Annotated in this window: 54 protein-coding genes, 1 tRNA gene and 1 pseudogene (1 of these 56 running past the window's edge); 25 read left to right on the top strand and 31 right to left on the bottom strand. The window is 71.5% G+C overall.

The genetic code is table 11. From position 1 onward, the window contains the following. Positions 1 to 170 precede the first annotated feature (170 nt). Positions 171 to 1,706 carry a molybdopterin-dependent oxidoreductase gene (locus tag ACLQ3K_RS05515; protein WP_425997666.1) on the top strand — a complete coding sequence of 512 codons (1,536 nt, stop codon included), beginning with the start codon at positions 171 to 173 and terminating at the stop codon, positions 1,704 to 1,706. A 19-nt stretch (positions 1,707 to 1,725) separates the two neighbouring features. On the opposite strand, the gene ACLQ3K_RS05520 is transcribed toward ACLQ3K_RS05515, so the two are convergent. Genes ACLQ3K_RS05520 through ACLQ3K_RS05565 form a run of 10 tightly spaced genes read right to left on the bottom strand, consistent with a single transcriptional unit; the run spans position 1,726 to position 10,928 of the window. Next, on the bottom strand, positions 1,726 to 2,040 hold the full coding sequence (locus ACLQ3K_RS05520; RefSeq protein ID WP_224647691.1) for a cupin: 315 nt from the start codon (positions 2,038 to 2,040) through the stop codon (positions 1,726 to 1,728). A 2-nt stretch (positions 2,041 to 2,042) separates the two neighbouring features. Further along, positions 2,043 to 3,302, bottom strand: a complete 1,260-nt coding sequence (gene glsA / locus ACLQ3K_RS05525) for a glutaminase A (protein WP_425997669.1) — start codon at positions 3,300 to 3,302, stop codon at positions 2,043 to 2,045. A 9-nt stretch (positions 3,303 to 3,311) separates the two neighbouring features. Continuing rightward, on the bottom strand, positions 3,312 to 4,250 hold the full coding sequence (locus ACLQ3K_RS05530; protein ID WP_425997671.1) for an ABC transporter substrate-binding protein: 939 nt from the start codon (positions 4,248 to 4,250) through the stop codon (positions 3,312 to 3,314). A gap of 25 nt (positions 4,251 to 4,275) precedes the next feature. Beyond that, entirely contained in the window at positions 4,276 to 4,980 is a 705-nt protein-coding gene (locus tag ACLQ3K_RS05535) for a class II aldolase/adducin family protein (RefSeq protein WP_386109989.1), read from the bottom strand. A 20-nt stretch (positions 4,981 to 5,000) separates the two neighbouring features. Beyond that, a complete protein-coding gene (locus ACLQ3K_RS05540; RefSeq protein WP_425997673.1) occupies positions 5,001 to 6,164 on the bottom strand; it encodes an LLM class flavin-dependent oxidoreductase in 1,164 nt (387 codons plus the stop codon). Beyond that, a complete protein-coding gene (locus ACLQ3K_RS05545) occupies positions 6,161 to 7,204 on the bottom strand; it encodes an LLM class flavin-dependent oxidoreductase (protein WP_425997675.1) in 1,044 nt (347 codons plus the stop codon). Before ACLQ3K_RS05545 ends, ACLQ3K_RS05540 begins: the two co-directional genes overlap by 4 nt. Next, on the bottom strand, positions 7,201 to 8,229 hold the full coding sequence (locus ACLQ3K_RS05550; protein WP_425997677.1) for an ABC transporter substrate-binding protein: 1,029 nt from the start codon (positions 8,227 to 8,229) through the stop codon (positions 7,201 to 7,203). The genes ACLQ3K_RS05545 and ACLQ3K_RS05550 overlap by 4 nt, the downstream gene beginning before the upstream one ends. Continuing rightward, complete coding sequence (locus ACLQ3K_RS05555) at positions 8,226 to 9,047, bottom strand: ABC transporter ATP-binding protein (RefSeq protein ID WP_425997679.1); 822 nt, start codon at positions 9,045 to 9,047, stop codon at positions 8,226 to 8,228. Before ACLQ3K_RS05555 ends, ACLQ3K_RS05550 begins: the two co-directional genes overlap by 4 nt. Then, complete coding sequence (locus tag ACLQ3K_RS05560) at positions 9,044 to 9,892, bottom strand: ABC transporter permease (protein WP_224647683.1); 849 nt, start codon at positions 9,890 to 9,892, stop codon at positions 9,044 to 9,046. Before ACLQ3K_RS05560 ends, ACLQ3K_RS05555 begins: the two co-directional genes overlap by 4 nt. Position 9,893: 1 nt before the next feature. Next, the gene (locus ACLQ3K_RS05565; RefSeq protein WP_425997682.1) at positions 9,894 to 10,928 is read right to left on the bottom strand and encodes an NrtA/SsuA/CpmA family ABC transporter substrate-binding protein; all 1,035 of its coding nucleotides are present in this window, start codon (positions 10,926 to 10,928) and stop codon (positions 9,894 to 9,896) included. A 172-nt stretch (positions 10,929 to 11,100) separates the two neighbouring features. On the opposite strand from ACLQ3K_RS05565, the gene ACLQ3K_RS05570 reads away from it, so the two are divergent. From ACLQ3K_RS05570 to ACLQ3K_RS05585, 4 genes are all read left to right on the top strand, one after another. Beyond that, complete coding sequence (locus tag ACLQ3K_RS05570) at positions 11,101 to 11,835, top strand: IclR family transcriptional regulator (protein ID WP_224647681.1); 735 nt, start codon at positions 11,101 to 11,103, stop codon at positions 11,833 to 11,835. A 149-nt stretch (positions 11,836 to 11,984) separates the two neighbouring features. Beyond that, a complete protein-coding gene (locus tag ACLQ3K_RS05575; RefSeq protein WP_425997684.1) occupies positions 11,985 to 13,370 on the top strand; it encodes an aspartate aminotransferase family protein in 1,386 nt (461 codons plus the stop codon). 25 nt (positions 13,371 to 13,395) lie between these two features. Next, a complete protein-coding gene (locus tag ACLQ3K_RS05580; protein WP_425997686.1) occupies positions 13,396 to 13,887 on the top strand; it encodes an SRPBCC family protein in 492 nt (163 codons plus the stop codon). Between the two features lie 72 nt (positions 13,888 to 13,959). Continuing rightward, the gene (locus ACLQ3K_RS05585; RefSeq protein WP_224647678.1) at positions 13,960 to 14,298 is read left to right on the top strand and encodes a hypothetical protein; all 339 of its coding nucleotides are present in this window, start codon (positions 13,960 to 13,962) and stop codon (positions 14,296 to 14,298) included. A 3-nt stretch (positions 14,299 to 14,301) separates the two neighbouring features. On the opposite strand, the gene ACLQ3K_RS05590 is transcribed toward ACLQ3K_RS05585, so the two are convergent. Beyond that, positions 14,302 to 15,081 carry an S-methyl-5'-thioadenosine phosphorylase gene (locus ACLQ3K_RS05590; protein WP_425997688.1) on the bottom strand — a complete coding sequence of 260 codons (780 nt, stop codon included), beginning with the start codon at positions 15,079 to 15,081 and terminating at the stop codon, positions 14,302 to 14,304. Continuing rightward, positions 15,078 to 15,401: a hypothetical protein gene (locus tag ACLQ3K_RS05595; protein ID WP_425997690.1), complete on the bottom strand. Its 324-nt coding sequence runs from the start codon at positions 15,399 to 15,401 to the stop codon at positions 15,078 to 15,080. The genes ACLQ3K_RS05590 and ACLQ3K_RS05595 overlap by 4 nt, the downstream gene beginning before the upstream one ends. Positions 15,402 to 15,479: 78 nt before the next feature. Here ACLQ3K_RS05595 and ACLQ3K_RS05600 point away from each other — a divergent pair, with 78 nt between their 5' ends. Together ACLQ3K_RS05600 and ACLQ3K_RS05605 are read left to right on the top strand one after the other, a co-directional pair. Next, positions 15,480 to 15,851, top strand: coding sequence for a PLD nuclease N-terminal domain-containing protein (locus ACLQ3K_RS05600; RefSeq protein WP_224647676.1), 372 nt, complete (start codon positions 15,480 to 15,482; stop codon positions 15,849 to 15,851). A 20-nt stretch (positions 15,852 to 15,871) separates the two neighbouring features. Continuing rightward, a complete protein-coding gene (locus ACLQ3K_RS05605; RefSeq protein WP_425997693.1) occupies positions 15,872 to 16,732 on the top strand; it encodes a hypothetical protein in 861 nt (286 codons plus the stop codon). Positions 16,733 to 17,119: 387 nt separating this feature from the next. On the opposite strand, the gene ACLQ3K_RS05610 is transcribed toward ACLQ3K_RS05605, so the two are convergent. The 3 genes from ACLQ3K_RS05610 to ACLQ3K_RS05620 form a co-directional block, all read right to left on the bottom strand. Then, on the bottom strand, positions 17,120 to 17,302 hold the full coding sequence (locus ACLQ3K_RS05610) for a hypothetical protein (protein ID WP_224647674.1): 183 nt from the start codon (positions 17,300 to 17,302) through the stop codon (positions 17,120 to 17,122). Positions 17,303 to 17,331: 29 nt separating this feature from the next. Continuing rightward, a tRNA-Gly gene (locus ACLQ3K_RS05615) sits at positions 17,332 to 17,405 on the bottom strand. A 75-nt stretch (positions 17,406 to 17,480) separates the two neighbouring features. Then, positions 17,481 to 18,065, bottom strand: coding sequence for a hypothetical protein (locus ACLQ3K_RS05620; protein ID WP_336669720.1), 585 nt, complete (start codon positions 18,063 to 18,065; stop codon positions 17,481 to 17,483). 80 nt (positions 18,066 to 18,145) lie between these two features. On the opposite strand from ACLQ3K_RS05620, the gene dcd reads away from it, so the two are divergent. Next, the gene (gene dcd, locus ACLQ3K_RS05625) at positions 18,146 to 18,712 is read left to right on the top strand and encodes a dCTP deaminase (protein WP_224647672.1); all 567 of its coding nucleotides are present in this window, start codon (positions 18,146 to 18,148) and stop codon (positions 18,710 to 18,712) included. A 78-nt stretch (positions 18,713 to 18,790) separates the two neighbouring features. On the opposite strand, the gene ACLQ3K_RS05630 is transcribed toward dcd, so the two are convergent. From ACLQ3K_RS05630 to ACLQ3K_RS05640, 3 genes are read right to left on the bottom strand one after another with little or no spacing between them, the layout of a single operon-like run. Continuing rightward, entirely contained in the window at positions 18,791 to 20,671 is a 1,881-nt protein-coding gene (locus tag ACLQ3K_RS05630; protein ID WP_425997696.1) for a YibE/F family protein, read from the bottom strand. Positions 20,672 to 20,680: 9 nt separating this feature from the next. Then, positions 20,681 to 21,937, bottom strand: a complete 1,257-nt coding sequence (locus ACLQ3K_RS05635) for a pyridoxal phosphate-dependent aminotransferase (RefSeq protein ID WP_224649806.1) — start codon at positions 21,935 to 21,937, stop codon at positions 20,681 to 20,683. 3 nt (positions 21,938 to 21,940) lie between these two features. Beyond that, positions 21,941 to 22,972: an ABC transporter permease gene (locus tag ACLQ3K_RS05640; protein WP_425997698.1), complete on the bottom strand. Its 1,032-nt coding sequence runs from the start codon at positions 22,970 to 22,972 to the stop codon at positions 21,941 to 21,943. Between the two features lie 100 nt (positions 22,973 to 23,072). On the opposite strand from ACLQ3K_RS05640, the gene ACLQ3K_RS05645 reads away from it, so the two are divergent. Then, positions 23,073 to 23,654, top strand: a complete 582-nt coding sequence (locus ACLQ3K_RS05645) for a TetR family transcriptional regulator (protein WP_336669723.1) — start codon at positions 23,073 to 23,075, stop codon at positions 23,652 to 23,654. 204 nt (positions 23,655 to 23,858) lie between these two features. Here the strand turns inward: ACLQ3K_RS05645 and ACLQ3K_RS05650 are convergent. Together ACLQ3K_RS05650 and ACLQ3K_RS05655 are read right to left on the bottom strand one after the other, a co-directional pair. Continuing rightward, a pseudogene (locus ACLQ3K_RS05650) lies at positions 23,859 to 24,413 on the bottom strand (hypothetical protein); the annotation flags it as partial. A gap of 45 nt (positions 24,414 to 24,458) precedes the next feature. Next, a complete protein-coding gene (locus ACLQ3K_RS05655; RefSeq protein WP_425998131.1) occupies positions 24,459 to 27,863 on the bottom strand; it encodes a (Fe-S)-binding protein in 3,405 nt (1,134 codons plus the stop codon). A gap of 192 nt (positions 27,864 to 28,055) precedes the next feature. Here ACLQ3K_RS05655 and ACLQ3K_RS05660 point away from each other — a divergent pair, with 192 nt between their 5' ends. From ACLQ3K_RS05660 to ACLQ3K_RS05670, 3 genes are read left to right on the top strand one after another with little or no spacing between them, the layout of a single operon-like run. Beyond that, positions 28,056 to 28,631, top strand: a complete 576-nt coding sequence (locus ACLQ3K_RS05660) for a SanA/YdcF family protein (RefSeq protein WP_425997700.1) — start codon at positions 28,056 to 28,058, stop codon at positions 28,629 to 28,631. A gap of 38 nt (positions 28,632 to 28,669) precedes the next feature. Further along, complete coding sequence (locus ACLQ3K_RS05665; protein WP_425997702.1) at positions 28,670 to 29,044, top strand: hypothetical protein; 375 nt, start codon at positions 28,670 to 28,672, stop codon at positions 29,042 to 29,044. Beyond that, complete coding sequence (locus ACLQ3K_RS05670; protein WP_336669727.1) at positions 29,041 to 29,316, top strand: hypothetical protein; 276 nt, start codon at positions 29,041 to 29,043, stop codon at positions 29,314 to 29,316. The genes ACLQ3K_RS05665 and ACLQ3K_RS05670 overlap by 4 nt, the downstream gene beginning before the upstream one ends. A gap of 156 nt (positions 29,317 to 29,472) precedes the next feature. On the opposite strand, the gene ACLQ3K_RS05675 is transcribed toward ACLQ3K_RS05670, so the two are convergent. Genes ACLQ3K_RS05675 through ACLQ3K_RS05685 form a run of 3 tightly spaced genes read right to left on the bottom strand, consistent with a single transcriptional unit; the run spans position 29,473 to position 32,734 of the window. Next, positions 29,473 to 30,510: a DUF6670 family protein gene (locus tag ACLQ3K_RS05675; RefSeq protein WP_425998133.1), complete on the bottom strand. Its 1,038-nt coding sequence runs from the start codon at positions 30,508 to 30,510 to the stop codon at positions 29,473 to 29,475. 5 nt (positions 30,511 to 30,515) lie between these two features. Continuing rightward, a complete protein-coding gene (locus ACLQ3K_RS05680) occupies positions 30,516 to 31,184 on the bottom strand; it encodes a TetR/AcrR family transcriptional regulator (protein WP_425997704.1) in 669 nt (222 codons plus the stop codon). Next, complete coding sequence (locus ACLQ3K_RS05685) at positions 31,181 to 32,734, bottom strand: flavin-containing monooxygenase (RefSeq protein ID WP_425997706.1); 1,554 nt, start codon at positions 32,732 to 32,734, stop codon at positions 31,181 to 31,183. Before ACLQ3K_RS05685 ends, ACLQ3K_RS05680 begins: the two co-directional genes overlap by 4 nt. A 130-nt stretch (positions 32,735 to 32,864) precedes the next feature. Between ACLQ3K_RS05685 and ACLQ3K_RS05690 the strand changes: the two genes are divergently transcribed. The 3 genes from ACLQ3K_RS05690 (at position 32,865) to ACLQ3K_RS05700 (ending at position 34,625) form a co-directional block, all read left to right on the top strand. Then, positions 32,865 to 33,371: an SRPBCC family protein gene (locus ACLQ3K_RS05690; RefSeq protein ID WP_425997708.1), complete on the top strand. Its 507-nt coding sequence runs from the start codon at positions 32,865 to 32,867 to the stop codon at positions 33,369 to 33,371. Then, entirely contained in the window at positions 33,368 to 33,889 is a 522-nt protein-coding gene (locus ACLQ3K_RS05695; protein ID WP_224649830.1) for a TetR/AcrR family transcriptional regulator, read from the top strand. Before ACLQ3K_RS05690 ends, ACLQ3K_RS05695 begins: the two co-directional genes overlap by 4 nt. A gap of 241 nt (positions 33,890 to 34,130) precedes the next feature. Next, on the top strand, positions 34,131 to 34,625 hold the full coding sequence (locus ACLQ3K_RS05700; RefSeq protein WP_425997711.1) for an FBP domain-containing protein: 495 nt from the start codon (positions 34,131 to 34,133) through the stop codon (positions 34,623 to 34,625). On the opposite strand, the gene ACLQ3K_RS05705 is transcribed toward ACLQ3K_RS05700, so the two are convergent. Beyond that, positions 34,626 to 35,882: an oxygenase MpaB family protein gene (locus ACLQ3K_RS05705; protein ID WP_425997713.1), complete on the bottom strand. Its 1,257-nt coding sequence runs from the start codon at positions 35,880 to 35,882 to the stop codon at positions 34,626 to 34,628. 70 nt (positions 35,883 to 35,952) lie between these two features. Then, the gene (locus ACLQ3K_RS05710; protein ID WP_425997715.1) at positions 35,953 to 36,822 is read right to left on the bottom strand and encodes an exodeoxyribonuclease III; all 870 of its coding nucleotides are present in this window, start codon (positions 36,820 to 36,822) and stop codon (positions 35,953 to 35,955) included. A gap of 59 nt (positions 36,823 to 36,881) precedes the next feature. On the opposite strand from ACLQ3K_RS05710, the gene ACLQ3K_RS05715 reads away from it, so the two are divergent. The 3 genes from ACLQ3K_RS05715 to ACLQ3K_RS05725 all read left to right on the top strand — a co-directional run bounded on the left by ACLQ3K_RS05715 (position 36,882) and on the right by ACLQ3K_RS05725 (position 39,208). Continuing rightward, on the top strand, positions 36,882 to 37,700 hold the full coding sequence (locus ACLQ3K_RS05715; protein WP_425997717.1) for a phytoene/squalene synthase family protein: 819 nt from the start codon (positions 36,882 to 36,884) through the stop codon (positions 37,698 to 37,700). Between the two features lie 177 nt (positions 37,701 to 37,877). Beyond that, complete coding sequence (locus ACLQ3K_RS05720) at positions 37,878 to 38,885, top strand: hypothetical protein (protein WP_336669733.1); 1,008 nt, start codon at positions 37,878 to 37,880, stop codon at positions 38,883 to 38,885. Between the two features lie 26 nt (positions 38,886 to 38,911). After that, complete coding sequence (locus ACLQ3K_RS05725) at positions 38,912 to 39,208, top strand: PadR family transcriptional regulator (protein WP_425997719.1); 297 nt, start codon at positions 38,912 to 38,914, stop codon at positions 39,206 to 39,208. A gap of 219 nt (positions 39,209 to 39,427) precedes the next feature. On the opposite strand, the gene ACLQ3K_RS05730 is transcribed toward ACLQ3K_RS05725, so the two are convergent. From ACLQ3K_RS05730 to ACLQ3K_RS05745, 4 genes are read right to left on the bottom strand one after another with little or no spacing between them, the layout of a single operon-like run. Continuing rightward, on the bottom strand, positions 39,428 to 40,300 hold the full coding sequence (locus ACLQ3K_RS05730; RefSeq protein ID WP_425997721.1) for an alpha/beta fold hydrolase: 873 nt from the start codon (positions 40,298 to 40,300) through the stop codon (positions 39,428 to 39,430). Beyond that, positions 40,297 to 41,193 carry an alpha/beta fold hydrolase gene (locus ACLQ3K_RS05735; protein WP_425997723.1) on the bottom strand — a complete coding sequence of 299 codons (897 nt, stop codon included), beginning with the start codon at positions 41,191 to 41,193 and terminating at the stop codon, positions 40,297 to 40,299. The genes ACLQ3K_RS05730 and ACLQ3K_RS05735 overlap by 4 nt, the downstream gene beginning before the upstream one ends. 10 nt (positions 41,194 to 41,203) lie before the next feature. Then, positions 41,204 to 42,340, bottom strand: a complete 1,137-nt coding sequence (locus ACLQ3K_RS05740) for a PDR/VanB family oxidoreductase (protein WP_425997725.1) — start codon at positions 42,338 to 42,340, stop codon at positions 41,204 to 41,206. Then, complete coding sequence (locus ACLQ3K_RS05745) at positions 42,337 to 43,233, bottom strand: metal-dependent hydrolase (protein ID WP_224649846.1); 897 nt, start codon at positions 43,231 to 43,233, stop codon at positions 42,337 to 42,339. Before ACLQ3K_RS05745 ends, ACLQ3K_RS05740 begins: the two co-directional genes overlap by 4 nt. A 157-nt stretch (positions 43,234 to 43,390) precedes the next feature. Here ACLQ3K_RS05745 and ACLQ3K_RS05750 point away from each other — a divergent pair, with 157 nt between their 5' ends. The 3 genes from ACLQ3K_RS05750 to ACLQ3K_RS05760 all read left to right on the top strand — a co-directional run bounded on the left by ACLQ3K_RS05750 (position 43,391) and on the right by ACLQ3K_RS05760 (position 45,704). Next, a complete protein-coding gene (locus ACLQ3K_RS05750) occupies positions 43,391 to 43,729 on the top strand; it encodes an ArsR/SmtB family transcription factor (protein ID WP_425997727.1) in 339 nt (112 codons plus the stop codon). Between the two features lie 11 nt (positions 43,730 to 43,740). Beyond that, positions 43,741 to 44,220: an SRPBCC family protein gene (locus ACLQ3K_RS05755; protein ID WP_425997729.1), complete on the top strand. Its 480-nt coding sequence runs from the start codon at positions 43,741 to 43,743 to the stop codon at positions 44,218 to 44,220. A 158-nt stretch (positions 44,221 to 44,378) separates the two neighbouring features. Continuing rightward, entirely contained in the window at positions 44,379 to 45,704 is a 1,326-nt protein-coding gene (locus ACLQ3K_RS05760; RefSeq protein WP_425997731.1) for an MFS transporter, read from the top strand. Positions 45,705 to 45,766: 62 nt separating this feature from the next. Here ACLQ3K_RS05760 and crtI read toward each other — a convergent pair whose 3' ends face one another. Further along, on the bottom strand, positions 45,767 to 47,215 hold the full coding sequence (gene crtI, locus ACLQ3K_RS05765) for a phytoene desaturase family protein (RefSeq protein WP_425997733.1): 1,449 nt from the start codon (positions 47,213 to 47,215) through the stop codon (positions 45,767 to 45,769). A 68-nt stretch (positions 47,216 to 47,283) separates the two neighbouring features. On the opposite strand from crtI, the gene ACLQ3K_RS05770 reads away from it, so the two are divergent. Continuing rightward, positions 47,284 to 49,302, top strand: coding sequence for a heavy metal translocating P-type ATPase (locus ACLQ3K_RS05770; RefSeq protein WP_425997735.1), 2,019 nt, complete (start codon positions 47,284 to 47,286; stop codon positions 49,300 to 49,302). A gap of 147 nt (positions 49,303 to 49,449) precedes the next feature. Next, a complete protein-coding gene (lon, locus tag ACLQ3K_RS05775; RefSeq protein ID WP_425997737.1) occupies positions 49,450 to 51,789 on the top strand; it encodes an endopeptidase La in 2,340 nt (779 codons plus the stop codon). Between the two features lie 237 nt (positions 51,790 to 52,026). Here lon and ACLQ3K_RS05780 read toward each other — a convergent pair whose 3' ends face one another. Continuing rightward, positions 52,027 to 52,341: a hypothetical protein gene (locus tag ACLQ3K_RS05780; RefSeq protein WP_425997739.1), complete on the bottom strand. Its 315-nt coding sequence runs from the start codon at positions 52,339 to 52,341 to the stop codon at positions 52,027 to 52,029. A 461-nt stretch (positions 52,342 to 52,802) separates the two neighbouring features. Here ACLQ3K_RS05780 and dnaK point away from each other — a divergent pair, with 461 nt between their 5' ends. Together dnaK and grpE are read left to right on the top strand one after the other, a co-directional pair. Continuing rightward, positions 52,803 to 54,647 (top strand): molecular chaperone DnaK, encoded by a 1,845-nt coding sequence (gene dnaK / locus ACLQ3K_RS05785; protein ID WP_425997741.1) that lies wholly within the window; start codon positions 52,803 to 52,805, stop codon positions 54,645 to 54,647. After that, on the top strand, positions 54,647 to 54,853 hold the 5' end (the start) of the coding sequence (gene grpE, locus ACLQ3K_RS05790) for a nucleotide exchange factor GrpE (protein ID WP_224649864.1). Its footprint extends 345 nt past the window's final position; only the first 207 of its 552 coding nucleotides appear in the window; it begins with the start codon at positions 54,647 to 54,649; the stop codon falls past the right edge of the window. Before dnaK ends, grpE begins: the two co-directional genes overlap by 1 nt.

Raw genomic sequence — 54,853 nt, forward strand, 5'->3', positions numbered from 1 at the left:
CCGCCGCGACATCCCCGGTGGTGTTGGCGCCGGGCTGCCGCCCCACGCCCGCGGGGGCCGCCCCACGCGCAGGGGGGGGGCGGCCCTTGTTCTTTCCGGCGATTCTTACGATTCCGTGAGGTATGCGGACGACCCTCGCCCGCGGGCTGTCCGCGTGCCACGCTGGATCCATGACCGAGGAGACCGCGAGCCGCACGACCGCCTGGGCCGCCGCGCTGGCGGGCGTCCTGGCCGGGACGGCCGGGCTGGCGGTGGCGGAACTCGTCGCCGCCGTCGTCGCGCCCGGCGCCAGCACGCTGTTCGCGGGCGGGGCCGCGGTCATCGACGCCGCGCCGCCGTGGCTCAAGGACTTCGCCGTCGAGTCCTTCGGTACCGCCGACAAGGCGGTCCTGCTCGGCTCGATGGGCGTGGTGCTCGCTCTGGGCGCCGCGGCCGCGGGCCTGCTCGAACTGCGCCGCCCGCCCTGGGGCGCAGGGCTGTTCGGCCTCGTCGGGATCGTCGGCGCGCTGATCGCGATCCTGCGCCCGGACGCCACGGCGACCTGGGCGGTCCCGAGCCTCGTGGGCATCGCGACGTCGATCCTCGTCCTGCGCCTGGCGATCCGCCGCCTCCGCCCCGCGCCCGACGCCCCGGAGGACGCCGCCGGGATGGACCGGCGCGGCTTCCTCCTCGTCGCCGGCGCAGCCGCGGGGACGACGGTGCTGGCCCTCGCCGGGGCCCGCCTGCTCTCGGCGGGCGCGACGGCGGTGAAGGCGGCGCGCGAGACGCTCCGCCTGCCCGCGCCGCGGACCCTCGCACCACCGGCCCCGGCCGACCCGCCGATCGCCGGGCTCACCCCCTACGTCACGCCCACAGCGGACTTCTACCGCATCGACACCGCCCTGAGCATCCCGCAACTCGACCCCGCGGACTGGTCGCTCCGCGTCCACGGCATGGTCGACGCTCCCTTCACCCTCACCTGGGACGAGCTGCTCGCGCTGCCGCTGGAGGAGCACCACGCCACGCTCGCGTGCGTCAGCAACGAGGTGGGCGGCGACCTCATCGGCAACGCGCTCTGGCTCGGCCACCCGATCCGGAACCTGCTGGAGCGGGCGCGGCCCCGAGCCGGCGCCGACATGGTGCTCTCGCGCAGCAGCGACGGCTTCACCGCGGGCACCCCTTTGGAGGTGCTGCGCGACCCCGCCCGCGCCTCCCTGCTGGCGATCGGCATGAACGGGGCGCCGCTGCCCGTGATCCACGGCTTCCCCGCCCGGCTCGTGGTCCCCGGCCTGTACGGCTATGTGTCGGCGACCAAGTGGGTGACCTCGCTCAAGGTCACGACCTTCGCGGAGGATCAGGGTTACTGGACTCCGCGGGGCTGGTCGGCGCTCGGCCCGATCAAGGTGCAGTCGAGGATCGACGTGCCGCGCGGCCCCGTCTCCGCCGGCGCGGTTACGGTGGCGGGGGTCGCCTGGGCGCAGCAGACCGGCATCGGCGGCGTCGAGGTCCGCGCCGACTCCGGCGCGTGGGTGCCCACCCGCCTCGCCGACACCGTCGGCCCGGACACCTGGCGGCAGTGGAGCGTCTCCCTCCCGCTCGACCGCGGCGAGCACACCCTCGAGGTGCGCGCCACCGACGCCGAGGGCAGGGTCCAGACCGACGCGAAGGCGCCGCCCGCCCCCGACGGTGCCACCGGATGGCACCGCGTCAGCGTCGTCGCCCGCTGAGGCGCTCGGCGCCGTCTATCTAGATGGAGCCTTCCTGCTCGACGACGACGATGCTGGCGGCGCTGACGGGCACAGCCTTGTGCTCGTCGCCGATCTCCGCCACGCAGACGAGCCCGGGGGCGAGCCGCCGCACGTGCTCGTCGCCGCAGTCGTCGCGGTAGTGCATGTCGACCTCGCCGGCGACGACGATGAACACCTCCGTTCCGTCGTTCCGGTGCCACACGTACTCCGAGTCGGTCCAGTGCAGGCGCACGGTCGCGGGGGAGATCGTGGCGAGGGGCAGCGCATCCCACGGCCGATCGGGGGTGAATTCGTCACTCGCGATGAATCGCATGGTCAGCGTCCAGCGACGCACAGGCTGGACGGGTCCTCCATCACCACGCGCACGCCGTAGCCCACGTCGGAGGAGAGCTGGGTCAGCAGGTAGGCCGCCACCGTCGAGATCCGGGTGACGTCGGTGAGGTCGAGGACGATGGTGCTGCCGCTCTCCGCGCGCCCCAGGCTCAGGGCCTCGTGCACGACCTCCTCCACGGCGACGAAGTCCACCTCGCCGCGCAGTCGCAGCACCGTCCGGCCGGTCGACGGGTCGGTGGTGACGGACGCGACGGCGCTCACCGGGGTGATCGACCGGTTCAGCAGGTGCAGCCCGAACTCGCTGCTCATCCGCTGCAGCACGGCGACGCCGCGGCTGGAGTTGCCGGCCTCGTCGAGCGGCGGGCTGAACACGCAGATGCCGTACTCGCCCGGCGTCGCGGCGACGATGCCGCCACCCACGCCCGACTTGGCGGGGATGCCCACGGACACCATCCAGGCGCCCGAACGGTCGTACATGCCGCAGCCCGTCATCACCGAGAGGGTGTGCTGCGCGACCGCCGCGCTCACCACCCGCTCGCCGGTGACGGGGTTGATGCCGCCGTTGGCGAGGGTGCCGCCCATCACCGCGACGTCGTGCGCGTCCACCAGGAGAGAGCACTGCCGGAAGTACGGGTCGAGCGCGTCCTCGATGGGGACGCGCAGCGCGTCCGTCGACCGCGCGAGCGCGGCGAGGGCGAGGTTGCGGAAGCCCGTCTCCGACTCCGACCGGTAGACCGCCTCGTCCAGCTCCAGGTCGCGGCCGGCGAAGCGCGACAGTCCCTCCCGGATCGCGGCGAACCGTTCGGCACCGTCGGCCCCCGGGATCAGCGACGTCGAGACGATCGCGCCCGCGTTGATGAGGGGGTTCTCCGGCCGGCCCGACGGGTCGAAGCTGATGCCGTTGAAGGCCTCGCCGCTGGGCTCGACGCCGATCCGCTCCAGCACCGCCTCGGTCCCCAGCGCCTCGAGGGCCAGCGCGTACACGAAGGGCTTGCTCATCGACTGGATGGTGAAGGGAACGCGGTAGTCGCCGGCGCCGTAGCTGTGCCCGTGGACGGACACCGACGCCACGCCGAAGGCCTCCGGGTCCGCCGTCGCCAACTGGGGGATGTAGTCGGCGACGGCGCCCGGGTGCTCCTCGCGGCGAACGTCGTCGAGCACGCGGGCCATCGCCGCGTTGACGGGGTTGTCGGTGAACCCGGTGAGGCCGCCGGGGCGCTGGTCCGTGCTCGTCTCGCTCATACCGCCAAGCTATCCGACGGTGACCGCCCCCGCCGCCTCGCCGATCCACGGCAGCACCGCGGCGCGCACGTCGACCCGCCGGGGCAGCAGGCCACCGGCGACGAACAGGTCGGCGGCGCGCTGCTGTTCGTCGAGGAAGTCCTCGGTCACGGGGCCGACGCCGAAGGGGCGGCCGCGCACCGCGGCCTCCCAGGCGTCGAGATCCGCGGGTAATCCGCGCGCCGCGGCGTCGTCGGCGAAGTACGCGGCCGCCTCTCGCGGGTTCGCGGTGACCCAGGCGTCGGACTCGGCGAGCGCGGCCAGGACGGCGCGCACCGCGTCGGGCCGCTCCTCGGCGAGCCGGCGGGAGGTGAACCACAGCGACGGGTGGCTGAACACCGACGCGGTGTCGACGAGCGTCACCAGCTCCGCCCGCGACTCCACGGCGGCGAGACCCGGGTAGGCGCCGACCCAGGCGTCGATCTCGCCCGCCAGCAGCGCCTCGCCGCCCGCGTGCACGTCGACGTCGACGGGCTCGATGTCGGCCCAGGTGAGTCCGGCGTCGTCGAGCGCGAACAGCACGAGGGTGGTCTGCCACGACCCGTGCGCCACGCCCACTCGCTTGCCGCGCAGGTCAGCGGGGGAGGTGATCCCGCTGCCGGTCAGCGCGACGATCCGCCCGTTCTCGACGCGCGGCCCCGAGATGCCGAGGTAGACCACGTCGTGCCCGGCACCGAGCGCCGTGATCGGCGGCGTGAAGCCGGTGCCGATCACGTCGTAGCCGCCGTCGGCGAAGAGCCAGTCCGAGTGCAGCGTCGGCAGGCCCGACCGCGGGTCGACGGCCGGCGGCTCGGGGAGGTCGCGCAGGTCGACCCACTCGACGTCGGGGATCGACCGTTCGAGGATGCCGCGGTGGCGCAGGACGAACAGGGAGTTGTTGTGCGGGAAGTATCCGACGCGCAGCGTCATGGTGTGTGCTCCTTGGATTTCCGGGTCAGACGAGGCCGTGCGCGCGGGCGCGGTCGAGGAGGCCGCTGCGGCCCCACTGCGCGACGAGGTTGCTGGGATCGAACTCCTGCGTGCCGCCGACCGCCTCGCCGATGGCCTGGTACTGGGCGCCCTCCTCCAGCAGCACGACGAACTTCGCGAGCGCCAGGAGGCCGTCGCGGCCGATCACGTTGACGCCGCCGTTGGCCTCGAAGATCGCCGCCAGGTGGGGGTCCCGCTCCAGCTCGCCGAGGATGAACTCGCCGGCGCCGATGGTGCGGTCGATGTGCGGTGGGATCGAGCGCGAGAGGGTGAGCCGCTGGGACGCGGCGTAGCGGATCGGGAGCGGACGGTGCGTCTGGGCGAAGCCGCCGAGCCACGGGGTGTGCACGTGCACGACCGAGGTGATCTCGGGGTGCGCGCGGAACAGGTCCGCGTAGGCGGTGACGAAGCCCGCGCCGCCCTCGCCCTGCAGGACCTCGCCGTCGAACGTGGCGACGACGGGGCGGGCGATCGGGTCGTCGGCCCACGGGCCGGGCTCGTTGAGGGCGACCGCGGCCTCGGTGCCGGGGATGCGCTCGACGAAGTTGACGGTGCCGTTGGCGGAGACGGTGCCGGTCTCGCGGAAGACGCGAAAGGCCTTCTGCGCGTCGCGGGCGGTGGCGTCGACGAAGGCGAGCGCCGTGTCGTCGAGGGGGAGCACGGTGGTCATGACGGTCCTTTCGGTGGTGGTCATCCGGCGCGCAGGGCGGGCGCGCGCAGATCGGTGGGAACGCTGCGCTGAAGCAGGGGGAGGACCTCTTCGCCGACCCGGTAGGCCTCCTCGAGGTGCGGATTGCCGGCCAGGATGAAGGCGTCGACCCCCAGCGCGCGGAGCTCGTCGAGCCGCTCGGCGACCTGCTCGTAGCTGCCGACGAGGCCGAAGGCCGGGCCGCCGCGGATCAGGCTGAAGCCGCACCACACGTTGGGCTGCACCTCGAGGTCGCGGTAGCCGGTGATGGTGGTGGGCACCCAGCCGGCGATCCGGGCGGCGCCCACGGAGTCGCCCTGCGCGGCACGCTCGGCGGCGCCGCGGTCGACGAACGCCCAGCCCTTCTCGATCTCGGCCCAGGCGGCCTCCTCCGTGTGCCGGGCGACGACATCGATCCGGACCGCGAACTTCGGTGTGCGGCCGAGCTTCTCCGAGTGCGCGCGCACCCCGTCGAACTTGGCGCGGAGGTCGGCGTAGGGCTCCAGCCAGGAGAGGTAGTAGTCGGCGTGCCGCCCCGCGGCCTCGACGGCCGCGCCGGACGAACCGGAGAAGTACACCTCGGGGAAGGGCTGCTCCGCGAGCAGCGGCGGCAGCGCGGCACCGTCGGTGCGGTAGAACCGGCCGTCGTGGTGGAAGGGCTCGCCCCGCCAGACTCCGCGCAGCACGTCGAGGAACTCGCTGGTGCGGGCGTACCGGTCGTCGTGGTCCACCTTGTCGCCCCACCACAGCTGCGGGCGGCCGCCGCCCCCGCTGATGATGTTGTAGACGAGCCGGCCGCCGGTGGCGCGCTGCAGCGTCGCCGACATCCGCGCCGCCTGCACGGGATGCAGGAAGCCCGGCTGGAAGGCGACCATGAAGCGGTAGGTCTCCGATTCGGCGGCCAGGGCCGACGCGAAGGCCCACGGATCCTCGGTGACGGGGAAGCTCGGCAGCAGGCCGCCGACGAAGCCCGCCCGCTCGGAGGCGCGCACCACCGCCGCGGCGTGGTCGATGTAGGCGTAGCCGTCGGGCTCGCCGCCGCGGATCGCCGGGGCGATGTTGCCGGGGCCGATGCCCTGCGCCTCGCCCCGGTTGTAGCGGCGCGGCTCGCGCAGGGAGGCGTGGTCGCCCTCCATGCCGATGCGCCAGTAGAAGTCGACGGTCACGCGTTCGCCTCCTCGGGACGGGGCGCGCGGAGCAGGCGCGCCGACGGGTCGGTCAGGTGCAGCAGGTGCTCGCCGACGCGGTGGATCTCCTCGATGTGCGGGCGGCCGGTGAGGATCACCGTGTCGACGCCCGCCTCGGCGTACTCCCGCAGGCGCCGCGCCACCGTCGAATACGAGCCGACGAGCCCGATCTCGTCGCCGAAACCGGCGGCCCGGAAGCCCGCCCAGCGCACGGCGTCAAGCCGGTCCGCGGCGTCCGGCTCCCCGCCGGCCTGACGGACGAGCCGGTCGGCGCGCTGCCAGGCCTCGTCGTCGGTCTCGCGAGCGATGACGGGCAGTTCCAGTGCGACGCCCACTGTGCGTCCCGTCGCGGCGGCGGCGGAGCGCAGGGCGATGAGCCGGTCCTCGAGCGGCGCATCCCGGCGCTCGGCGAAGACGTGCACGTCACCGAGGCGGGCGGACAGGGCGAGGGCGGCACCGTCGTCCCCGGCGATCTCCACGCGGGGGAAGGGCAACCCCGACAGGATGCCGCGGAAGCCGCCGCCCGCCACGTGGAAGTGGTCGCCGTCGTACTCGAATCCCGTGCCCTCGAAGCCGTTCCCGCCCACCGGGTCGCTGTTCCACACGCCGCGTGCGACCTCGAGGAACTCGGCGGCGCGGCGGTACCGCTCCGCGCTGGGGAGCACGTCGCCGCGGGTGCGGGCCTCGTCGGCGTCGGGCTCGGCCTGCAGCCGCCAGCCGAACCGGCCGCGGGAGAGCCGCTGCAGGGTCGCGGAGACCTTGGCGGCGTACACCGGGCTGCCGAAGGTGGGGTCGAACTCGGCCGTCACCCGCAGGTGCCGGGTCGCGCGCAGGGCGGCGCCGGCGACCACCCAGGACTCGTCCCCGGCCGGGTCGCGCGGAACCAGGATCCCGTCGACCCCCGCCAGCTCGGCGGCGTCGACGGCGTCGAGCAGGTCGCGGAAGTCGGTGCGGGCGGGCGGCGTTCCCGCGCGTCGGGCGTCGCCGCGGACGGAGAGCCGCCAGTCCACGCCCGTCATCGGGTGACCTCGGCGCGCTCCGCGATGATCGCCCGGGCGCGCAGCAGTGGCTCCGGCGCGACCCAGGACTCCAGGTCGAAGTCGGCCGCGAGGAAACCGTGCGCCAGCAGGAACTGCTGCTGGCGGCCGAGCAGCTCGAGCCGGTCCTCATCGAGTGAGGGGTGCAGGCCGGCGATCACGTGGTCGGGGTACGCGGCGGCGGCGCCCTCGGACGCGGAACCGGTCTCGCGCTGCAGCACCGCGCGGGCCTCACCGGGGTACTCCGCAGCCCAGTCCGCGGCGCGGAGGCTGCGCACGAGGAAGTCCGTGACCAGGTCGGGCCGCTCATCGAGCAGCGCCTGGTGCACGGTGATCGGGCGGGGCGTGCCGTTGTTCACCCGCGCCGCGCGGTCGGCGGTCGCGTCCAGGTCGACGACGGTGCGCAGCCCGTGCTCGCGCACCACGTCGCGGGCGCGGGCGCCCTTGACGTACACCGCGTCCACGTCGCCGGCGATCAGCCGGTCGACGCCCCACGTGGTGGAGCGGACCGCGCCGACGACCTGCGGGTCGCCCTCCGCGGGGACCTCGACGAGGCGGGCGTCGGCGACGTCGAGGCCGGCGAGCCGGAGTGCGTTCCGGAAGCCGTGCAGGGCCATCGCGCGCGGGAAGCTGCGGGCGCGGTCCGCCGCCCAGGTCGGCAGCGCGAGCCGGGCGCCCCGCAGGTCCGCCGCGTCGGCGATGGGGGAGTCCGGCCGGACGACGATCGCCTGCGCCTCGTCGATCCAGGTGAGTCCGAGGAGGCGGGTCGGCGAGCCCTCCGCCCGGGCCGCGAGCGCGGGGACGTTGCCACCCTCGCGGATCAGGCCGGGGAGGTCGTGGTCGAAGTGCCGCGCCGCGACGTCGGGGGCACTGTCCTGCAGCACCTTCAGCGTGAGCCCGGCGTCGACGGCGGCGTCCGCGAGCCAGCCGCGGGCGTGCGCGACGCCGCTCGCGGTGGGCACGGGGCAGCGGGTGTACCAGAGGGTGTCGGTGAGCGTGCTGGTCATGGCCTGGCCTCTCCTCGAGGGGACGGTGTGTGCCCGCGCCCCACCCCGAGGTGGGAGAGCAGGCGGGTTCGGTAGTCGAGCGCCGCGGGGTCGGCGCGGTCGCGGGGACGGACGAGGTCGATGTCCTCGTCCAGCACGAAGGCGCCGCCGTGGAGCACGATCACCCGGTCGGCGAGGCGGACGGCCTCGTCGACGTCGTGGGTGACCATGAGGACCGCGGGACGGTGCCGCGCGACGAGATCGCCCACCAGGTCCTGCATCTGGAGCCGGGTGAGTGCGTCCAGTGCGGCGAAGGGCTCGTCGAGAAGCAGCAGCCGGGGCTCGCGCACCAGGGCCCGGGCCAGCGCGACCCGCTGGGCCTCGCCGCCGGACAGGGTGGCGGGCCACTGCCGGGCCTTCTCGCCGAGGTTGACCTCGCGGAGCGCGGCGAGCGCACGCTCGTCGGTGTCGCGGCCGCGGGGCTGGCCGATGGTGACGTTGCGCAGCACCCGCTTGTTCGGGATGAGCCGCGGCTCCTGGTAGACGGACGTGCGGGCGGGAGGGACCTCGACGGTGCCCTCGTCCGGCGCCAGCTGCCCGCTCAACAGGCGCAGCAGCGTGGTCTTGCCGGTGCCGCTGGGGCCGAGCAGCACCACGAACTCGCCGCGGTGCACGGTGAGGTCGATGTCGTCGAGGACGGTCTTGTCGCCGAAGCTCTTCCGCACCCCGGTCAGCCGGACGGCCACGGGCTCGCCGGCGCGGCGATCGGCGGCGGTGGCGGGCGACGGGCTGCGCTCGGCGAGCGGGGGCAGCGCGGATTCGGAGGCCGGCGCGCTCATCGGAAGGCCACCTGTCGCCGCCACGGCATCCCGTACCGCTCCGCGACGCGGACGATCGCGTCGAAGATCAGGCCCAGGGCGCCGTAGAGCACGACGCACAGCACCATGTAGTCGGTGCGGTTGTACTCCTGCGCCAGCGTCACCAGGTAGCCGATGCCCTCCTTGGTGCCCACCTGCTCGGCGGCGATGAGGCCGGTGATGCTGATCGCGAGGCAGATCCGCAGCGCCATGAGGATCGCGGGCAACGCGGCGGGCAGCACCACCTCGGCCACCAGGCGCGGCCCGGTGAGCCCGAACTCGCGGGCCGCCTCGACGGTCTTGCGGTCGATGTTGCGGACGCCGAGGTAGGTGTAGGCGTACATCGGCGCGACGGTGGCGACCGCGATGAGCAGGACCTTGAAGACGTCGTCGATGCCGAACCACGCGATGAACAGCGGCACCAGGGCGAGGAAGGGCACGGCGCGCACGATCTGCATCGTCGAATCCACGAGCTCCTCGCCGAGGGCCGACAGCCCGGAGATCACGCCCAGCGTCAGGCCCACGCCGACGCCGAGCAGGACGCCCGCCCCGGCACGCCGGAAGGAGGCGATGCTGAAGTCCAGCAACTGCCCGGTCCGCGCCAGCTCGAGGAACGCGGAGCCGACCTGACCGGGGGAGGCGAGGATCTCGGGCCGGAGCAGCCCCGAAGCGGAGCCGGCCCACCAGGCGAGCACGAGGAGCGCGGGGACGAGCAGGCGCAGCGCGATCGACTGCGCACGCGAGCGCGGCCGGCTGCTGCGGACGTCGGGCACGATCAGGGCGTCGGGCACCGTCGACGCCTGCCGCCGGAGGTCGAGGACCGCCATGTCAGCGCCCCTTGCCGGCGGCCGCGCTGTACTCGGCCGCCTTGCTCTGCAGCGGGTACAGCACCTCGGAGGCGGGGACGCGGCGGCTGATGACGGCGTTGTCGGCGAACAGGTCGATCACCGACTGCAGGTCGGCCTCGTCCTCGGCCGTCGGGTAGCGCGGCACGCCGACGACCCGGTCGGAGGCGATGGCGCGGGCGAGCCGGTCGCCGGTCACGGCGCGGGGCCCGGCCTGGTCGAAGACGTTCTGGAAGGCGGCCGGATCCGTGCGCTGCCGCTCCTTGAGGCCCTGGAGCGCGGTGAGGAAGGCGGCGGCCACGTCGGGCCGGGCGTCCAGCACCGCGGTGCGGAAGGCGAGGATCGTGTGGTCGCGCGAGTCGATGGACTCCTCGGTGGCGATCTCGACGCCGCCGCGGGCCCGGGCCTCCTCGTACGGGTCGTTGAACGACGCCCACGCGTCGACCTTGCCGGTCGAGAAGGCGGCCGTCGCGTCGGAGGGTTGCAGGGCGACCCGCTCGACGCGGTCGACAGGGATCTTGGCCTGCTGCAGCGCCTTCAGCGTGATGTAGTCGCCCTTGGCGGCGGCGTTGACGGCGACGCGCTTGCCGGGGAGATCGGCGACGGAGCGGATGCCGGAGTCGGGCCGGACGATGATGCCGCTGCGGCTGCGGTCCTCGTTGTGCGCCACGGCGACGATCCGGACCGGCACGTTCTTCGACAGCGCCCCGACGACGGGGCTGTACGCGCCCTCCGAGACGTCGAGCTGGCCGGCGTTGAACAGCTTGAGGTTCGCGCTGAACGCGGGCGGGGCCTCCACCCACTCGATGCGGGCGCCCAGCGGCTTGAGGGCATCGTCGAAGACGTGGTCGCGCTTGCCGACGGCGAGCGCCCCGGCGTTCTGCGGCGCGGTCACCTTGAGCACGAAGTCGCCGGCGGCGGGCTCCTGGGACGAGCCGCCGCACGCGGTCGTTCCGACGGCCACGAGGGCGGTGATGCCGAGGGCGATGGCGCCGGCGCGGAACCGGTTGGCGGTCATGGTCGAACTCCTCACGAAGGGGAACGGATGACTGGTGAATCTAGGCGGCGCGAGGCGGCAGGCGTAGACATTGCCTTCCGGTGATCGGAATGTTTGACACCAATTTCCGGCGGACGAGCAATAAGTTTCCCGCTCTATGGAAAATTCAGCGGGTCGTCGCTAGGGTGGCGGCGTGGAGAATTCAGGGGTGCAAACCGTCGCGCGGGCGTTCGAGATCCTCGCCTGCTTCCGCGACGGCGACGCGCTGGGCGTCTCGGAGGTCGCGCGACGGTGCGGTCTCGCCGTGAGCACCACGCACCGCCTGATGGGGAGCCTCGTCGCCGCAGGCTTCCTCGACAAGGACGGCAACCGGTACCGCGTGGGCGGCGCGCTCACCGAGTTCGGCCAGCTCGCGCACCGGCAGTACGGGGCCTACCGCGCAGAGCCGCACCTCGAACTGCTCGCCACCACCGTGGGGGCGAACGCGTCCATCGCGATCCGGCAGGCCGGGGACGCGGTGCTGGTGGCGACGAGCCGCTGGCGCGAGGCGGACGGCGATCGGCTGCAAGGGATCCGGCTCCCCGTGCACGCGAGCGCGCTGGGCAAGGCGCTGCTCGTCTGGGGCGACGCCGCCGACGACCTCTTGGAGCTCCTGCCCTACGAGGGCGGCACCGACCGTTCCGTGACCGGGCCGGACGAGCTGGCCGCCGAATTGGAGCGGACCCGGGACCGCGGCTACGCCTTCAACGACGAGGAGCTGGACGCGGGATTCCGCACCATCGGCCTCCCCGTCCTGCGCGCGGACGGCACCTGCCGGTTCGCCCTCGGCCTGCGCGGCCCGGTGGAGCTGATGACCCCCGAGCGCGTGCCGATGTACGTGGAACTCGCCAGGTCCACGGCCCGCGACATCGCCGACGCGCTCGCCTGACCCCGGTGTCGCCGGGGCCGATCACCGGCCCGAGAGAGCCGCGGATCCGGCGGGTATCGTTGCAGTCACCGTGACGTGACCAGGTGAGCAGCGCATACCCGCGGATATCGCCAGCCGGCATTGCCGCAGACATTTCTTGGAGAACAGCTATGACGAACACGCTGCCCGACGGCCGGACCCTCGACGACGCCGTCGCCGCAGGAGCCCGCGCCTACGAGCTCGACCGCGCCCATGTCTTCCACTCGTGGTCGGCGCAGGCGCAGATCACCCCCATGACGATCCTCGCCTCCGAGGGCTCCTACGTCTGGGACGGCGAGGGGCGCAAGCTCCTCGACTTCAGCTCGCAGATGGTCAACACCAACATCGGCCACCAGCACCCGAAGGTCGTCGCGGCCATCGCGGAGCAGGCCGCGAGGATCTGCACCATCGCGCCCCAGCACGTCAACGAATCCCGCAGCGAGGCCGCGCGGCTCATCGCCGAGCGCACCCCGGGCGATCTGGACAAGGTCTTCTTCACCAACGGCGGCGCCGACGCCGTGGAGCACGCCATTCGCATGGCGCGCGTGCACACCGGCCGCCGCAAGGTGCTCAGCCGCTACCGCAGCTACCACGGCGGCACCGAGCTCGCGATCAACGTCACCGGCGACACCCGCCGGTTCGCCAGCGACTTCGGCGGCGAGTCCGTCGCCCACTTCGACGGCCCCTTCCTCTACCGGTCGTCCTTCTACGCCGAGACCGAGGAGCAGGAGTCGCAGCGCGCGCTCGAGCACCTGGAGCGCACCATCGTGCTCGAGGGCCCGAACACCATCGCTGCGATCATCCTCGAGTCCATCCCCGGCACCCCCGGCATCATGGTCCCGCCGCCCGGCTACCTCGCCGGCGTCCGCGAGCTGTGCACCAAGTACGGGATCGTCATGATCGCCGACGAGGTCATGGCAGGCTTCGGCCGCACCGGCAAGTGGTTCGCCATCGAGCACGCCGCCACCGCCGCCGGCCCCGTCGTCCCCGACCTGCTGACCTTCGCCAAGGGCGTGAACAGCGGCTACGTGCCGCTCGGCGGCGTCGCCATCGGCGCCGAGATCGCCGCGACCTTCGCCGACAAGCCCTACCCCGGCGGCCTCACCTACTCGGGCCACCCGCTGGCCACCGCGTCCGCGGTCGCGACGATCAACGCCATGGCAGAGGAGGGCATGGTCGAGAACGCCGCGACGATCGGTGACGAGATCATCCGGCCCGCCCTCGAGGGCTTCAAAGCGAAGCACCCGTCGGTCGGCGACGTCCGCGGCGAGGGCGTCTTCTTCGCGATCGAGCTGGTCCGCGACAAGGAGACCCGCGAGCCGCTGGCGCCCTACGGCGGCAGCAGCCCCGCGATGAACGAGACCGTCGCCGCGCTGAAGAAGGGCGGCCTGCTGCCCTTCGCCAACTACAACCGCATCCACGTCGTGCCGCCGTGCAACGTCTCCGCCGAGGAGGCCCGCGAGGGCCTCGCCATCATCGACGAGGCGCTGAACGTCGCGGACGCGCACACCGTCTGACCCCCGAAGAAGCCAGGAGCCCGACATGCCCGCTCTCAAGCCCGTCCTCCCCGCCGAACTGCAGGCCGGGCGTCCCGGCGTGTACGAGTTCTCGGTGCGCTCCGCGCGCCCCGTCTCGTGGGTGTGGGGTGAACTGACCTCGGACCGTCCCCTGCACTGGTGCAAGGGGATCCGCAAGATCGAGTGGACCAGCCCGCGGCCCTTCGCCGCCGGCTCCACCCGCCGCGTGCACCTCGGCCCGGGCATCAGCGCCGACGAGCTCTTCTACTCCTGGGAGGAGTCGGAGACGCTGTGCGAGAAGGCCTTCTACGTGCAGTCCGCCACCGCCCCCGGCCTGGCGCGGCTCGCGGAGAAGTACCGCGTGGAGGCGCACCCCGACGGCGGCTCCGTATTCACCTGGACGCTGCTCATCGAGCCGGTCGGCGGCGACCGCGTGATCGGCCTCAGCGGGCTCCCGGTGGGGCTCGTCGTGAAGTGGCTGCAGCGCGACACCGAGCGGTACCTCGGCTCGGCGTAGCCACCAGCACTGCAGAATCCGCACGGCCGAATCGAGTCGTGCGGATTCTGCATTTTCCGCTACTGTCGGCGCATGAACCCGGGTGGTCAGCAATCGCAGCAGGACGGATTCTTCGCCTTCCTCGACGCGGCGTTCCCCTATTTCTTCGGGGCGATCGCGATCATCGCCGTGATCAGCCTCGTCGTGCGTGGGGTCATCTGGCTGAGCAACTACAACGCCGCGGCCAGCCGGGGCGAGGACTACTTCACGCTGGAGACCGACCTGCAGGTGCAGGCGCTGCAGAGCCGCGCGCTGGGCGGTGAGCGATCGATCGAGGAGCGGCTCGCGGAGATCGACGACCTCGCGGAACGCGGCGTCATCGACGCCGACGAACGCGCCGCCGCCCGCGCGAAGATCCTCGCGGACGGCTGAGCCTCAGACCCGGATCGGGTCCATGCCGGGCGGCAGGTCGTGATCGCCCGCTGCACAGTCGCAGGGCGCGGCGGGGTCCGTCGCGGCGATCGTCTTCGTCAGCACGTCGGTCAGCCGCGGCAGATTCGCGCGGAACTCCGCGAGCACGTCCTCGGTGCGCACGCCCTCGCCGGCCTCGATGCCGGCATCCAGGTCGGTGACCAGCGCGATCGAGGCATAACAGAGCTTCAGCTCGCGGGCCAACGCCGCCTCGGGAAGCCCCGTCATGTCCACCAGGTCCCAGCCCTGCGCCGCGTACCAGCGGCTCTCGGCGCGGGTGGAGAACCGCGGACCCTCGATGACGACCATCGTCGAATCGGCGCGGTCCGCGTGCGCCGCGGCCGCGGCGCGCAGGGCGGGGCAGTACGGATCGGCGAAGCTCACGTGCACCCCGCCACCGTCGAAGTACGTGGACGGGCGGGAGAACGTCCGGTCCACGAGCTGCTCGGGGATCGCGATGGTGCCGGGGCCGGCGGCATCGTCGAGGCTCCCGACGGCGCACGGAGCGAGCACCTTGCGCACCCCGAGGCTGCGCAGCGCCCACAGGTTCGCCCGGTAGGGCACGGTGTGCGGCGAGAACTCGTGGCTGCGGCCGTGCCGGGGCAGGAAGGCAACCTGGCGACCGGCGGCCTCGCCGACGGTGATCGGCGCGCTCGGTCGCCCGTACGGGGTGTCGACGGTGCGCTGCTCGCTCCCGGCGGGCAGGAACCGGTACAGGCCCGTGCCGCCGATCACGCCGATCACGCGCGGCCCCCGAGCCGGACGCGGACGGCCTCGGCGACCTCGTCGGTCCGCCCCACCTCGAAGAACTGCTCGGAGCCGTCGCCGAGCGTCACGCACAGCCGCTGCCGGGTGCGCTTGAGCAGGCCGACCGTCTCCTCGACGATGCCGACCGCCGCGACGTGCTTGAGCTGGACGGAGAAGGGCGTGCCCTGCAGCTTCGACGCCACCCCCGCGGGGCGGAACCTCAGGTGTGTATCGGTCAGTTCGAGATGCCCCCGAACGGCGCCGGAACGCTTGCCGATTCGGAGGACGCGGGTCGCCTGCCAGCTGAGATCACTCACGCTGCCACAATAGGTCGATTCGGCTGTGGGGTTCGCGGTAGCATCGGCTATCCGTTTTCCTAAGGATGGGGGTTCAAGATGCCGTACTTCGGTGCGATCGTGATGCTGATGTGGGTCGCCGCGCTCATCGACGTGATCGTCTCGGACGAGTACCGGGTGCGTCATCTGCCCAAGGGCGGCTGGCTGATCGTCGTCATCCTGATCCCGCTCGCCGGCTCGCTCATCTGGTTCCTGCTGGGCCGGCCGGTCGGCGCCCCCGCGGGTGGGGGCGCACCGTCGCGCGCGACGGGTTTCCCGGAGTACGAGCGTCCGGGCCGGCACATCGCGCAGTACGCGGACGACGACGACGAGTTCCTGCGGCAGTGCCGCGAGCGCGCCGAGCAGCAGCGGCGCCGGGCCAAGGAGATGGACGCCCGCAACCACTCGGAATCACCCGAGGACAAGGACTGAACGCCGCCCAGCCGCGCGGCTTGGGCAGCATCTACCGCTCCTCCCTCGCGGTGCTCCGCGCGAACACCGGCCCGACGCTGGGGCTCTCGGTCGTGCTCATCAGCACGATCGCGGCGCTCGGCGTACTCGCCCGCCTGCCGCTCATCGGGGACCCGCGGTGGATGCCCACGGCCGACCGCGACAGCCTCCAGGTGGCGGTGGCGCTCGGCCTCTACCCTGCGGGCACGTTCCTCGTGATGATCGTGTGGATGGTGGTCAGCGTCGCCGTGACGGCGATCGGCTCCATCGTCGCCGTCCGGCACCTCGCGGGCGAGCGGACCCCGCTCCGCCTCGCTTGGCGGCAGGCCCGGCCGCGCCTCATGGCCGCCGTGGGGCTGGGTGTCCTCGATGTGGTGGTGGTCCTTGTGCCGATCGTCGTCGCTGCTGCGGCCGCGATCGCGCTCGCCGTCCGGGCCGGTCCGGAATCCGCGCACCTGACCACGATGGTGCTGTTCGCGCTCGCCGCAGTCGCCGTGCTCGCCGTCCTTCCGACGCTGGTGATCGCGGGTCCGATGCTGGTGATCGAGAAGCTGCGGCCCGTCGACGCGCTGTGGGGCGCCTTCGCCCTCCAGCGTCGCGGGTACTGGCGGCTGCTCGGCCGGGTGCTGTGCACCTACCTGCTGCTGGGTGTGGTCTCGACCGTCGTGAGCCTGCCGTTCTCGCTCGCCTCCGGGGTCCAGGGCCCGGGGGACGACCTCGCCTCCCAGAGTCTCGCCAGCCTGCTGTTCGCGACCGTCGGGTGGGTGGTCGGGCAGATCGTCGTCCTGCCCTTCCTCATCGTCACCAATGCGCAACTCTACGCCGATCAGGTGGCGCGGTGTGAGACCGGCGTGACGGCGTAGGAGATCACGTGCGAACCGGTGGCACTGGCGCACAGTGGAATCCGTACGACGACTGACGATCCGGGGTTCAAATCCGCGCCGTCATCGGAGCCGCCGTCGATGCGCATCGTCGGAGGTCGCGCTCGACGTGCGTGACGCGCGGCCACGCCGGGTCACCGCCAATTGCAGGTGACCGCGCCCTTGTACGAAACACACGTCACCGTGTCGTCGTTCTTCCCGTACGGATCTTTCCAAGTGACGACCTTGTCGCCCTGAGGCGATGCCCACGGCTGCCAGACCATGAGGCCGTGCATCAGCAGACCCACGAGCACGATCAATGCCGGTAGAACGCCAGGACGCCGAAGGAACGCCCTCAATGAGTCACGGAACGCGGGCTTCTCCGCGGACTCAGTCACGGTCGCGCGCCCTGATCGCGACGGCGATGCGCTCGCAGCCGAGCAGTACAGAGCCGGCGAGAACGAGGAAGACGAACGTCAGCTCGTGTGCGGTGTTCCAGGCTGCGACGCCGAGGCCCAGTACGACCATCCCCACCAGTACCGCAGCATTGAGTCGCAGCATCGCGTTATCCATGATTCGCGATCATACATACCGCGGGTTCGTGGAGCCGATGACGGGAATCGAACCCGCGCTACCTGCTTGGGAAGCAGGAGTTCTACCATTGAACTACATCGGCAGACGCGGCACCGTCGAAGAACGGGTCGCGCGTACCGGCAACATTAGCACGGGCACCGTCGGCCGCGACGGGCCGTCACCACCGGTCGAAACTCTGCGCCGAGACGAAGAATCCGCGCTCGCCGCGCCGGCAGGTCACGCCCCGGGCCTCGGACACGCAGGTCATGCCGCCTGCGGTGACGCTGTGCCCGTACTGCAGGGTCTTCTGCTCGGGAACGACCATGAAGAACAGGCCCTGGTTGAAGCACGACGGGGTGAACGCGCCGCCCTTGTCCGACACGTAGCCCTTCGACAGTTGGTCGCGGGGCATCGTGCCGTGGTCGCAGTCGGCGCCGGGCGGGATGACGCTGGTTTTGAAGACCTGGCAGCCCACCGTCGAGGCGTCGAGGCCGCAGGCGATGTTGCGGCTCGGGGTGAAGAAGTACACGCCCTGGCCGTTGGCGGGCCGGTAGAGCTCGGGCGCATCGGCGACGATCCCCGCCGGCGGGGCCGTGGCCGTGGGAGAGACGGTGTCCGAGGCTGTGACCGGTACGGATACGCCGGTCTCGGGCGCCGTGACCGGCGGCGGAACGGTGCCTGTCGGCGGACCGTCGGACCCGGATCCGCACGCGGTCAGGACGACGGCCAGGAGGGCGGGGAGCACGATCCGTGCGGGCTTCATGCTCTGTGGTCGGTCCGCGACCGGGGATCGTTACCCGTGGCAACGCTCGCGGCCCGCGTGGCCTGCCCTACGCTGAACCCGTGCTGCTCTCCGATCGCGACATCCGCGCCCATGTGGAATCCGGCCGCCTGGGGATCGATCCCTTCGACCCGCAGATGGTGCAGCCGTCCAGCGTGGACGTGCGGCTCGACGGCCTGTTCCGGGTGTTCAACAACACCCGCTACACCCACATCGACCCCAAGCAGCGGCAGGACGAGCTGACCACCCTGGTCGAACCGGACCCGGACGAGCCGTTCGTGCTGCACCCCGGCGAGTTCGTCCTCGGCTCCACGCTGGAGGTCTGCAGCCTCCCCGACGACCTGGCCGGACGCCTCGAGGGCAAGTCCTCGCTGGGCCGCCTCGGCCTGCTCACGCACTCGACCGCGGGCTTCATCGATCCCGGCTTCTCCGGCCACATCACGCTGGAGCTGTCGAACGTCGCGAACCTGCCGATCACGCTGTGGCCGGGCATGAAGATCGGCCAGCTGTGCCTGTTCCGGCTCACCAGCCCGGCCGAGAACCCCTACGGCAGCTCCGCCGTGGGCTCGAAGTACCAGGGCCAGCGCGGCCCGACGCCCTCGAAGGCGTACCTCAACTTCCAAAGCTGATCGCCCGGCGGGCTCGCCGCCGAATGTCCGGTCATCCGTTCTCACGATCGTGAGGACGAATGACCGGACTTGCTCGTCTCAGTCGGCGGAGTGCCGGCCCCGGCGCGACGGGGGCTCCTGCGCGGGCGGATCCGGCAGCACCGGCGGGCGCGGCTGGGGGCGCGGGGGCGCGGGGATCGGCTCGTCCGGCAGGCGCCGCCGACCCGGCCGCGGCTCCGGCGGCGACGGGGGCGTGACCTGCTGCGACGGTGCCGGGCGGGGCGTTTCGGGGCGCGGAGCCTCGGGACGCGGTGCCGCCGTCGGACGCTCGGGGCGCGGGGCCGCGGCGCGGGGGCCGGTGTGGCCCTCGGAGCGCTGGGTCGCGGGGCGGGGCGCGACGGGGAACTGTCCGGTCGGCGGCGCCACCGGCAGCTGCCCCGTCGGCGGCGCGGCGGGCGCCGGCGTCTCCTGCTCGACCCGCTCCTCGGCCGGCGTCGAGGCGGCCGCCGCGGTGGTCGTGGCTGCCGCCGCGCTCGCCGCTCTCGCGGCCGCGGCGCGGCGCTCGCGGACCCGGATCTCCGACGGGTCGGCGTCGGGATGGCTCTGCGTGTAGCGCTTCGCGGCCTCGGCGCTCACGGCGACCCGCTTCGGCTTCGCGAGCAGCGTCGCGATGGCGGTGGTCAGCGGCACGGACAGGGCCAGGCCGATGCCGCCGACGAACGCGCGGACCAGCTCGATCGCCACCGAGTCCGACGTGAGCACCTGGCCCAGCGGCCGGCCCGCGATGGAGAACAGCAGCAGTAGCGGCAGCGCCGTGCCGACGTACGCGAAGACGAGCGTGTAGACCGTCGACGCGATGTGGTCGCGGCCCACGCGCATCGCGGAGAGGAAGGTGCGGCGCCGCGACGACTTCGGCGAGAGCTTCGCCAGCTCGAAGGTCGCCGACGACTGCGTGATCGTCACGTCGTTGAGCACGCCCAGCGCGCCGATGACGAAGCCCGCGAGCAGCACGCCGGACGTCGAGACGGTCGAGGCGTAGGCCTGCAGGTTCGTGGTGTCCTCGCTGCTCAATCCCGTGACCTGGGTGGTGGCCGTCGCGAGCCAGGCCAGCACGCCGCACACCGCGAGCGAACAGAGCGTGCCCAACAACGCCGCCGACGTCCGCAGCGAGACGCCGTGCGCCAGGTACAGCACCAGGTAGAGGATCACCGCCGACGCGACCAGCGCCACCCAGACGGCCGAGTGCCCGTCGAGGATCGACGGCAGCGCGAAGAAGACGATCACCACGCCCGAGAGCGCCAGCCCCAGCAGCGCCCGCAGGCCGCGCCACTGGGCCACCGCGATCACCACGGCCGCGAAGACCAGGCCCCACACCCACAGCGAGACGCCGCGCGCGTAGTCGTAGAAGGCGTAGTTCGACGGCGAGCCGGCCACGCCGCCGCCGTTCCAGCTCATCATGATCTTGGTGCCGGGCGCGAGGTCGGGCTGGCCGGTGCCGGGCGTCGCCGGACGGGACAGGTCGATGCCCGACGGTGCCGCGTCCGGCGAGGCCTTCCCGGGCACCGCGGAGACGTTCATCCGCTGCGTGCCGATGGAGAACATCGTCCACTTGCCGGCGTCGGGGCCGCTGGTGATCTTGACGGAGCTGTTGAGGCAGCCACCGTCGGGGTTGAGGACCGGATGGCGCTCCGCGTCGCTGAGCTGCCCGTTCCCCGACGGGGAGAAGTCGCAGTCGCCGACGAGCTGCTCGGAGACCTCGCCCTTGGCCAGCGTCGGCGACTGCGGGCCCGAGGGCACGCTCACGCGGATCTGGGACGGCCAGAGCAGGATCACGCCGGCCACGACGAGGACGCCGATCACGGCGAGGAGGCCGACCACGACCCGGGACGCCCATCTCCCGAGGGAGATGTTGGTCAGCGAGTGGCTGTGCACGTGCGCTGCGGGGTCGTCGTGCAGGTCGTGGTCGTGGTCGGCTGTCACGCCGACACCCTACTTCTGCTTGTAGGAACTCAGGAAGTTGCCGAAACGATCGAGGGCCTCGGCGAGGTCGCGCGCCCAGGGCAGGGTGACGACGCGGAGGTGGTCGGGCGTGGCCCAGTTGAAGCCGGTGCCCTGCACCAGGAGGATCTTCTCCTGGTTGAGCAGGTCGAGCACCATCTGCTCGTCGTCGCGGATCTCGTGCACGTTCGGGTCCAGCTTGGGGAAGGCGTACAGCGCGCCCTGGGGCTTGACGCAGCTCACCCCGTCGATGGCGTTGAGCTTCTCGTAGGCCACGTCGCGCTGCTCCAGCAGCCGCCCGCCGGGCAGGATCAGGTCGTTGATCGACTGGTAGCCGCCGAGCGCCACCTGGATCGCGTGCTGCGCGGGGACGTTGGGGCACAGGCGCGTCGACGCCAGCAGCGTCAGGCCCTCGATGAAGCCGGAGGCGTGGTCCTTCGGCCCGGTGAGCACCATCCAGCCCGCGCGGTAGCCGCACACGCGGTAGGCCTTGGACAGGCCGTTGAACGTGCAGACGAGCAGATCCGGCGCGAGCTCGGCGATGGAGATGTGCTTCGCGTCGTCGTAGAGGATGCGGTCGTAGATCTCGTCGGCCAGCACGAGGAGCGAGTGCTTGCGCGCCACCTCGACGATCTGCTGCAGCGTCTCGCGCGAGTAGACGGCGCCCGTCGGGTTGTTCGGGTTGATCACGACGATCGCCTTGGTGCGCGGTGTGATCTTCGCCTCGATGTCCTCGACGGACGGGTTCCAGCCGTTGTCCTCGTCGCACAGGTAGTGCACCGGGGTTCCGCCGGAGAGTGACGTCATGGCGGTCCACAGGGGGTAGTCGGGCGCGGGGATGAGCACCTCGTCGCCGTTGTTCAGCAGCGCCTGCAGCGTCATCGTGATCAGCTCGGAGACCCCGTTGCCGAGGTAGACGTCGCCGATGTCGAAGTACGGGAAGTCCTGGACCTCCTCGTAGCGGGTCACCACGGCCCGTCGCGCGGAGGCGATGCCCTGGGACTCGCTGTAGCCCTGCGAGGTGGGCAGCGCGTGGATCATGTCGCGGACGATGGAGTCCGGCGCCTCGAAGCCGAACGTCGCCGGGTTGCCGATGTTCAGCTTGAGGATGCGGTGCCCCTGCGCCTCGAGCCGAGCCGCCTGTGCCACCACGGGTCCACGGATCTCGTACAGCACGTTCTGCAGCTTGGCGGACTGCTCGAGGGGCTTGAGTTCGGTGCGGATGTGGGGCACATGCGGTCGGCTCATGGGCTATATCGTCGCAGGCTGCAGCAAATCCTTTTCCTCCACCTCGCCCTTGTCCGACGGTGCGCCGCCCTGCGCCCGGTGCTTCGCCGCGCCGATCACGAGCAGGGCGTAGCCCACGACGATCCAGGCGCCCAGCACCGCGAAGGCCGCGCCGGCCCCGGCGCCGACGAGGGAACCGTCGGCGAAGAAGGCCGCGCTGCGCAGCGCGGTGCCCGTCGCGCCGATCGGCAGGCTCTGACCGAGGACCGCCCAGACGTGCGGCAGGAACTCCGGCGGCATGGCGATGCCGGCCAGCGGCATCCCGACCAGCATGAACAGCAGTGCGGCGGGGCCGATGCCCTTCGTGCCGAGCAGGGAGACCAGCCCTGCCACCGTCGCGCCGATGGCGAGCATGCCCGCGCTCATCGCGAGCCACTGGCCCCAGAAGCCGCCGGGCAGCACGCCGATCCACATGGCCGCGCCCACGGCGGCGGCGCCGATGACCGCCGCGCCCACGGGTAGGGCCACAGCGACGATCTTCGGATGGCCGCCGATCATCACCGTGGCCAGCGCCAGCACCATCCCCGAGAGGAAGACCGGCATCACGATGGAACCGAAACCGGCGCCGCGCGGGTCGTCGGCGGAGAGCGGAGCCACCTCGACGGTCTGCACCTTCTGGCCCTGGGCCAGGGCCGTGGCCATCTGAGTGATCATCGGCGCGACGGCGGGCGAGGCGCCGCTCGCGACGACGGCCTTGGTCTGCGACCCCGGGGCGGCAGGGCTCGCGGGCACGATGCCGCCGTAGACCTCGCGGTATTTCGCGGCCTGCACCAGGGCGGCCTCGGATTCGTAGGCGTGGACGGCGAAGCCGCCGGGCTGCTGTGCGTCGAGCCGCTGCTCGACCTGCTGCGCCGCGCTCGCCGGGCCGACGACGCCGATCGGCAGGTCGTGCGGCTTGCCGTGCGAGGCGGGGCCGGTGAAGAGCAGGACGATCAGCGGGATGGCGATCGCCAGCCCAGCGAAGACCGCCGCGAGCTGAGCGTGGGACTTGCTCATGGTGGAGCACCTCCAAGTAATTCAACGTGTGATGAATCCGAGAGTACGACTGCGGCGACACGGAAGTCAACAGGCGTTGAAATCCTGCTAGGATCGGCGCATGGCCACAGGGAGACGGGCGGGCGTCAGCACCGCGAAGGCGGACATCCTCGAGGCGGCGCGTGAGCTCTTCGCCGAGGTGGGCTACGACCGCGCCACGATCCGCGCCATCGCCGCCCGCGCGGGCGTCGACGTCGCGCTGGTCTCGTACTACTACGGCAACAAGAAGGGCCTGTTCCGGGGCGTCATGAGCATGCCCGTCGACCCGGAGGAGATCTTCACCGCCGCGCTCGACGGCCCGCGCGAGGGCGTGGGGGAGCGGCTCGTGCGGGCCGCGCTCACGGTCTGGGAGGGGCAGGAGACCTCCGACGCCTTCCGGGCGCTGCTGCGCGCCGCGGTGAACGCCGACGAGGGCGCGTCCAACACCTTCGGCGAGTTCCTGTCGTCGGTGATGATCCCGACGCTGACCAGGCACTCGGGGATCTCGATCGAGACGGCGCGCGTGGTCGCCAGCACGATGTTCGGGCTGGCCTTCATGCGCTACCTGATCGCCGCGCCGCTGTTCGTCGAGCCCTCGGCCGACGAACTGGTGGCGACCTACGGCGCCGCGATCCAGCGCATCGTCGACGGCGACGCGGGCTGACGCGTCCCGAAACCCGCAGAATTCGGGCCGACGATCGAAATACGTCGCCCCGAGCCGGGAATCGGCCGGTTTCTAGAGCCGGTCGCCCGGCGCGGGCAGGATCTCGGTCGGCTCGATGACCTCGGGTGCCGCCGCTGCCGGTCCCGGGGCAGCGGATGCCGGGGCGGGAGCTGCGGGCGGAGTCTGCGGGTCCTCGTCGTCGCCGAGGTTGTGGAAGGCGCGGCCCAGCTCCTCGGAGACGTTGATGATCCGCGCCTTCTTGATCTCCGGCTTGTCGATCTCCTCGGCGACGTACTGCGCGATGAACCGCCGGATCTCCGAGTCGACGCTGGCGACGACGCGCACGATGGAGCCGCGGATGGTGCGCGACTCGACGTCGACCCACACGTCCTTGGGCTTCGGCGGGTCGACCTCGATGCGCAGCTCCAGCGGCGCCGCGGCGCGCACCGTGAGCGGGAGCGTGATGAGGCCGGCCACGTCGTAGCGGATCCGGTCGACCTTGAGGTCGATCAGCAGGCCGATGCGCAGCGGGATCTTCACCGTGAAGGTGATGAGCTCGCCCACCTGGCGCGTGAGCTGCGGCTCGTCGATCTCCACCTGCGCCCACACCTTGGCCATCCCACCGGGGCCCGACGGGATCGGGCCCACGGTGAAATCGCCGCCGGCGATGTCGGCGAACGCGGAGCCCACGCGCTCCTCGTTCACGGCGATCTCGAAGAACCGCCGCCCGAACTCCTCGTAAGTCACGTACTCAGGCACGCGTACATCCTGCCGCAGAAGCGATAGCCAGTCGGGGAGCTTCGATCACTTCCGTCCACCGGGGCGCTTCGCGCCCGCCGCGATCCCGAAGCCCTTGGCCTTCGACTCACCCTCCGTGGTCACCGTGCGGTCGCTCGCGCCCGACGGTGCCTTCGGCTGGTCAGCGTCGGTTTCCGGGGCCGACGGTGCCGCCTCCGGAGCGGCCGCGGGGGCCTCTGCCGGGGCGTCGGCCGCGGGTGCGGGTGTGACCGGCGTCTCAGCGGCCGCCGGTGCCGAATCCGTCACAGGCGCTGGTTTCGGCGCGCCCGGCTTCTTCGCGCCGGGGCGCTTGGCGCCCGCCGCGATGCCGAAGCCGGCCGACTTGGACTCGCCCGCCGTGGTCAGCGTGCGGTCCTCGGCCGGGGCCGACGGTGCAGCCGGAGCCGCGGCAGCCGGTGCGGCCGGAGCCGCGGCAGCCTCGGTCGCGGGTGCCTCGGCCGCGGGGGCGGCAGGGGCCTCGGCAGCAGGAGCGGCGGCCGCTGCGGGCTTGGGCGCACCGGGCTTCTTGGCGCCGGGGCGGCGGGCGCCCGCGGCGATGCCGAAGCCGGCCGACTTGGACTCGCCCGCTGCGGTCAGCGTGCGGTCCTCGGCGGGAGCAGTGTCGGCGGCCGGAGCCTCGGCCGGTGCGGCGGGCGCCTCGGCTGCAGGAGCCGCCGGTGCGGTGGCCGCGGGCTTGGGCGCACCGGGCTTCTTCGCACCCGGACGCTTGGCGCCGCCGGCGATACCCAGGCCTACCGCGGGCTTAGCGGGCGCCGAGGGGGCCGCCGGAGCCTCGGCCGCCGGAGCGGCCTCAGCGGCGGGCGCTGCGGGAGCAGCCGGAGCCGCGCCGCCGGGCTTCTTGGCGCCCGGGCGCCTGGCGCCACCGGCCAGGCCCAGACCCACCGCGGGCTTCGCCGGTGCGGCGGGTGCCGCCGGTGCCTCGGCCGCGGGAGCGGCGTCGGCGGCGGGAGCCGCTGCGGGCTTCGGAGCGCCCGGCTTCTTCGGTCTACCGGGGCGCTTGCCGCCGCCGGCGAGGCCGAGGCCCACCGTCGGCTTCGCGTCCTTCTTCTCCGTGGGCGCGGCCGGAGCGGCTGCGGTCGCGGCGGCCGCCGGAGCTGCGGCCGGTGCCGCGGCAGGCGCCTCGGCGAGGGCGGTGGCACCGTCGGACACCTTGCGGTTCGGGTTGCCGACGACGATGCCCTCGGGCAGGCCCCGTCGGACGGACTCGAGGAGCATCTGCGCGACGTCGACGACCTCGGGCGCGGCGGCCTCGTTGTCGGCGGTCTGCGCGGTCACGCCGTCGGAGAGCATCACGCGGCAGAACGGGCAGCCGGTGGCGATCTTCTTCGGGGTGGCCTCGGGCGACGACGACAGGGTGTTCAGGGCCTCGTCGACGCGGTCGATGTTGATGCGCTTGCCGAGCTGCTCCTCCATCCACATGCGCGCGCCGCCGGCGCCACAGCACATGGACCGCTCGAGGTGCCGCGGCATCTCCTTGAGCGTGGCGCCCGAGGCGCCGATCAGCTCGCGCGGGGCCTCGTAGACCTGGTTGTGGCGGCCGAGGTAGCAGGGGTCGTGGTAGGTCACGTCCTCCGACGGGGGCGCGACGGGCACGAGGCGCTTCTCGCGGACCAGCTTGTTGAGCAGCTGCGTGTGGTGGACGACCTCGTAGTCGCCGCCGACCTGCGGGTACTCGTTGCCGAGCGCGTTGAAGCAGTGGGCGCAGGTCACGACGATCTTGCGCTGCTTGGCGGGCAGGCCGTCGAAGACCTCGTCGAGCTGCTCGATGTTCTGCTGGGCGAGCATCTGGAACAGGAACTCGTTGCCCGCGCGGCGGGCGGAGTCGCCGGTACAGGTCTCGCCCTGGCCCAGGACCAGGAAGTTCACGGCGGCCACGTCGAGGAGCTCGGCGACGGCCTTGGTGGTCTTCTTGGCGCGATCCTCGAAGGCGCCGGCGCAGCCGACCCAGAAGAGGTACTCGAAGCCGTCGAACGACTCGACGTCCTGGCCGTAGACCGGGATGTCGATGTCCATCTCGTCGATCCAGGCGGTGCGCTGGCTCGAGTTCTGGCCCCAGGGGTTGCCCTTGTTCTCGAGGTTCTTGAACAGGCCGGCCAGCTCGTGCGGGAACTCCGACTCGATCAGCACCTGGTAGCGGCGCATGTCGACGATGTGGTCGACGTGCTCGATGTCGACGGGGCACTGCTCGACGCACGCACCACAGGTGGTGCAGGACCAGAGGACCTCGGGGTCGATGACGCCGCCCAGGGCGCCGTCCTCGCCCGCGGGCCCGACCAGGGCGCGCTCGGCCTCGGCGCGGGCGTCGGCGGGGATCTTCTCCAGCTTGGCCTCGTCCGGGTTGCCCTCGGCGTCGACCAGGCCGGTCTGCTCGCCCGACGGGTCCGTGCGGCCGCCGGCCAGCAGGTAGGGGGCCTTGGCGTAGCCGTGATCGCGCAGGCCCATGATGAGCAGCTTCGGGCTCAGTGGCTTACCGGTGTTCCACGCGGGGCACTGGCTCTGGCAGCGACCGCACTCGGTGCAGGTGGTGAAGTCCAGCCAGCCCTTCCAGGAGAAGTCCTCGATCTTGCCGGCGCCGAGGTTGTCGACGTCGGGATCGGTGTTCTCCATGGTCAGGACCTTGCCGTTGGAGACCATCGGCTTGGCGGCGCCCAGCGCGCGGCGGCTTCCCAGCTCGCGCTTGAAGTAGATGTTGAAGAAGGCCGAGAAGCGGTGCCACGCGACGCCCCAGGTGAGGTTGCTGCCCACCAGGACGAGGAACATGACGCCCGACATCAGCTTGACGAAGGCGAAGACGGTGATCAGCGTCGGGCTCGCGGGGAGCAACTCGGCGACGTGGCGGGTGAAGAAGTCGGTCACGGGATCCGACTCGCCGTACGTGGCGATCTTGCTCGCCTTCACCAGGATCATGCCGACGCCCTCGGACAGGACGATGGCCTCGATCGTGTACGCGGGCAGGAACTTGCTGCCGGAGAAGCGCGAGAACAGCGCGGGGTTGCGCGGGTGCTTGACCTGGCGCACCACGATGAGCACGAGGATGCCGAGGAACGTCGCGATACCCAGTACCTCGTCGAGGAGGTGGTACACCGGCCACGAGCCGACGACGGGCCAGTGGAAGGCCGGGTCGAAGGTCTGCGGCAGGGCCTCGAACCAGAACACCATGCCGGCGAGGAAGCCGACCATGACGAACCAGTGGGCGATGCCCACCGTGCGGTTCTTGATCATCTTGGTGTGGGCGAGGAACTCGACCACGACCTCGGCGGCGCGAGGGATGAAGGGGAGCCAGCGGTCCTTGGCGGACTGTCCCTGGGCGATGATCCGCACCATGCGGAACGCGCCGCGGAAGAAGATCGCCCAGGCGACGACGAACGCGACTGCGCCGATCGTGCCGAGGGTGATGTTCAGCGGGGTGATGTCGGACTCGGCGGCGGCCACATATGTCTGGTCCACGTCGTGCACCTTTCTGCCTCGCGGGCTGGGTAACCACCGATATTACTCGTCAGTAACATAGGCGTGAAACCACTGCGTCTGGCTTAACGGTAGAACGCGGATATATGTCGTCCCGCGCGAAGGTTCACCTAACTCGCTGCTCGGTAAGGTGTGCTCATGAGTTCAGCCGTCCGCGTGCGCCGAAATCCCGTCGCACGTGCACGTTCGGTGGTGACCGGCCTCACAGGTGCAGGGCCGTTGTACGCGCCGGAATCGGCGCCGCCCGCGCCCGTCGCGATCGCCTTCGGGGCGTCGGTGCGGGGCGGCCGCCCGGGCTCCTTCGTCGAGGGCCGGTTGGAGGCGTCACTGCAGCTCCTGAGGCTGGGGAAGGTTGAGAAGATCCTGGTCTCGGGCAACGCCGGCGGCACGTCCGGCGACGAGATCGCCGTCATGACGGGGTGGCTCCGCGACCGGGGCGTGCCGGAGTCGGCCCTGCTCACCGACGGTGCCGGGCTCGACACCTATCTCGCGTGCCGTCGCGCGCGCGACGAGTTCGGGGTCGAACGGGTCCTGCTCGTCTCCCAGTTCTTCCATGCCCGACGGGCCGCCGCCCTCGCCCGCCATCTCGGCCTCGACGCCGACGCCGTCCGCGCTGCCTGCGGGTGCACGCGTCGCGCGTGGGTCCGCAACCTCGCCCGCGAGTACGTCCTGTCGCGCCCCAAAGCGGCGTTGGACATCGCGCGCGGGCGCTGATTGCTGAACTGAAAGTTTGTTTGGGTACATTCAAGGGCGTGTATCGAGTCCTGCAGCGGGTAGCGCTGGGAGGCGCGCTGGTCCTGCTCCTCGTCATCGCGGTCCTCATCGCCAACGACGACCGGGTCGAGGTGGGTCGCCTGTCGACCGAGATCTGCGGCACGTACCTCGACGGAGGCAACTACTTCTCGATCTTCGTGACCGACGTGGCCTGGTTGGTGGGGTGCGTCCTCCTTGCGCTCGGGGCGTGGGCCGCGCTGTTCTGGGCGGACTTCGCGCGGCGCGCTCGCAGGTACCGTCTCGCGTTCCTGGCGTGCGGTGCTGCCGTAGGTCTCGTCGTCGCGATCTTCGTCGGCTCCGAATTCTTCGTCTCCACGTATCGGGACGCCTTCCTCGGCTGGTGTCCGGCGTGACCGCGCCGGATAGCGGCGGCGACGGCTACACGAGCGGTCGCACGATCCTGCGGAACGCCGTACAGATCGGCATGGGCGTAGCGGTGGTCCTCGGTGGGGCAGCGGGCGGCGCCCTCGTCTACGGGGAGTCCCGTCGCGCACGCCTGCTCGGACTCGCCCTGATCGTCCTTCTCCTCGTGATCCTCGGGTTGATGCAGTGGTGGAGCGCGTCCTCGTTCGACGCCTCCTGCGGCGGTGAGGGCCACGCTCGCAGTCGTAGTCTCGCGGTGTGAGCGGAAGTGGCGCGCGGTCGATTCCGCCCGCGGGTCGCTCCCAGGCCGCTCGACGAACGCCGAGGCGATGCGTGTCACGCATGCCCTCCGGGGAAGAGGAACGGTCCGTTCAGTCGATGCTTCCGGATGCCTGAGGCCGCTTCGACGGCACCGACCTCAGGGCTGCGTGTCGATCCACTCCAGGTAGGCGCTGCCGGCGACCGGCTGGGATCGGTAGCTGCCGAGGTAGGTGTAGGCGCCCACGTAGCCGCGGCCGTGCCCGTACCGGAGCTCGCTGTCGACGGATCCGTCGATCGTGAGGACCTCGTCCTCGCCGTCCCGGACGGTCCACTTCAGCAGGACGGGCACCGTCATCGCGCGGCCCCGGTCGTCGACGACCCGGCGCGACTCGATCACGTCCATCCGGACGTCGTCGTAGACCTCGGCCGGTTCGCCGAGGCGCCGGACGTGCGCGAGCCGGCACGCGATGTGGCCGCGCGCGCGGACGTCGGTGAGGAGGATCTGGGTGGTGGGGTCGATGTCGATGATCTGGTAGGTGAAGAAGTCGATCGGCAGCTTGAGCGCCGTGGGCATCGCGCGGCGGGTGAGCGCCTGGTGGCTGCGGATGCGGGCGTACTCGAACGTGCCGACGCCTTCGACGGGATCGCCGTCGACGGTGCCGGTGTACGGCGCGGTCAGGCTGAGGTGGTCGTAGATCGGGGTCTTGACGAAGTACGAGACCTGGTCGGAGACCTCGAGTTCCAGGTCGACGTCGAAGCCCGGGTAGCGGCCGCGCACCGTGACGCGGGGCAGATCCACGTCGATGGCGAGCTCGTCGCCCCAGCGCAGCTCGGAACCGTCTGCGGCGAAACGGCATTCGCGCGACGCGTCGTAGGCGCGGTAGAAGTGCTGGTCGGCGTAGGCGGTGGAGGAGAGCACCGTCGTCGTGTTCCGCGCATCCGCGGCCGAGAGGTGGTCCTGGTCGAAGAGCTCCGCGCCCGCGGCGCCGATCAGCGTCATGGTGTTCACGTACCGGTACGGCTCCGGCAGGTCCGGCACGAAGACGCCGTAGTGGGTGGTGGCCCAGACCTTCGAGGTGGCGTGCGGCCGCAGGATCTCCGGCTGGTCGAAGGGCCGGCGAGAGGCCTCGATCCGGCGGTCCAGCAGGGGCAGCGCCCCGTCGACGACGGCGCGGGAGAGCAGAGTGGAAATCATGTGGCTCACGGGTTCTCCGTATCGGGGGAGGGGGACGGCGCGGGGATCGCCCAGGCCGCGAGGATGCGGGTGGCGCTCGCCGAGACCTCGGCGGCGGACAGTTCGGGGTTCAGGCGCCACCACTGCATGACGCCGGAAATCATGGATTCCCAGACGATGACGGCGGCGGCCTGGTCGCGCGGATCGGTGAGTCCTGCGGCGCGCACCACGCCGGCGACGGCGGAGGAGGACTGCTCCCGCAGGCGGTGTCGCTGCCCGCGCGCCACGACCCGGCCGTCGCCGTCGGGCACCGATCGGTCGTAGAGCAGGGCCCAGTACCCGATGCGGCCCTCGAGCGACGTGACGATGCCGGTGAGCACCCGGACGGCGGCGCGGTTGAACAACGAACCGGGCAGGGGATCGGGGTCCGGCTGGGCGAAGGCGTCGCGCACCGCGTCGAAGACGAGGGGCCCGGCCTTCTGCACGCACGCGATGTACAGCTTCTCCTTTGAGCCGAAGTAGGCCAGTACCAGGGCCTTCGACACCCCGGCGCGTTCGGCGACGGCTGTCACCTGGGCTCCGGCGTAGCCGTGGGCGCCGAACTCGGCCGCGGCGGCTTCGAGGATCTCCGCGGCCCGCACCTCGCGCGGCACGCCGCGGGTGCCGGACCGCGAACGCGTTGCCTCCCGCGTCACCGTGGAACCCCGTTCACGCCGTCCATCTTCGGGATCGCTGACCGGGCGGTCAAGCTCGCGCCGTCGCGGCGGACGTCGTCGGGGGCGTCCCACGGGGCCGGGTGGAGGGTGTATTCGGCGGGGTCGAATCGGTCGGTCCGGTGGCGGTACTCGCGAACCGTGCCGGGCCAGTTCGACACGACGCGGCCCGATTCGGTGACGTACCAGCTGTCGCACCGGGACCAGACGCCGTCGGCGAGCCGCGCCTGCAGGGCGTCGTCGTAGGCCGCTTCGACCTCGGGCAGGACCTCGGCGGCGGCACCGTCGGGAATCGCGGCGAGGGCCTGCCGGATGTAGCGCGCCTGGCACTCGAGCATCGCGACGATCGACCCCGATCCGAGGTTGGTGTTGGGGCCGTACATGAGGAACATGTTGGGGAAGCCGGGGACCGCGATGCCCAGGTGTGCGCGCGGCCCGTCGGCCCAGGCGGCGCTGAGTTCGGCGCCGTCCCTTCCCCGGATCGAGACGTGGTCGAGGAAGGTGCCCGCGGCGAAGCCGGTGCCGTAGACGATGACGTCGGTCTCCCGTTGCACCTCGTCGGCCGTGGTGATCGACGTGGCCCCCACCCGCGCGATGCGATCGGTGACGAGCTCCACGTTCGGCCGGCGCAGCGCCGGGATGTAGCGGTTGGAGAACAGGACCCGCTTGCAGCCGAGCGGGTGCTCGGGCCGGATGGTGCGGTACAGCTCGGCGTCACCGGCCTGCGCCCGCATGAAGGCCAGGCACGCGAGTTCGAGGGCGCGGGCCACCGGCGGCGCGTAATGCAGTGCGGCCGTGAATCCCTCGGTCACCCCCTGCCACAGGAGGCGTTGGGCGCGGAGGGTGACGGGCGCGCGGCGGGCGAGGATCGCGTGCGCCCGGGTGAGCCGGGAGTCGGGGCGCGGCAGGATGTGCGGGGCGGATCGCTGGTAGACGGTGACCGACCGCGCGACCTGCGCGATCTCGGGCACGATCTGGATGCTGCTCGCGCCTGTGCCGATCACCGCGATCTTCTTGCCGGCGAGGTCGATCGACTCGTCCCACTGCGCGGAATGGAAGGCGGCGCCGGTGAATCCGTTGTGCCCGGGCAGGTCCGCGAGAATCGGGGTGGAGAGCTGCCCGACGGCCGGCACCAGGAAATCGGCGTCGAGCTCGGCGACGACGTCCTGGTCCTCGCCGTCGTCGAGGCGCACCGTCCAGCGGTGGGCGTCGTCGTCGAAGCGCGCCTCGCGGACCGTCACGCCGAACCGGATGCGCTCGTACAGGCCGTATTTGTCGGCGTTGTCGCGGAGGTATCCGAGGATCTCCGCCTGCGGGGCGTACCGCCGGCTCCAGCGCGGGTTGGGGGAGTACGAGAGCGAGTAGTAGGCCGAGGGGACGTCGCACGCGGCGCCCGGGTAGGCGTTCTCGCGCCAGACGCCTCCCACGTCGGGGCCGCGCTCCAGGACCGTCACGTCGTGCCCGCCGCGGAGCAGTTCGATCGCGGCGGCCATGCCCGAGAAGCCAGCTCCGATCACGATGACAGAGGCCATGTCCCGTCCCTTCCTTGATATGACTACCGAGTCATATAAACACGGATTGACTCGGCGGTCAATTGCCGCGGTTGCGAGGCTAACGATGTTTGCCTAACGTCGAGCTAACAACGTTAGCCAAGGAGGAATCATGAAGTGGGTCCTGTCGATCGCAGCGGTGATCGCACTGGTGGCGGGCGCGGCGGTGGTGCTCCACCGGGAGCGGACGGTCGAGCGGTCCATCGAGATCGCCGCGCCGCCGGCCGAGGTGTGGCGCGTCCTCGTCGACTTCGCGGCCTACCCGCAGTGGAACCCGTTCGTGATCCGCGCCGCCGCGCCCGACGGCCTGGAAGTGGGGCGCGACCTCGACGTGCGGATCAGCAACGGCGGCTCCGAGACGGGCTTCCGGCCCGCGGTGCTGGCCGTGGAGCCGGACCGCGAGCTGCGGTGGCGGGGCCGCGTGCTGCTCCCCGGCGTCCTCGACGGTGAGCACTCGTTCCGCTTGGAGGCCACGGCGCAGGGGATGCGGTTCACGCAGGGGGAGCGGTTCCGGGGAGTCCTCGTGCCGGTGGCCGGCTCGTCGATCGACGTGGCGGGCGGCTTCGACGCGATGAACGCCGCGCTGCGCGACCGCGTCCTGGCTACGATCGCCCGGTGATTCCCGACGAGCTGGCGCCCCTGCGCACGGCGTCCCCGCGTGCGCGCCAGATCGTGGAGACCGCCCGCGCGCTCCTCGAGCGCGACGGGTGGGAACGCGTCACGATGCGCGACCTCGCCGACGAGGTCGGCATCCGCGCACCGTCGCTGTACAAGCACTTCGCGAGCAAGGACGCGGTGAAGTCCGCGCTGGTCGGGGTGGCGCTCGCCGAGTCCGGCGCGGCGCTGCGGCCCGTCACCGACGTGGCGACGCTGCTGCGGGACTACCGAGCAGTGGCCCGGAACAACCCGAACCTGTACCGCCTCGCCACCGTCGGGCCGCTCGACCGGGAGGCACTGCCGGACGGTCTCGAGGAATGGTCGGGCAGCCCGTTCTACGAGGTCACCGGCGATCCGCACGCCGCGCAGGCGCTCTGGGCGGCCGCGCACGGCCTCGCGATCCTGGAGATCGACGGGCGGTTCCCCACCGGCTCCGCGCCCGACGAGACCTGGGACGAGCTGGCCCGCCGCTTCGCGTGAAACATCGACGTCACCGAGGCGGTTTCGCGTGCGAAGACGGGCCCTGGGCGCGAAAAGGCGTCGAAGTTTCACCGCGGCCGCGCGTAGGGTGGGGCCCATGAACCGAGGAGGAGTGTCCGGCGCCCTGCGCCACGGCAGATGATCCCGCCCCGCAGCCGATCCACCGGACCGGCTGCGAAGCCCTGCCCACACACTCCCACTCCCCGGCATTCGCGCCCGGGAGCAACAGAACGGTTCACTCATGGATCCCGTATCCCAGCAGCAGGTCGTCGACGCCTTCCGCGGCGCCACCAAGAGCGAGGTCAAGCGGGTCGCGTTCCCGTCGGACTTCGACGAATTCGATTTCGCCGCGCTCGAATTCGTCGGCTGGCGCGACAAGAAGATCCCGCGTCGCGCCTATGTCAGCGTGCCCACCGACGGCGGGCTGGTCACCCTCCTGCTCACCCAGGCCGACGCCAAGCCCTCGGCGAAGGCCATGTGCACCTGGTGCCGCGACGTCAACATCTCGAGCCAGGCGGTCCTGTACTCGGTGCGACGGGGCGGATCGGCCGGCCGCAAGGGCGACACCCTCGGCGTCCTCGTGTGCGAGGACTTCCGTTGTGCCGCCAACGCGCGCAAGCTGCCGCCCGCCTTCCACAAGGGCACCGACGTCGAGCAGATCCGCGAGCAGAACCTCGCCGACCTGCGGCGCCGGGTGACCGGCTTCGTCGCCGAAGTGCTCAGTACCGAGGACTGATCACCGGTACTTCGGCTTGCTGTAGTTCGGGTTGTTCCCGGTGGGGATCGCGATGTTGATCGGCCGGAAGCCGCCCAGGTAGACCAGCTCGAACGTGTTCGCGATCTGGTCCATCTGGTGATACAGCTCGGGCGGGAGGGCGGCCTGCGTGAGTCCGCCCTCCCGGATCGCGACGTAGGTGGGCCACGCCACCGTGAGCAGGCCCTGGTACAGCGGCTGCGGGGGCAGCTGCATCCAGTCGGTCAGCTTGTCGCCGAGGGAGTAGCGGGTGAAGGCCTCGATGGCGGGGCGCGAGACGATCCGCGCGTCGAGGTCACGCCCCAGGTCCACGAGCATGTTCGCGATCTTGACCCCCTCGGGGGTCGGACCCATGATCGTGTCGAGGTCCTTCTGCGCTTGTCGCTCGGCCTGGTCCCAGCTCGACGGGATGTACTCGTCGCGAATGCCCAGCATGTGCCCGTTGACCTGCCACGAGTGCAGCAGCCCGTCGACCTCGTCCTGCGGCAGGCGGACGCCCCAGTTCCGCATGATGCGCATGCCCATGGTGGCGAGCGTGTGCCAGGTGACCATCATGTCGGCCTGGGAGATGGGCTTGGGCTGGTCGGCGACCTTCTTCCAGTGCGGCGACTGCGGGAGGAGGTGCCGGACGGCGCCGTGCGTGAGGCGGACCTTCACCGCGGTGGTGGCGGCGCGGCCGCTGGGGCCGTACGCGCCGACGGCGATCTGGTCGTACACCAGGCGGTAGGTCTTGGCGATGCGGTCCTTCATGTCGGCGCCGCCCGCGGACCAGTACACGGCCCGCGACTCGCGGGGGATGACGGACATCATTATGCCGCCGCAGAGCCCGATGATCGTGGAGAGGTAGAAACTGCGGGTGGTGTAGAACTTGTCGGCGCCCTTCATCAGGCGCGGGTGGAGCCACTCGGGGAGCTTCCGGGCCTCCTCGATGAAGTCCCGCACGTCCGACGGTAGGCCGGCCGGCAGCGGCTGGGAGTTCGTCTCCCACTGGGCGAGGGCGCGGTTGGTCCGCTCGACGTCGCCGCGTTCGAGCACCGACTTCATGAGCGCGTCGCACTCCGGGTCCCACGTCGTGGCGGAGTCGGGGGTGGCCGCGGTGCGCACGCCGGGATCGGCCGAGGCGAGCCCCGTGCCCAGCGTCCCTGCGAGTGCGGCCACTCCGGCGCCCGCCGCGCCCACGCCGGCGGCGCGGAGCGCGTCCCGCCTGGTGATGCCGTCCTGTACCGCGGTCCTGTCCACGCCACTCCCTCTCGCCTGTGATCTCGGCGAAGGGTAGCGAGTGAAGTATTGCTATTGCAACATGAAGCTGTCAGTCCTTGGCCTGGGGCAGCTTCGCGCCCTTGGGCGAGACCCGCCCGGCCGACGGTGGCGGCACCATCGGGCCCACGTCGCCGTCCGGTGCCGCGTCGAGGTCGAGCATGACGGGCGCGTGGTCCGACGGGCCCTTGCCCTTGCGCGCCTGCCGGTCGATCCAGGCCGCGGCGGTGCGGTCGGCGACCTCGCCGCTGGCAAGGATGAGGTCGATGCGCATGCCGAGGTTCTTGTTGAACATGCCGGCGCGGTAGTCCCAGTACGAGAACACCTGCTCGTCCGGCCAGTGATCGCGCACCACGTCGCGCAGGCCGGCGTCCGCGAGTGCCGCCAGGGCGGCGCGTTCGGGCGCCGTCACGTGGGTGTGGCCGGCGAAGGCGGCCGGATCGAAGACGTCGGCATCGGTGGGCGCGATGTTCATGTCGCCGCAGACCAGCTGGGGGACGGTATCGGCCTTCACCTGCGCGACGAGGGCGGCGAGCCACTCGAGCTTGTACGCGTAGTGGTCGGAATCGATCTCGCGGCCGTTCGGTGTGTACAGCGAGTGCACCCGGATCCCGTCGCAGACGCCCGAGATCGCACGCCCCTCGACGATCCCGTCGAACGCGGGCCCACCGGGGATTCCGACGATCACGTCCTCCAGGCCCACCTTGGACAGCAGTGCCGAGCCGTTCCACTGCGGCTGCCCCGCGGTGGCGAACTCGTAGCCGCGTTCCTCGAGATCGGGGCCGATGAGGGTGGCGAAGGCGTCGTCGGTCATCTTGAGTTCCTGCAGGCAGACGACGTCCGGCCGACGCGAGTCCAGCCACTCCAGCAGCCTGCCGTGCCGCTGCTTGACCGAGTTCACATTCCACGTGGCGACGCGCATGCCCCCACCGTATCGGGGTGCCCTGACAGGCCCGGCGGGGCGGTCGGGAGACTGGAGGCATGGATTCCGCCGAACGATACGGTCGCGCCGCTGTCGCGGCCTCCGCGGTCGTGATCCGCGACTACTCCACCTCGTTCTCGTTGGCCGCCCGCCTGATGCCGCATCGCGTCCGCGACCACATCACGTCGATCTACGGGCTGGTGCGGGTCGCGGACGAGATCGTCGACGGTGCCTGCCCCACAGATCCACGGGCTCATCTCGACGCGCTCGAGGAGGCCGTGGAGCGCGCGATCGCAGAGGGCTTCAGCGCGAACCTCGTGGTGCACGCCTTCGCGGGTACCGCCCGCGCGACGGGCTTCGGGACGGAGTTGACCAGGCCCTTCTTCGCCTCCATGCGCGCCGACCTCACCCCCGCCCCGCACACGGCGGAGTCCCTCGCCGAGTACATCCACGGCTCCGCCGAGGTCGTCGGGCTCATGTGCCTGCGCGCCTACCTGGTGGGGGTCGCACCGTCGAACTACGACAGGCTGGCCCCCGACGCCGCGCGCCTCGGCGCGGCGTTCCAGAAGGTCAACTTCCTCCGCGACCTCACCGACGACGAGCTCCGCCTCGGCCGCGCCTACCTGCCCGAGCTCACGCAGCGCGCCTACGACGAGGCCCTCGACGACGCCGTCGCCGACCTCGCCGCCGGGCGTGCCGGCATCGCGCGGCTCCCGCGGGACGTGCAGCGCGGCGTCCGCGTCGCCGCGGACCTCTACGGCGAGCTCCTGGTCCGTCTCCGGGCCGCCGGGCTCGACGGTGCGCGATCCGGCCGCGTCCGCGTCCCCGGGCCACGGAAGGCGGCGGTGATCGCCCGCTCGCTTTCCTCCTCGCGTTGATGCGGTAGTCGTTCTGAATGGCTATGCGCCTGCCGCATACCCGTGAAACGCCTGCTCACGACGTGTCTCCGGCCGCGTTGCTATGCAGTATCCGCATCACCTCCCCGCCGATGGTGTTGTTCGCCGTAGAGCCGACTGCTATACCTAGATACAAATTGGATCTAGGTAGGAGTCGAGATGGCGGTGAACGATTGGCCTGAGCACGACCGGGCGTGGGCGGGGCGGTACATCCTCGGGCTGGCCAGGTTGGGAGTGCCTGTGTCGTCCACCGCTGCGCGGCAGGCCGAACTCATCGCCGCGGTCAGCGCCGCCGATGTTCCCGCGGCGGAGCTGTTCGGCGACCCCGCCGAGGCGGCGGCGGCTGACGCCCCGGACCTCGAGGATGCCGATGCCGCGGCCGAGGAAGCGGATGGTGCCGGGGCGCGCGAAGCACTGGCGTACGGCGGCGCGGGGCTGCTCGTCATCGGTGTCATCGCGGCGGTCAGGCTTCAGATCGGCGGCGGCGGACCCGTGGATGTCACCGTGGGAATCCTTGCAGTGGGCCTCGCCATCGTCGCCGGACTGATCCTGGGGGGAGCTGCGATGATGCAGTTCGTCGCGGGGCGAATCGGGGTGGCGGCATACCTCGGGGCGGCCGCCATCGTCGCGGTGCTGGTCGGCGCGTCCCAGGTCTCGTGGTCTGGACGCGGCGTCGTGGTGGTAGCCGACCTACCGCGGTGGGGAGCGTCACTCGCACTCCTCCTTCCCGGTGTTCTGGCGATTTTCGTCGCCCGCCTCGTTCCGCCGCGTTCCCCGCAGACGACGTGGAGTGACGATGAGTGGTTCGCACGGTTCCGTGGCGTGCTCATGGCGAAGGGAACGCCACGCGCCGCCGCGAGTGAGCACGAACGCGCCCTGCGCGAAGGGCTGACCACCACGGCTTTCGACGAGTACGGCCGCCCCGACGCTCTCGCACTCAGGCTCGTGGCAGACGATCCGGCGACGCCGGGCCGCAGGTATTGGTGGGGCGCGGCAGGGTGGTTCGCCTTCGCGCTGCTGCAGGCGAGCTTCATTCCGAGTGACACCGGCGTGTGGCTCGTGCTGCGCATCGGCTTCGTCATCGGACTGGTGGCTTTGGCGGCGCGCAGCGCCTTTCGCGCTCGACGTGCGCGGCCGAACGCACCATCACCGGGGGCTGCAGCGTGAGTACCGCGGCGTGGCAGAGAGCGACGTTGCCGCTCTTGATCCTCGGGGTGCTGGAGTCGGCGCCGCGGCACGGGTACGGGGTCTCCGCCGCGCTGGTCGAGGTGGGGCTGCAGCCGATCAAGGGTGCGCAGCTCTACCCCGCCCTGGTGAAGCTGGAGAACGACGGCTGGATCGTCGCCGAGTGGGAGCAGAGCGAATCCGGCCCGGCGCGGAAGGTGTACGAGCTCACCGACGCCGGCCGCGCGGAACTCGCCCGCCTGCGTGAGGAGTGGTGCGAGTTCACTGCGGCGGCCGCCGCGCTCGGGGCCGCGCCCGCGCGCTGAGTCGTCGCGATCAGGCTTCCCGCTGACGTTTCCGCTTCTTCATAGCGTTGCAACGGTATGAGCAAGCGGAAGCGGGCTGAGGACCGCGGTCCGGTGTGAGTGCCGTGCCCGCTCCGCGGGCGCACGCACCAATACTGCTGAGGCACTACGAGAACGGAGGGTATGCGTTGGACGCATACCCTCCGTGAACGACTACCACCCCGCGGTGGCGCCGATGATCTACTGCGACGCGGCCTGTGGCAGCTCCGCCACCGGATTCCGCTGCAGGAACGACGTGATCAGCGCGGCGAACTCGCGCGTGCACTCGAGCTGCGGCATGTGGCCGACCCCGGGAATCAGGTGCGCCTCGGCGTGCGGAATGAGCCTCCGCGCGGCCTCGAGATGCACGGGCGGCAGCACCTTGTCGCGCGCACCCCACAGCACCATCGTGGGCCGCGGGGTCCGAGCGATCGTCCGGTGCAGCTCGTCGCGCCAGTCCTGGCGCACGCCGCCCAGCACGGAGCCGAGCTCGTCCGCGGTCTTCCACGCGGTGAGGCCGGCGTCGGTCTCCCGGGCGATGGCCATCGCGTGGTCGATACGCGCGCGGGTGGCGTAGGACTTGTCGGCGAAGATCAACCGCTCCTGGATGATCGCACCGGGGCGGCTCGGCGTGGTCGCGATCAGCTTGCCCAGCACGGGAACCCCGAGCAGGCGCAGCAGCGGCGTCACCTCCTTGCCGAAGCCGGCGGGATCCACGAGCGTCATCGACGCGACCAGCTCCGGGTGCCGGGCGAGCAGCATCATCGTCACCGCGCCGCCCAGCGAATTGCCCGCGACGTGCACCGGTCCCGAGACGTTCAGCGCAGCCAGGGTCTCCGCGACCCCGTCGGCGAGCGCGGCGAGGCCGGCACCGTCGGGATGCGGAGCGGACCAGCCGTACCCGGCGAGGTCGGGCGCGATGAGCCGGTACTCCCCCTCGAGCGCCTCGAAGGTCGGGTCCCAGTCCTCCAGGCTGCGCGTGATGCCGTGCAGCAGAACCAGAGTGGGCAGCGACGCGTCGCCCGACTCGCGGACCCGCACCCAGCGACCGCGGACGGGGATGCTGCGGATCACCGGTTCGCCTCGACCCACTCGAAGGTCGCATCGGCCAGTGGGCCGGGGTTCTGCGCGACCACCCAGTGCCCGCCGGGCACCGAGACGTGCCGCGACTTCGGCGACTTCTCCAGGCCGGCCAGCTGCAGCGGCGGCGTGACGAACAGGTCGCCCTCGGGCGTGACCACCTGCACGGGCACCGACGTCGTGGCGTCCGCCGGCTTGAGGAACGGGGCGGGCATGTTGGCGCGGTAGAGGTTCAGGCCGTTGGTGAAGTCGCGGTCGCTGCGCGTGTAGCCCTCGGCGACCTTGCCGCCGGTGCCGCGCTTCTCCAGCGTCTCGATCAGCTTCTGGCCCCAGCCGCGCTTGTACAGCGAATCCGCCAGTCCCGGAACGAGGAAGAACGGGATGTACGTCGAGCCCGCCGCCTGGCGCAGCCGCGCCGGCAGCTCCTTCGCGCTGCGCACGCCCTGCAGGTACTCGCCCGCGTGGTTCAAGTTCGGCCCGGACACCGAGGTGTAGGAGGCGGTCTTGTCCGCGACCGCGGGATCGACGACGGCGTGCCAGCCCTGGATCGAGCCCCAGTCGTGGCCGAGGAGGTGCACCTTCGAGCGGTCGCCGCTGACCTCGCGCACCGCGTCGATCACCCGCGAGATGTCGGAGATGAGGCGGTCGAACCGGTACCCGGCCTTGCCGGCCGGCGCCTCCGAGTCGCCCGCGCCGCGCACGTCGAACGTGTAGACGTTCGCGCGACCGTCGAGGGCCTCCGCGACGCCGTCCCACACGTGGTGGTTGTCGGGATAGCCGTGGATCGCGAGCACCGTCGGGCGCGCCGCGTCGTGGGTGCCGTAGCGGAAGCCCGCCAGGGTGAGGCCGTCGGACGTGGTCACGTCGAAGCGGTGCTGATCGGTCATGGTGTGCGCCTTACAGATCGATGGTCAGGTGGTCGCCGGCAGCGCGCGAGACGCAGGTCAGCATCTGTCCCTGCTCCCGCTCGAAGGGCGTCAGGGTCTTGTCCCGGTGGTCGACGGTGCCCTCGGTCACCGTCATCCGGCAGGTGCCGCAGAAGCCCTGCTTACAGGAGTACGGGGCGTCGGGCTTGGCCTTGAGGATCGCGGCCAGCAGGGTCTCGTCCGCGGCCACGTCCAGGGTCTGTCCGGACTGGGCGAGGGTGGCGGTGAAGGGCTTTCCGTCCACCACCGGCGGCGCCGAGAAGCGCTCGTAATGCAGCTCGACGTCCGTGCGGCCGATCAGGCCCACGCGCAGGGACTCGAGCATCGGGATCGGGCCGCAGGCGTACAGCGCCGTCGGGCCCGGGGTCTCGCCGATGAGGGTCTCGGCGGTGGGGATGCCGTGCTCGTCGTCGGTCCGGATCTCCACCTTGTCGCCGAACCGCTCCACCTCGGCGATGAACGGGATGGTGTCGGTGGAGCGACCGGAGTAGAGCATCGACCAGCTCAGTCCTAGGCGCTCGGCGGCGATCATCATCGGCAGGATCGGCGTGATGCCGATGCCGCCGGCGACGAACCGCAGGTGCTCCGCGGAGGAGCCGTGGCCCGGCACCGCCATCGGCATGCCGTTGCGGGGCCCCTTGACGGTCACCGTCGCACCGACGTGCAGGGTCTCGTGCACCTCGACGGAACCACCGCCACCGTTCGGTATGCGGCGCACCGCGATCCGGTAGGTATCGGGGTCCGCGGGGTCGCCGCACAGCGAGTACTCGCGCATGCGGCCCGAGGGCAGCAGCAGGTCGAGGTGCGCGCCGGGCGTCCAGCGGGGGAGCGGGGAATCGTCGGCCGAGACGAAGGTCAGGGCGACGACGTCCTTGTCGTGCGCGACGATCTCGCGCGAGACCACCCGCAGGTCGCGGCTGGTGCTGGGCTCGGCCAGGTGCCGCGGCTTCATCAGGTGCGCGAACGCCGGGATGGTCACGCCGAAGAAGGCGTTGGCGAAGCGCAGCAGCGGATCCCGCTTCCAGCGGCCGTACAGGTGCGGAGGGATCTCCGTGACGGGCTCGCCCCAGGGGCGGAAGACCGACGGTGCCTTGCGCTCGCCCGTCATCCGTTCGCCGCCCGGGCGGCCGGCGACTTCGCGAGGTACGCGACGGCCTGCGCGGTCGACCCGATCGACGCGGGATCGAAGCTCGGCTTGAAGTAGATGAGCGTGAACTTCACGACGTCCCGCAGCTTCGGCAGGATGTTCTTGCGGGAGCCCTTGAGGTACTCCCACCACAGCCGCGGGTAGGAGTAGCTGAAGTTCGGATCCTTGCGCAGCATGTAGCCCGACGTGCGGTGCAGCGCGAGGATGAGGAAGACGATGCCGACGATCATCGCGCGGCAACGGTGGAAGTAGCTCGGGTCGAAGTAGTTCGCCACGTCGTGCGCGACGGACCGGTGCTCGACCTCCTCGGCGCCGTGCCAGCGACAGATGTCGGCCATCGTCGGGTCCACGTCGAAGTCGTCCCAGGCGTTGTTCAGCGCGAACACGCCCAGGATCGCGGTGTAGTGCTCCACCGCCGCGATCAGCCAGAGCCGCTGCACCATGTCGTTGTACTGGGCGCGGTCCGAGTGGTAGGTCCGCGGCGCGAGGATCTTGCGGAAGATGTACTCGAACTGCCGGGCCACGGGCTGGGTGTCGATGCCGCAGCGCTGCAGGTACTCGGAGAGGGCGCGGTCGTGCGACTCGGCGTGCATGGCCTCCTGGCCGATGAAGCCGCGCATCGTGCGGGCGAGGTTCTCGTCCTTCACGAAGGGCAGCGCCTCGGTGTAGACCTCGCAGAACCAGCGCTCGCCCTCGGGAAGGACGGAGTGCAGGATGCTGCTGATGATGTCGCTGGCCACGGGCTCGCCGGGGATCCACTCGAGCGGCACGTTCTCCCAGTCGAACTCCACGTTCCGGGCGTGGATCTCGACCTCCGCGGGCTCGTGCTGCTGGGCCGATGTGCGCGAACTCATCGTCCGACTCCTTCCACGTGGGTGTCTTGACATTCAACACCCTGATGTCCAGTGAGCGCTACCGGCTGTGAGAGCACTCGGCACGGAACCTATCACTTTCGGGTGGCCGGGCCGAAGCTCTTGCAGGCCGGATGTGACGGCGGTAACGTACAACTCGATGGTTGTAAATGAACTGGCACCGGACGAGGCGGACCGCCTTTTCCACGCCCTCGCGGATCGCACCCGGCGCGACATCGTCGTCCGGGTGATCGAGCGGGAGTGCTCCGTCTCGGAGCTCGCCCGCGGCTACGAGATGAGCTTCGCGGCGGTGCAGAAACACGTGGCGGTGCTGGAGAAGGCCGGCCTGGTCGTCAAGACCCGGCGGGGGCGCGAGGCCCTGGTCGGCCCGGACGTCGACACCATCGCGCGCGGCGCCCGCCTGCTGCGCGGATACGAGGACCTGTGGCGGGGAAGAGTCGCGCGCATGGACGCGCTGCTCGACCCCCCGACCGATTGAGGAGTTCCGTCATGCCCGTGCTCACCACCGGCGCCGATCGCGAGGCGCTCACCTTCACCCTCGAGGCGGAGTTCGCCGCCTCCCCGGAGCGCGTCTGGCAGCTCTGGGAGGACCCCCGGCTGCTGGAGAAGTGGTGGGGCCCGCCCGGATGGCCCGCCACCTTCGTCCGGCACGAGCTGAGGCCCGGCGGCGAGTCCCGCTACTACATGACCGGCCCGGACGGCACCAAGGCCGGCGGCTGGTTCTCGACGGTGTCCACCGACGCCCCGTCGACCTTCACCTTCCGCGACGGCTTCGCCGGCGAGGACGGCGAGCCCGTCGACCCCGAGGACCACTCCACGACCACCGTCGTCATCACGCCCGCCGGCGACGTGACGCGCATGACCCTCACCGCGACGCACCGTTCGCTCGAGCAGCTCGAGCAGGTCCTCGAGATGGGCATGGAGGAGGGCATGACCCAGGCGATGAACCAGATCGACGCCCTGCTCTGAGCGTGTGCCGGAAATCCCGTTGACGGCGCCCCGTCGTCCCGGGATAGGCTGCCGCGCATGAACTCCTGACACGTGTCGACGCCCTGCGCGGCGTCGACGGATGCCCCCATCCGTGCCTCCCGTGTCAGGAGTCTCTCCTTTTGCGTACCTCCACGCCCATGTCCACGTCCGTCTCCGCCGACCGGTGGGCCGCGCTCGGCGCTCTCGCCCTCGGCTACGCCATGATCCTCGTGGACGCGACGGCGCTATCCGTCGTCACCGTCCGCCTCATGGACGGCCTGCACGCCGACGTCCGCTCGGTGCTGTGGGTCTCGTCCGCGTACCTGCTCGCCTTCGCCGTCCCGATGCTGCTGTGCGGCCGCCTCGGTGACCGGTTCGGGCACCGCCGCATGTACCTACTCGGCCTCGCCGTCTTCCTCCTCGCGTCGCTCGCCTGCGGCTTCGCGCCGACTCTCGGCGTGCTGGTGGCGATGCGCGTCGTGCAGGGGATCGGCGCGGCACTGATGACGCCGCAGGTCATGGCGATCATCACCCTCGTCTTTCCGATCGAGACCCGCGGTGCGGCCCTCGGCGTCTGGGGCTCCGTCACCGGCGTCGCGACGCTGGCGGGCCCGCTCCTCGGTGGCCTCCTCGCCGACGTCGCGAGCTGGCGCTGGGTGTTCTGGCTCAACGTCCCCGTGGGCGTCGCGGGGATCGTCCTTACCCTGCGGTTCGTCCCGCGGTCGACGGTGGACGCCCGCCGGCTCGATATTCCTGGGGCCGTCCTGTCCGCAGCCGCCGTGTTCGGGCTGATCCTCGGTCTGCAGGAGCTCGGGCGACCCGGCGCGACGCCGTGGATCGCGCTCGCAGGGGGCGCCGCAGCGACTCTCGCCTTCCTCTCCCGCCAGCGCCGACGGAGCGAGGACGCGCTCGTCCCGCTGCGGCTCTTCCGCATTCGCAGCTTCGCCGCGTCGTCGGGCGTCAACCTGCTCGCCGGCGCGTGGGTGACCGCCTACGTCTTCCCGGCGACGCTCTACGCGCAGGCCCGGCACGGCGTCTCGCCGGGCGGCGCCGCGCTGCTGCTGGCGCCGACGGCCCTGGTCTCGGCCCTGCTCGCGCCGCGGGTCGGGCGGTCGCTGCGCCGGCGCGACCCGCGCGGAGTCCTGTCGGCCGGTCTCGCGGTGTGCGCCCTCGGCCTGGCGCTGTTCGTGGCCGTCCTCGCCGCGGCGCTGCCGGCCGGGTGGCTGACGGTGCCGGCCGCGGTGGTCGGCGTGGGCAGCGCGATGATGTGGGGCCCGATGTCGCTGCTCGCGACCTCCGAGCTGCCGCGCGACCTGGTGGGCGCGGGCGCCGGCGTCTTCAACACGACGCGGCAGTTGGGCTCGGCGTTCGGTGCGGCCGCGGCCGCCGCGGTGCTCGCCCGCGGCGCGCTGCCCGGAGCAATGGTGTTCGCGGCGGTCGTCTGCCTGGCCGCCCTCGCCGCCTCCGCCGCGCTGCGCTCGTGAAACCGGCCGAATACCGCGGCACGAGGCCGAATCTTCCCTCGTGACCGAGGAATCAGCCGGTTTCACGAGGAACTGATCGCCTCCGCCGCCAGTCGGCCGGAGATGAGCGCGGGCGGCACCCCGACGCCGGGGTGCGTCATCGACCCGGCGAGCACGGCGTTCGCGAGGCCGGGCACCCGCTGCGGGCGGCGCAGCGGCCCCGTCTGGGTGAGGGTGTGGGCCGCGGCGAACGGGGTGCCCGCCGACATGCCCTGTCGCGCCCAGTCGGCGGGGGTGTCCACGTGGATCACCTCCGCGTCGGAGATCCCGCGGTAGCCGCGGCCCTCCAGGGTTCGCAGCACGTCGCGCGCGTAGTCGGTGCCCATCGCGTCCCAGTCCAGCGGCGCCGATTCCAGGTTCGGGCAGGGGGCCAGCACGCTCACCGGCCCGGGCTCGCCCGTCGTGACCGACGGCCGGGTGATGAGGAACGACGGGTCGCTCATCAGCCGCCCGCGGCCCCGCGTCGCGGTGATCTCCGCGAACGTCCGCTCCCACGCGGCGCCGAAGTCCAGCGTGTGGTGGGCCTGCGTGGGCCAGTGGTCCTGCAGGTCCGGGTCCACGTCGAGGTGCGCGACCACCGCCGACGGCGACAACCGCACCCTCCGCGGCGCCCGCCCGCCGAGCGGCGCGATGAGCCGGTCGGTGACGGGGGAGTCGGCGGTGAGCACCACCCCGTCGAACGGCAACTGGTGCACGCGGGTGATCGTCCGGGCCCGCAGCCCCGTCACACGGCCCCGTCGGCCATCGAGGCCGATCACCTCGTGGTCGAAGAGGAGCCGCCCTCCGGCCCGTTGGATCTGCCGGGCCATGACGGACGCCACCCAGCCCATACCCGCCCGCGGGTACCAGACGCCCAGGCCGACGTCCATGTGCGAGATCACGGCGTACACCGCCCGCGCCGCCGACGGCGCGACCCCCGCGTACAGCGCCTGGAAGGTGAGCATGCGGCGGGCGCGCGGGTCGTCGACGCGGCGGTCCACCTGGTGCTGCATCGAGCGCAGCGCGCCGCGTCGCACCAGCCCGCCGAGCCGGGCCAGGTCGCGCGGGTTCGCGTACGAGCCCCATGCGGCGTCGCCGGCGATGAACCGCTCGTACGCGGCGTCGAACATGCCCTGCTGCCAGCGCATGTGCTCGGGGACGGCGAGGTCCTCGGGCACGTGCAGCACGCTCGGCGGCAGGCCGTCCAGCGCGGGGAAGCGGCCCGCGTACGCGGGCGTGACGGGAAGGAGGTCCAGCTCGTCCTCGGCGGCGAACCGGTCCAGGCCGCCCGCCGCGAGGGCGTCGAAGACCAGCTCCGGCATGGTCAGCACGCTCGCGCCCGGATCGACGACGTGGCCGCCGATCCGCACCGTGCCCGCGCGCCCGCCCACGTGTCGCGACCGCTCGATCACGGTGACCTCGTGGCCCGCCCCGAGCAGGTGCAGCGCCGCCGACAGTCCGGACAGTCCCGCCCCGATGATTCCGATGTGCACGGGACGAGTCTAGAAAGGTCTCGCAGCAACATATTGCAATGTATGCATATGTGGCATACGCTCAGGACATGAGCGCAGAACACGACCACGAATCCGGCCACTCGGCGCGGTGGGAGATCGGCTTCGCCATCGCCTCGGGCGTCACCTACACCGCGGGCATGATCGCCGAGTACGCCCTGAAGCTGCCCGACGTCGGCACCGCCCTCTTCCTCGCCACCTACTTCTTCGGCGGCTTCTTCACCATCCGCTCCGCGATCAAGTCCACGCTGAACGGCAAGTTCGAGGTCGACTTCCTCATGCTGGTCGCGGCGATCGGCGCCGCCTCCATCGGCCGGTTCGCCGAGGGCGCGGTGCTGCTGTTCCTGTTCAGCCTCGGCCACGCGCTGGAGGAATTCGCGCTGGCCCGCGCGTCGAAGTCGATCGAGGCCCTGGCCGGCCTCGCGCCCCGCACCGCGCTGGTGCACGTCGGCGGACCGTCGACCACGGCGGGCGAGTTCGTCGACCGGCAGGTGGAGGACGTCGCCGTCGGCGACCTCGTGCTGATCCGCCCCAATGCCCGCGTCAGCTCCGACGGCGTGGTCGTCGACGGCCGGTCCGCGATCGACCAGAGCGCGGTCACGGGCGAGTCGATGCCCGTCGAGAAGGAGCCGCTCGATCCCGCCCGCACCGGCCGCGTCGCCGACGAGAACAAGGTCTTCGCGGGCACCGTCAACGGCTCCGGCGCGCTCGTCGTGCAGGTCACGGCGCTGGCGAAGGACTCCACGCTGAGCAAGGTGGTCGAGCTCGTCGCGTCCACCGACCAGGCCAAGTCGCCCACGCAGCGCTTCCTCGACAAGTTCCAGCGCATCTACGTGCCGGCGGTGATCGCCTTCGTCATCGGCGTCTTCGCCGTCGGGTACTTCGCGCTGGGCAACCCCTTCGACGACGCCTTCTACCTCGCGATGGCCGTCCTCGTCGCCGCGAGCCCCTGCGCGCTGGCGCTGGCCACCCCGTCGGCCGTGCTCGCCGGCGTCGCCCGCGCGGCCCGCGCCGGCGTGCTCGTCAAGGGCGGCGCCCCGCTCGAGACGCTGGGCCGGGTCACGTCGATCGCGTTCGACAAGACCGGCACGCTCACCTGGGGCGAGCCGCGGGTCACCGACACCGTCGCCGCGCCCGGCGTCGAGCTCGACGAGCTGCTCGCGACCACCCTCGCCGTCGAGAAGCTCTCGGACCACCCGCTCGCGGCCGCGGTCGCCGAGGCCGTCGCCGCCCGCACGTCGACGGTGCTCACCGCCTCCGACCTGCAGTCCGTCACTGGACGCGGCGTCCGCGCCCTCGTCGACGGGGAGCGGGTCGAGATCGGCAACGAGCGCCTCTTCACCGACGCCGCCATCGAGATCGACGGTGCCGTCGCCGCCGACGTCGAGCGGCTCCAGGCCGGCGGCCGCACCCTGATGATCGTGCGCCGCGGCGGCCGCTTCCTCGGCGTGATCGGCGTGATGGACACGCCCCGTCGGGAGGCCGGGCAGGTGCTCGACCGGCTGCGCGAGTCCGGCATGACCGACATCGTGATGATCTCCGGCGACCACCAGCAGGTGGCCGAGGCCGTGGGGCGCGAGGTGGGCGTCGACCGCGCGCTCGGCGGGCTGCTGCCCGAGGACAAGGTGACCCACGTCCGGGGCCTGTCCGGCGCCGGGCCGGACGCCCGACGGTGCGCAATGGTCGGCGACGGCGTCAACGACGCCCCCGCGATGGCGCAGGCCGACGTGGGCATCGCGATGGGCGCCGCCGGCTCCGCGGTCGCGCTCGAGACCGCCGACGTCGCGCTGATGAGCGACGACCTGGGCCGCCTGCCCTTCGCGGTGCGGCTGAGCCGGCAGACCAGCCGCATCATCCGGCAGAACCTCATCGCCGCGCTCGGCATCGTCGTGTTCCTGGTGATCGTCACCTTCCTCGGTATGCCGATGGGGCCGGTGGTCTTCATCCACGAGGGCTCGACGCTCATCGTCGTGGCCAACGCGCTGCGGCTGCTGCGCTTCGAGGTGGGAAGGGAGCACGAGGGCGTCGAGCACGAGGCGCGCCCCGAACGCGAGCCCGTGGCCGCGTGATCGGGGAAGCGCAGCGGAGCACGAGGTGCGCCCGGAGCGGGAGCCTGCGGCGGCCTGAAATCCGCTGAGGGCGAACGTCGATGCCCGGCCGGAACAACCCGGCCGGGCGTCGGCGTTGAGCGGGGCAGACTGAACTTTGGAGGTCCCATGTCTGAGCAGATCTCGCTGCCCGTTCTCTTCGTCCCCGACCTCGTCGTGCTCCCCGGCATGGTCGTGCCGATCCCCCTCGACGACGCCGCCGCGCAGGCGGCCGTCGACGCCGGCCGCGCGAGCGAGCGCGGCAAGCTCCTCATCGCCCCGCGGCTGGACGACCGCTACCCGACCCACGGCGTCGTCGCGTCGATCGTGCAGGTCGGCCGCGTTCCCGGGCAGTCCGAGTACGTCGCGGTGCTCCGCGGCGAGCAGCGCGCCCACATCGGCTCCGGCACCACCGGCCCCGGCGCGGCCCTGTGGGTCGAGGTCGAGCTCGTCGACGACGCGCCCGTCACCGAGCGCACCCGCGAGCTGGCCGCCGAGTACAAGAAGGTCGTGCTCGCGATGCTGCAGCGCCGCGAGGCGTGGCAGGTCATCGACGCCGTCAATCGGCTCACCGACCCCGCCGCGCTGGCGGACACGTCGGGCTACTCGTCCTGGCTGACGAACGAGCAGAAGCGCGAGCTGCTCGAGACCGGCGACGTCGACGCGCGCCTGCAGCGGCTCATCGACTGGACCGGCGAGCACCTCGCCGAGACCGAGGTGAGTGACAAGATCGCCTCCGACGTCCGCGACGGGATGGAGAAGCAGCAGAAGGAGTTCCTGCTCCGGCAGCAGCTCAACGCCATCCGCAAGGAGCTCGGGGAGGACGAGCCCGACGGTGCCGACGACTACCGGTCCCGCGTCGAGGCCGCCGACCTCCCGGAGAAGGTCCGCGAGGCGGCGCTGCGCGACGTCGGCAAGCTGGAGCGCGGCACCGACCAGAGCCCCGAGGCGGGCTGGATCCGCACCTGGCTCGACACCGTCCTCGACCTGCCGTGGAACGTCACGACCGAGGACTCGGACGACCTGGCCGGCGCGCGGGCGATCCTCGACGCCGACCACCACGGCCTCGACGACGTGAAGGATCGCATCGTCGAGTACCTCGCCGTTCGGTCGCGCCGGTCGCAGCGCGGCATGTCGCTGGTCGGCGGCCGCGGCTCAGGCGCCGTCATGGTGCTCGCCGGCCCTCCCGGTGTCGGCAAGACCTCCCTCGGCGAGTCCGTCGCCCGGGCGCTGGGTCGGAAGTTCGTGCGCGTGGCACTCGGCGGCGTGCGCGACGAGGCCGAGATCCGCGGGCACCGTCGCACCTACGTCGGCGCGCTGCCCGGCCGGATCGTGCGCGCGATCGGCGAGGCCGGAGCGATGAACCCGGTGGTGCTGCTCGACGAGATCGACAAGGTGGGCTCCGACTACCGCGGCGACCCCGCGGCTGCCCTGCTCGAGGTCCTCGACCCCGCGCAGAACCACACCTTCCGCGACCACTACCTGGACCTCGATCTGGACCTGTCCGACGTCGTCTTCCTGGCGACGGCCAACGTGGTGGAGAACATCCCGTCGGCGCTGCTCGACCGCATGGAGCTCGTCACCCTCGACGGCTACACCGAGGACGACAAGGTCGCGATCGCCCGGGACTACCTGGTGCCACGGCAGCTCGAGCGGGCCGCGCTCACCGCCGACGAGGTGACCGTCACCGACGAGGCGTTGCGCGAGATCGCCGCGAACTACACCCGCGAGCCGGGCGTGCGGCAGTTCGAGCGGCTGCTGGCGAAGGCGCTGCGCAAGGTCGCGGTGGAGCAGTCCTCCTCCTCGGAGGGCGGGCGCACCGTCGTCGATGTCGGGGACCTGCAGGGCTACCTCGGCCGGCCCCGGTTCACCCCGGAGACCGCGGAGCGCACCGAGGTGCCGGGCGTCGCGACGGGCCTCGCCGTGACCGGCATGGGCGGCGACGTCCTGTTCATCGAGGCGCTGCACACGCCCGGCGAGTCCGGCCCGGAGCTGAAGCTGACGGGCCAGCTCGGCGACGTGATGAAGGAGTCGGCGCAGATCGCCCTGTCGTACGTGCAGGCGCACGCCGCCGACTTCGGCATCGATCCGGCCGCGCTGAACGGCACGGTGCACATCCACTTCCCGGCCGGCGCCGTCCCCAAGGACGGGCCGTCGGCGGGCGTCACGATGGTCACCGCGCTGGTCTCGATGCTGACGGGGCGGCGCGTGCGCAGCGACGTCGGCATGACCGGCGAGGTCACGCTGAACGGCCGGGTGCTGCCGATCGGCGGGGTCAAGCAGAAGCTGCTGGCCGCGCAGCGCAACGGCCTGAAGACGGTGTTCGTCCCGCAGCGCAACGAGCCCGACCTGGACGACGTCCCGGCCGAGGTCCTCGACGCGCTGGACGTGAAGCCCATGGTCGACGTCGCCGAGATCGTCGCGCTGGCCCTCGAGCCGGTGTCCGAGGGCGCGCAGGTCGCCGCCTAACAGGTTCGACGGTGCGGGCGGGTCGCTTCGGCGGCCCGCCCGCTCGGCGTTCCAGGGGGAGGTCGGCGTCCGGTGGGGAGGGCTGGCGTCCGGTGGGGGATTCGGCGCCGCGCGGGGGACGGCCGGTCCCCCACCAGGGGAGCGGCTTGTCGTGGGGGAGCGAACGGATCCGCGGGGATTCGGCGCCGCGCGGGGGACGAACTCCGTCCGGTGTGCCCGTGCTGCGCGAAACGCGGTTCAGTTCGACGCGGCCGCGAGCACGGTGACGAGGACTATCGCGACGACTGGGCCGGTCATGAGGAGCACCGTGGTGCAGGCGATACGGCACGGGCCGAGTCCCCAGAAGCTGCCGATCGCGGCGAGTACGGGAGTCGCGAGAGCGAGGATCACCGCTGCACCGAGTAGGGAGTCGAAGTGGTCCAGGTTGTTGCTCAGCGCGCCGGCGACGACCAGGATGAAGCACCCGTACGCCCCGCCGCAGGCGAAGAGTGCTGCTCGGGCGACGCGGGTGCGAAGTGCGTCGCGGTGTTCGGTGTAGACCGTGTTCGTCATGCGTCCAGTCCACTCGGTTCGACGTGGCGGCGGATCCGTGGAACTACCCAGTCGACCCCTGGGATTCCCCCGCGGTTCGCGTGACGGCCGGTAATGCGGCGTGACGGCCTGCGAAGCTGCGCAGGGGGAAGTGCACGCCGCGCGGGGGACGAATCGTCCCCCATCAGACGACCGGCTTCCCGTGGGGGAGGTGCCGCCGCGTGGGGGACGTGGCCGCCGCGCGGGGGACGGAGCGGATGTCACCGGCACCTTCGGACTGCGCGACCTGGGAGAACGCACCTTGAGCGACCCGCGCTCAACTTTTTCGCGAAATCGGGAACATTCCCGTCCGGTCGTCCGTTGGACAGAACGTACTACTTGAGCGTGATCCGCTCAATGGGGTAGAACTGAAGTGTTCGCCCCTTGAGTCGGGGGCGCTGAAGTCTGGATCTGTAGCAGAACTATTCAGGAGGCAAATCAATATGGGACGTGCAGTAGGCATCGACCTCGGCACCACCAACTCGTGCGTCGCTGTCCTCGAGGGCGGCGACCCGGTCGTGATCGCGAACGCCGAGGGCTCGCGGACCACCCCCTCGGTGGTGGCCTTCGCGCGCAACGGTGAGGTCCTGGTGGGTCAGCCCGCCAAGAACCAGGCCGTCACGAACGTCGACCGCACCATTCGCTCGGTCAAGCGCCACATCGGCACCGACTGGACGCAGAAGATCGACGACAAGGACTACACCAGCCAGGAGATCAGCGCCCGCACGCTGATGAAGCTCAAGCGCGACGCCGAGGCCTACCTGGGCGAGGACGTCACCGACGCCGTCGTCACGGTGCCCGCGTACTTCAACGACGCGCAGCGCCAGGCCACCAAGGAGGCCGGCCAGATCGCGGGCCTGAACGTGCTCCGCATCGTCAACGAGCCCACCGCCGCCGCGCTCGCGTACGGCCTGGACAAGGGCGAGAAGGAGCAGACCATCCTGGTCTTCGACCTCGGTGGCGGCACCTTCGACGTCTCGCTGCTGGAGATCGGCGACGGCGTCGTCGAGGTCCGCGCGACCTCGGGTGACAACAACCTCGGTGGCGACGACTGGGATCAGCGCGTCGTCGACTGGCTCGTCGAGAAGTTCAAGGCGCAGCACGGCATCGACCTGACCAAGGACAAGATGGCCATGCAGCGTCTGCGTGAGGCCGCTGAGAAGGCGAAGATCGAGCTGAGCTCGGGCCAGAGCACGTCGATCAACCTGCCGTACATCACGGTGGACGCGGACAAGAACCCGCTGTTCCTCGATGAGAACCTGTCGCGCAGCGAGTTCCAGAAGATCACCAACGATCTGCTGGAGCGCACCCGCAAGCCCTTCCAGGCGGTCATCAAGGACGCCGGCATCGCCGTGGGCGACATCGACCACGTCGTGCTCGTCGGTGGTTCCACCCGTATGCCCGCCGTGACCGAGCTGGTCAAGGAGCTCACCGGCGGCCAGGAGCCCAACAAGGGCGTCAACCCGGACGAGGTCGTCGCCGTCGGCGCCGCCCTGCAGGCCGGCGTACTGCGCGGCGAGGTCAAGGACGTGCTGCTGCTCGACGTCACCCCGCTGTCCCTCGGCATCGAGACCAAGGGCGGCGTGATGACCAAGCTCATCGAGCGCAACACCACCATCCCCACCAAGCGGTCCGAGACCTTCACCACGGCCGACGACAACCAGCCGTCGGTGCAGATCCAGGTCTTCCAGGGCGAGCGTGAGATCGCCGCGCACAACAAGCTGCTCGGCAGCTTCGAGCTGACCGGCATCGCGCCGGCGCCGCGCGGCGTGCCCCAGATCGAGGTCACCTTCGACATCGATGCCAACGGCATCGTGCACGTGACCGCGAAGGACAAGGGCACCGGCAAGGAGAACACCATCAAGATCTCCGACGGCAGTGGTCTGTCGCAGGAGGAGATCGACCGGATGATCAAGGATGCCGAGGCGCACGCCCAGGAGGACAAGGCTCGTCGCGAGGAGGCGGAGACCCGCAACCAGGCCGAGTCGCTGGTCAACCAGACCGAGAAGTTCCTCAAGGAGAACGAGGACAAGGTCCCGGCCGAGAACAAGGAGAAGGTCGAGGCCGCCATCAAGGAGGCGAACGAGGCGCTCCAGGGCACCGACATCGCCGCCGTGAAGGCCGCCGTCGAGAAGCTCTCGACCGAGTCGCAGGAGCTGGGCCAGGCGCTGTACGCGCAGGCCGGTGCCGCTGAGGCGCAGGCCGACGGTGCCGACGCCGGCGCCCAGCAGGACGACGGCGTCGTGGACGCCGAGGTCGTCGACGAGGACCCGAAGGACGCCAAGTAATGACGAGTCCCGAGAATCCGGTGGAACCGGATGAGGTGACCGCGGAGTCCGAGGTCGCGGCGGAGGAATCCGCCGCGGCCGCGGCCGACGCCGAGATCGTGGAGGAGGCCGCGCCCGACAAGGAGGCGGAACTCACCGCCGATCTGCAGCGCGTGACCGCCGAGTACGCCAACTACCGCAAGCGCACCGCGCGCGACGTGGTGGAC

It is taken from the genome of Tsukamurella sp. DT100 (genome assembly GCF_049844855.1).
Taxonomy (GTDB): Bacteria; Actinomycetota; Actinomycetes; order Mycobacteriales; family Mycobacteriaceae; genus Tsukamurella.

Bases quoted from the DNA above. Each gene is read 5' to 3' on its own strand.
- ACLQ3K_RS05515 (WP_425997666.1), top strand. From the start codon at position 171: ATGACCGAGGAGACCGCGAGCCGCACGACCGCCTGGGCCGCCGCGCTG.
- ACLQ3K_RS05520 (WP_224647691.1), bottom strand. From the start codon at position 2,040: ATGCGATTCATCGCGAGTGACGAATTCACCCCCGATCGGCCGTGGGAT.
- glsA (WP_425997669.1), bottom strand. From the start codon at position 3,302: ATGAGCGAGACGAGCACGGACCAGCGCCCCGGCGGCCTCACCGGGTTC.
- ACLQ3K_RS05530 (WP_425997671.1), bottom strand. From the start codon at position 4,250: ATGACGCTGCGCGTCGGATACTTCCCGCACAACAACTCCCTGTTCGTC.
- ACLQ3K_RS05535 (WP_386109989.1), bottom strand. From the start codon at position 4,980: ATGACCACCGTGCTCCCCCTCGACGACACGGCGCTCGCCTTCGTCGAC.
- ACLQ3K_RS05545 (WP_425997675.1), bottom strand. From the start codon at position 7,204: ATGACGGGCGTGGACTGGCGGCTCTCCGTCCGCGGCGACGCCCGACGC.
- ACLQ3K_RS05550 (WP_425997677.1), bottom strand. From the start codon at position 8,229: ATGACCAGCACGCTCACCGACACCCTCTGGTACACCCGCTGCCCCGTG.
- ACLQ3K_RS05555 (WP_425997679.1), bottom strand. From the start codon at position 9,047: ATGAGCGCGCCGGCCTCCGAATCCGCGCTGCCCCCGCTCGCCGAGCGC.
- ACLQ3K_RS05560 (WP_224647683.1), bottom strand. From the start codon at position 9,892: ATGGCGGTCCTCGACCTCCGGCGGCAGGCGTCGACGGTGCCCGACGCC.
- ACLQ3K_RS05565 (WP_425997682.1), bottom strand. From the start codon at position 10,928: ATGACCGCCAACCGGTTCCGCGCCGGCGCCATCGCCCTCGGCATCACC.
- ACLQ3K_RS05575 (WP_425997684.1), top strand. From the start codon at position 11,985: ATGACGAACACGCTGCCCGACGGCCGGACCCTCGACGACGCCGTCGCC.
- ACLQ3K_RS05580 (WP_425997686.1), top strand. From the start codon at position 13,396: ATGCCCGCTCTCAAGCCCGTCCTCCCCGCCGAACTGCAGGCCGGGCGT.
- ACLQ3K_RS05585 (WP_224647678.1), top strand. From the start codon at position 13,960: ATGAACCCGGGTGGTCAGCAATCGCAGCAGGACGGATTCTTCGCCTTC.
- ACLQ3K_RS05600 (WP_224647676.1), top strand. From the start codon at position 15,480: ATGCCGTACTTCGGTGCGATCGTGATGCTGATGTGGGTCGCCGCGCTC.
- ACLQ3K_RS05610 (WP_224647674.1), bottom strand. From the start codon at position 17,302: ATGGATAACGCGATGCTGCGACTCAATGCTGCGGTACTGGTGGGGATG.
- ACLQ3K_RS05620 (WP_336669720.1), bottom strand. From the start codon at position 18,065: ATGAAGCCCGCACGGATCGTGCTCCCCGCCCTCCTGGCCGTCGTCCTG.
- ACLQ3K_RS05635 (WP_224649806.1), bottom strand. From the start codon at position 21,937: ATGAGCCGACCGCATGTGCCCCACATCCGCACCGAACTCAAGCCCCTC.
- ACLQ3K_RS05640 (WP_425997698.1), bottom strand. From the start codon at position 22,972: ATGAGCAAGTCCCACGCTCAGCTCGCGGCGGTCTTCGCTGGGCTGGCG.
- ACLQ3K_RS05645 (WP_336669723.1), top strand. From the start codon at position 23,073: ATGGCCACAGGGAGACGGGCGGGCGTCAGCACCGCGAAGGCGGACATC.
- ACLQ3K_RS05660 (WP_425997700.1), top strand. From the start codon at position 28,056: ATGAGTTCAGCCGTCCGCGTGCGCCGAAATCCCGTCGCACGTGCACGT.
- ACLQ3K_RS05675 (WP_425998133.1), bottom strand. From the start codon at position 30,510: ATGATTTCCACTCTGCTCTCCCGCGCCGTCGTCGACGGGGCGCTGCCC.
- ACLQ3K_RS05685 (WP_425997706.1), bottom strand. From the start codon at position 32,734: ATGGCCTCTGTCATCGTGATCGGAGCTGGCTTCTCGGGCATGGCCGCC.
- ACLQ3K_RS05690 (WP_425997708.1), top strand. From the start codon at position 32,865: ATGAAGTGGGTCCTGTCGATCGCAGCGGTGATCGCACTGGTGGCGGGC.
- ACLQ3K_RS05700 (WP_425997711.1), top strand. From the start codon at position 34,131: ATGGATCCCGTATCCCAGCAGCAGGTCGTCGACGCCTTCCGCGGCGCC.
- ACLQ3K_RS05710 (WP_425997715.1), bottom strand. From the start codon at position 36,822: ATGCGCGTCGCCACGTGGAATGTGAACTCGGTCAAGCAGCGGCACGGC.
- ACLQ3K_RS05715 (WP_425997717.1), top strand. From the start codon at position 36,882: ATGGATTCCGCCGAACGATACGGTCGCGCCGCTGTCGCGGCCTCCGCG.
- ACLQ3K_RS05720 (WP_336669733.1), top strand. From the start codon at position 37,878: ATGGCGGTGAACGATTGGCCTGAGCACGACCGGGCGTGGGCGGGGCGG.
- ACLQ3K_RS05735 (WP_425997723.1), bottom strand. From the start codon at position 41,193: ATGACCGATCAGCACCGCTTCGACGTGACCACGTCCGACGGCCTCACC.
- ACLQ3K_RS05740 (WP_425997725.1), bottom strand. From the start codon at position 42,340: ATGACGGGCGAGCGCAAGGCACCGTCGGTCTTCCGCCCCTGGGGCGAG.
- ACLQ3K_RS05745 (WP_224649846.1), bottom strand. From the start codon at position 43,233: ATGAGTTCGCGCACATCGGCCCAGCAGCACGAGCCCGCGGAGGTCGAG.
- ACLQ3K_RS05750 (WP_425997727.1), top strand. From the start codon at position 43,391: ATGGTTGTAAATGAACTGGCACCGGACGAGGCGGACCGCCTTTTCCAC.
- ACLQ3K_RS05755 (WP_425997729.1), top strand. From the start codon at position 43,741: ATGCCCGTGCTCACCACCGGCGCCGATCGCGAGGCGCTCACCTTCACC.
- ACLQ3K_RS05760 (WP_425997731.1), top strand. From the start codon at position 44,379: ATGTCCACGTCCGTCTCCGCCGACCGGTGGGCCGCGCTCGGCGCTCTC.
- ACLQ3K_RS05770 (WP_425997735.1), top strand. From the start codon at position 47,284: ATGAGCGCAGAACACGACCACGAATCCGGCCACTCGGCGCGGTGGGAG.
- lon (WP_425997737.1), top strand. From the start codon at position 49,450: ATGTCTGAGCAGATCTCGCTGCCCGTTCTCTTCGTCCCCGACCTCGTC.
- ACLQ3K_RS05780 (WP_425997739.1), bottom strand. From the start codon at position 52,341: ATGACGAACACGGTCTACACCGAACACCGCGACGCACTTCGCACCCGC.
- dnaK (WP_425997741.1), top strand. From the start codon at position 52,803: ATGGGACGTGCAGTAGGCATCGACCTCGGCACCACCAACTCGTGCGTC.